The 46,332-nt window shown below is 56.3% G+C and carries 49 protein-coding genes, 1 other RNA gene and 1 pseudogene; 29 read left to right on the forward strand and 22 right to left on the reverse strand.

The window, feature by feature from the left end:
• Nucleotides 1–147: 147 nt before the first annotated feature.
• The gene (locus tag ACGYLO_RS12650; protein WP_394376796.1) at nucleotides 148–375 is read left to right on the forward strand and encodes a hypothetical protein; all 228 of its coding nucleotides are present in this window, start codon (nucleotides 148–150) and stop codon (nucleotides 373–375) included.
• Nucleotides 376–635: 260 nt separating this feature from the next.
• Here the strand turns inward: ACGYLO_RS12650 and ACGYLO_RS12655 are convergent, their stop codons facing one another.
• From ACGYLO_RS12655 to ACGYLO_RS12670, 4 genes are all read right to left on the reverse strand, one after another.
• Nucleotides 636–3,044 (reverse strand): DNA topoisomerase, encoded by a 2,409-nt coding sequence (locus ACGYLO_RS12655; RefSeq protein WP_394376797.1) that lies wholly within the window; start codon nucleotides 3,042–3,044, stop codon nucleotides 636–638.
• 101 nt (nucleotides 3,045–3,145) lie between these two features.
• Nucleotides 3,146–4,624, reverse strand: coding sequence for a hypothetical protein (locus ACGYLO_RS12660; protein ID WP_394376798.1), 1,479 nt, complete (start codon nucleotides 4,622–4,624; stop codon nucleotides 3,146–3,148).
• A 3-nt stretch (nucleotides 4,625–4,627) separates the two neighbouring features.
• Complete coding sequence (locus tag ACGYLO_RS12665; protein WP_394376799.1) at nucleotides 4,628–5,170, reverse strand: hypothetical protein; 543 nt, start codon at nucleotides 5,168–5,170, stop codon at nucleotides 4,628–4,630.
• Nucleotides 5,171–5,184: 14 nt separating this feature from the next.
• On the reverse strand, nucleotides 5,185–7,458 hold the full coding sequence (locus ACGYLO_RS12670) for a DEAD/DEAH box helicase (protein ID WP_394376800.1): 2,274 nt from the start codon (nucleotides 7,456–7,458) through the stop codon (nucleotides 5,185–5,187).
• Between the two features lie 386 nt (nucleotides 7,459–7,844).
• Between ACGYLO_RS12670 and ACGYLO_RS12675 the strand changes: the two genes are divergently transcribed.
• The 3 genes from ACGYLO_RS12675 to ACGYLO_RS12685 all read left to right on the forward strand — a co-directional run bounded on the left by ACGYLO_RS12675 (nucleotide 7,845) and on the right by ACGYLO_RS12685 (nucleotide 11,203).
• Entirely contained in the window at nucleotides 7,845–9,746 is a 1,902-nt protein-coding gene (locus ACGYLO_RS12675; protein WP_394376801.1) for a hypothetical protein, read from the forward strand.
• Between the two features lie 129 nt (nucleotides 9,747–9,875).
• Complete coding sequence (locus tag ACGYLO_RS12680; protein WP_394376802.1) at nucleotides 9,876–11,018, forward strand: hypothetical protein; 1,143 nt, start codon at nucleotides 9,876–9,878, stop codon at nucleotides 11,016–11,018.
• Nucleotides 11,015–11,203 (forward strand): antitoxin Xre/MbcA/ParS toxin-binding domain-containing protein, encoded by a 189-nt coding sequence (locus tag ACGYLO_RS12685; RefSeq protein ID WP_394376803.1) that lies wholly within the window; start codon nucleotides 11,015–11,017, stop codon nucleotides 11,201–11,203. The genes ACGYLO_RS12680 and ACGYLO_RS12685 overlap by 4 nt, the downstream gene beginning before the upstream one ends.
• An 8-nt stretch (nucleotides 11,204–11,211) precedes the next feature.
• Here the strand turns inward: ACGYLO_RS12685 and hisS are convergent, their stop codons facing one another.
• Nucleotides 11,212–12,639 (reverse strand): histidine--tRNA ligase, encoded by a 1,428-nt coding sequence (hisS, locus tag ACGYLO_RS12690; protein ID WP_394376804.1) that lies wholly within the window; start codon nucleotides 12,637–12,639, stop codon nucleotides 11,212–11,214.
• Between the two features lie 489 nt (nucleotides 12,640–13,128).
• On the opposite strand from hisS, the gene ACGYLO_RS12695 reads away from it, so the two are divergent.
• From ACGYLO_RS12695 to ACGYLO_RS12705, 3 genes are all read left to right on the forward strand, one after another.
• Complete coding sequence (locus ACGYLO_RS12695) at nucleotides 13,129–13,737, forward strand: type 4 pilus major pilin (RefSeq protein ID WP_394376805.1); 609 nt, start codon at nucleotides 13,129–13,131, stop codon at nucleotides 13,735–13,737.
• Between the two features lie 219 nt (nucleotides 13,738–13,956).
• The gene (locus ACGYLO_RS12700; RefSeq protein WP_394376806.1) at nucleotides 13,957–15,078 is read left to right on the forward strand and encodes a hypothetical protein; all 1,122 of its coding nucleotides are present in this window, start codon (nucleotides 13,957–13,959) and stop codon (nucleotides 15,076–15,078) included.
• A 2-nt stretch (nucleotides 15,079–15,080) separates the two neighbouring features.
• Complete coding sequence (locus ACGYLO_RS12705; RefSeq protein WP_394376807.1) at nucleotides 15,081–15,608, forward strand: hypothetical protein; 528 nt, start codon at nucleotides 15,081–15,083, stop codon at nucleotides 15,606–15,608.
• 21 nt (nucleotides 15,609–15,629) lie between these two features.
• Here the strand turns inward: ACGYLO_RS12705 and ACGYLO_RS12710 are convergent, their stop codons facing one another.
• Complete coding sequence (locus ACGYLO_RS12710; RefSeq protein WP_394376808.1) at nucleotides 15,630–15,833, reverse strand: hypothetical protein; 204 nt, start codon at nucleotides 15,831–15,833, stop codon at nucleotides 15,630–15,632.
• A gap of 209 nt (nucleotides 15,834–16,042) precedes the next feature.
• On the opposite strand from ACGYLO_RS12710, the gene ACGYLO_RS12715 reads away from it, so the two are divergent.
• The 5 genes from ACGYLO_RS12715 to ACGYLO_RS12735 all read left to right on the forward strand — a co-directional run bounded on the left by ACGYLO_RS12715 (nucleotide 16,043) and on the right by ACGYLO_RS12735 (nucleotide 20,522).
• Nucleotides 16,043–16,750 carry a hypothetical protein gene (locus tag ACGYLO_RS12715; protein ID WP_394376809.1) on the forward strand — a complete coding sequence of 236 codons (708 nt, stop codon included), beginning with the start codon at nucleotides 16,043–16,045 and terminating at the stop codon, nucleotides 16,748–16,750.
• A 21-nt stretch (nucleotides 16,751–16,771) separates the two neighbouring features.
• The gene (locus tag ACGYLO_RS12720) at nucleotides 16,772–17,470 is read left to right on the forward strand and encodes a hypothetical protein (protein ID WP_394376810.1); all 699 of its coding nucleotides are present in this window, start codon (nucleotides 16,772–16,774) and stop codon (nucleotides 17,468–17,470) included.
• A 131-nt stretch (nucleotides 17,471–17,601) separates the two neighbouring features.
• Nucleotides 17,602–18,666, forward strand: a complete 1,065-nt coding sequence (gene dinB / locus ACGYLO_RS12725; protein ID WP_394376811.1) for a DNA polymerase IV — start codon at nucleotides 17,602–17,604, stop codon at nucleotides 18,664–18,666.
• Between the two features lie 149 nt (nucleotides 18,667–18,815).
• The gene (locus tag ACGYLO_RS12730) at nucleotides 18,816–19,763 is read left to right on the forward strand and encodes a hypothetical protein (RefSeq protein WP_394376812.1); all 948 of its coding nucleotides are present in this window, start codon (nucleotides 18,816–18,818) and stop codon (nucleotides 19,761–19,763) included.
• A gap of 24 nt (nucleotides 19,764–19,787) precedes the next feature.
• Nucleotides 19,788–20,522, forward strand: a complete 735-nt coding sequence (locus ACGYLO_RS12735) for a hypothetical protein (protein WP_394376813.1) — start codon at nucleotides 19,788–19,790, stop codon at nucleotides 20,520–20,522.
• Here ACGYLO_RS12735 and ACGYLO_RS12740 read toward each other — a convergent pair.
• The 4 genes from ACGYLO_RS12740 to tnpA (ACGYLO_RS12755) form a co-directional block, all read right to left on the reverse strand.
• Entirely contained in the window at nucleotides 20,519–21,661 is a 1,143-nt protein-coding gene (locus ACGYLO_RS12740) for a hypothetical protein (RefSeq protein ID WP_394376814.1), read from the reverse strand. The genes ACGYLO_RS12735 and ACGYLO_RS12740 overlap by 4 nt on opposite strands.
• The gene (locus ACGYLO_RS12745) at nucleotides 21,658–22,245 is read right to left on the reverse strand and encodes a hypothetical protein (protein ID WP_394376815.1); all 588 of its coding nucleotides are present in this window, start codon (nucleotides 22,243–22,245) and stop codon (nucleotides 21,658–21,660) included. The genes ACGYLO_RS12740 and ACGYLO_RS12745 overlap by 4 nt, the downstream gene beginning before the upstream one ends.
• Before the next feature lie 125 nt (nucleotides 22,246–22,370).
• Nucleotides 22,371–23,234, reverse strand: coding sequence for a hypothetical protein (locus ACGYLO_RS12750; RefSeq protein WP_394376816.1), 864 nt, complete (start codon nucleotides 23,232–23,234; stop codon nucleotides 22,371–22,373).
• A 55-nt stretch (nucleotides 23,235–23,289) separates the two neighbouring features.
• Entirely contained in the window at nucleotides 23,290–23,745 is a 456-nt protein-coding gene (gene tnpA, locus ACGYLO_RS12755) for an IS200/IS605 family transposase (protein ID WP_394376817.1), read from the reverse strand.
• Here tnpA (ACGYLO_RS12755) and ACGYLO_RS12760 point away from each other — a divergent pair.
• Complete coding sequence (locus ACGYLO_RS12760) at nucleotides 23,725–25,053, forward strand: RNA-guided endonuclease InsQ/TnpB family protein (RefSeq protein WP_394376818.1); 1,329 nt, start codon at nucleotides 23,725–23,727, stop codon at nucleotides 25,051–25,053. The genes tnpA (ACGYLO_RS12755) and ACGYLO_RS12760 overlap by 21 nt on opposite strands.
• Before the next feature lie 140 nt (nucleotides 25,054–25,193).
• Here ACGYLO_RS12760 and recJ read toward each other — a convergent pair whose 3' ends face one another.
• The 4 genes from recJ to ACGYLO_RS12780 all read right to left on the reverse strand — a co-directional run bounded on the left by recJ (nucleotide 25,194) and on the right by ACGYLO_RS12780 (nucleotide 28,620).
• Complete coding sequence (gene recJ / locus ACGYLO_RS12765; protein WP_394376819.1) at nucleotides 25,194–27,005, reverse strand: single-stranded-DNA-specific exonuclease RecJ; 1,812 nt, start codon at nucleotides 27,003–27,005, stop codon at nucleotides 25,194–25,196.
• Nucleotides 27,006–27,017: 12 nt separating this feature from the next.
• The gene (locus ACGYLO_RS12770; protein WP_394376820.1) at nucleotides 27,018–27,374 is read right to left on the reverse strand and encodes a hypothetical protein; all 357 of its coding nucleotides are present in this window, start codon (nucleotides 27,372–27,374) and stop codon (nucleotides 27,018–27,020) included.
• A 78-nt stretch (nucleotides 27,375–27,452) separates the two neighbouring features.
• Nucleotides 27,453–27,806 carry a hypothetical protein gene (locus ACGYLO_RS12775; RefSeq protein WP_394376821.1) on the reverse strand — a complete coding sequence of 118 codons (354 nt, stop codon included), beginning with the start codon at nucleotides 27,804–27,806 and terminating at the stop codon, nucleotides 27,453–27,455.
• A 160-nt stretch (nucleotides 27,807–27,966) separates the two neighbouring features.
• Entirely contained in the window at nucleotides 27,967–28,620 is a 654-nt protein-coding gene (locus tag ACGYLO_RS12780; RefSeq protein ID WP_394376822.1) for a hypothetical protein, read from the reverse strand.
• Nucleotides 28,621–28,931: 311 nt separating this feature from the next.
• On the opposite strand from ACGYLO_RS12780, the gene ACGYLO_RS12785 reads away from it, so the two are divergent.
• Nucleotides 28,932–29,612 carry a hypothetical protein gene (locus ACGYLO_RS12785; RefSeq protein ID WP_394376823.1) on the forward strand — a complete coding sequence of 227 codons (681 nt, stop codon included), beginning with the start codon at nucleotides 28,932–28,934 and terminating at the stop codon, nucleotides 29,610–29,612.
• A 36-nt stretch (nucleotides 29,613–29,648) separates the two neighbouring features.
• Here ACGYLO_RS12785 and ACGYLO_RS12790 read toward each other — a convergent pair whose 3' ends face one another.
• On the reverse strand, nucleotides 29,649–30,269 hold the full coding sequence (locus ACGYLO_RS12790) for a hypothetical protein (protein WP_394376824.1): 621 nt from the start codon (nucleotides 30,267–30,269) through the stop codon (nucleotides 29,649–29,651).
• Nucleotides 30,270–30,339: 70 nt separating this feature from the next.
• Nucleotides 30,340–31,644 carry an RNA-guided endonuclease InsQ/TnpB family protein gene (locus tag ACGYLO_RS12795; RefSeq protein WP_394376825.1) on the reverse strand — a complete coding sequence of 435 codons (1,305 nt, stop codon included), beginning with the start codon at nucleotides 31,642–31,644 and terminating at the stop codon, nucleotides 30,340–30,342.
• Nucleotides 31,645–31,687: 43 nt separating this feature from the next.
• Between ACGYLO_RS12795 and tnpA (ACGYLO_RS12800) the strand changes: the two are divergent.
• Nucleotides 31,688–32,104 (forward strand): annotated as a pseudogene (tnpA, locus tag ACGYLO_RS12800) (IS200/IS605 family transposase); the annotation flags it as partial.
• A 93-nt stretch (nucleotides 32,105–32,197) separates the two neighbouring features.
• Here the strand turns inward: tnpA (ACGYLO_RS12800) and ACGYLO_RS12805 are convergent.
• From ACGYLO_RS12805 to ssrA, 4 genes are all read right to left on the reverse strand, one after another.
• Nucleotides 32,198–32,500, reverse strand: a complete 303-nt coding sequence (locus tag ACGYLO_RS12805) for a hypothetical protein (protein WP_394376826.1) — start codon at nucleotides 32,498–32,500, stop codon at nucleotides 32,198–32,200.
• A 101-nt stretch (nucleotides 32,501–32,601) separates the two neighbouring features.
• A complete protein-coding gene (locus ACGYLO_RS12810) occupies nucleotides 32,602–32,868 on the reverse strand; it encodes a hypothetical protein (protein ID WP_394376827.1) in 267 nt (88 codons plus the stop codon).
• Between the two features lie 14 nt (nucleotides 32,869–32,882).
• Complete coding sequence (locus ACGYLO_RS12815) at nucleotides 32,883–33,143, reverse strand: hypothetical protein (protein WP_394376828.1); 261 nt, start codon at nucleotides 33,141–33,143, stop codon at nucleotides 32,883–32,885.
• A 393-nt stretch (nucleotides 33,144–33,536) separates the two neighbouring features.
• Nucleotides 33,537–33,978, reverse strand: a transfer-messenger RNA (tmRNA) gene (ssrA, locus tag ACGYLO_RS12820).
• A gap of 114 nt (nucleotides 33,979–34,092) precedes the next feature.
• Here ssrA and ACGYLO_RS12825 point away from each other — a divergent pair.
• The 3 genes from ACGYLO_RS12825 to ACGYLO_RS12835 all read left to right on the forward strand — a co-directional run bounded on the left by ACGYLO_RS12825 (nucleotide 34,093) and on the right by ACGYLO_RS12835 (nucleotide 37,638).
• Entirely contained in the window at nucleotides 34,093–34,533 is a 441-nt protein-coding gene (locus ACGYLO_RS12825; RefSeq protein WP_394376829.1) for a hypothetical protein, read from the forward strand.
• A 103-nt stretch (nucleotides 34,534–34,636) separates the two neighbouring features.
• Nucleotides 34,637–36,856, forward strand: coding sequence for a CFI-box-CTERM domain-containing protein (locus tag ACGYLO_RS12830; RefSeq protein ID WP_394376830.1), 2,220 nt, complete (start codon nucleotides 34,637–34,639; stop codon nucleotides 36,854–36,856).
• Between the two features lie 116 nt (nucleotides 36,857–36,972).
• Nucleotides 36,973–37,638 carry a hypothetical protein gene (locus ACGYLO_RS12835; protein WP_394376831.1) on the forward strand — a complete coding sequence of 222 codons (666 nt, stop codon included), beginning with the start codon at nucleotides 36,973–36,975 and terminating at the stop codon, nucleotides 37,636–37,638.
• A gap of 7 nt (nucleotides 37,639–37,645) precedes the next feature.
• On the opposite strand, the gene ACGYLO_RS12840 is transcribed toward ACGYLO_RS12835, so the two are convergent.
• Together ACGYLO_RS12840 and ACGYLO_RS12845 are read right to left on the reverse strand one after the other, a co-directional pair.
• Complete coding sequence (locus ACGYLO_RS12840) at nucleotides 37,646–38,056, reverse strand: hypothetical protein (protein WP_394376832.1); 411 nt, start codon at nucleotides 38,054–38,056, stop codon at nucleotides 37,646–37,648.
• Between the two features lies 1 nt (nucleotide 38,057).
• Nucleotides 38,058–38,393, reverse strand: coding sequence for a hypothetical protein (locus ACGYLO_RS12845; protein ID WP_394376833.1), 336 nt, complete (start codon nucleotides 38,391–38,393; stop codon nucleotides 38,058–38,060).
• Nucleotides 38,394–38,923: 530 nt separating this feature from the next.
• On the opposite strand from ACGYLO_RS12845, the gene ACGYLO_RS12850 reads away from it, so the two are divergent.
• From ACGYLO_RS12850 to ACGYLO_RS12900, 11 genes are all read left to right on the forward strand, one after another.
• Nucleotides 38,924–39,949: a hypothetical protein gene (locus tag ACGYLO_RS12850; RefSeq protein ID WP_394376834.1), complete on the forward strand. Its 1,026-nt coding sequence runs from the start codon at nucleotides 38,924–38,926 to the stop codon at nucleotides 39,947–39,949.
• 23 nt (nucleotides 39,950–39,972) lie between these two features.
• Nucleotides 39,973–40,464 carry a ProQ/FINO family protein gene (locus ACGYLO_RS12855; RefSeq protein WP_394376835.1) on the forward strand — a complete coding sequence of 164 codons (492 nt, stop codon included), beginning with the start codon at nucleotides 39,973–39,975 and terminating at the stop codon, nucleotides 40,462–40,464.
• Between the two features lie 43 nt (nucleotides 40,465–40,507).
• A complete protein-coding gene (dut, locus tag ACGYLO_RS12860; RefSeq protein WP_394376836.1) occupies nucleotides 40,508–40,978 on the forward strand; it encodes a dUTP diphosphatase in 471 nt (156 codons plus the stop codon).
• 11 nt (nucleotides 40,979–40,989) lie between these two features.
• On the forward strand, nucleotides 40,990–41,646 hold the full coding sequence (locus tag ACGYLO_RS12865) for a hypothetical protein (RefSeq protein ID WP_394376837.1): 657 nt from the start codon (nucleotides 40,990–40,992) through the stop codon (nucleotides 41,644–41,646).
• A gap of 96 nt (nucleotides 41,647–41,742) precedes the next feature.
• Nucleotides 41,743–42,087, forward strand: coding sequence for a hypothetical protein (locus ACGYLO_RS12870; protein WP_394376838.1), 345 nt, complete (start codon nucleotides 41,743–41,745; stop codon nucleotides 42,085–42,087).
• Nucleotides 42,088–42,104: 17 nt separating this feature from the next.
• Nucleotides 42,105–42,350: a hypothetical protein gene (locus ACGYLO_RS12875; protein WP_394376839.1), complete on the forward strand. Its 246-nt coding sequence runs from the start codon at nucleotides 42,105–42,107 to the stop codon at nucleotides 42,348–42,350.
• Between the two features lie 43 nt (nucleotides 42,351–42,393).
• Entirely contained in the window at nucleotides 42,394–43,158 is a 765-nt protein-coding gene (locus ACGYLO_RS12880; protein ID WP_394376840.1) for a DNA-methyltransferase, read from the forward strand.
• Between the two features lie 40 nt (nucleotides 43,159–43,198).
• Nucleotides 43,199–43,570, forward strand: a complete 372-nt coding sequence (locus tag ACGYLO_RS12885) for a hypothetical protein (RefSeq protein WP_394376841.1) — start codon at nucleotides 43,199–43,201, stop codon at nucleotides 43,568–43,570.
• Nucleotides 43,570–45,027 carry a di-heme oxidoredictase family protein gene (locus ACGYLO_RS12890; protein ID WP_394376842.1) on the forward strand — a complete coding sequence of 486 codons (1,458 nt, stop codon included), beginning with the start codon at nucleotides 43,570–43,572 and terminating at the stop codon, nucleotides 45,025–45,027. Before ACGYLO_RS12885 ends, ACGYLO_RS12890 begins: the two co-directional genes overlap by 1 nt.
• Nucleotides 45,028–45,218: 191 nt before the next feature.
• Nucleotides 45,219–46,025: a hypothetical protein gene (locus tag ACGYLO_RS12895; protein ID WP_394376843.1), complete on the forward strand. Its 807-nt coding sequence runs from the start codon at nucleotides 45,219–45,221 to the stop codon at nucleotides 46,023–46,025.
• An 81-nt stretch (nucleotides 46,026–46,106) separates the two neighbouring features.
• Nucleotides 46,107–46,304, forward strand: a complete 198-nt coding sequence (locus ACGYLO_RS12900; protein WP_394376844.1) for a GapR family DNA-binding domain-containing protein — start codon at nucleotides 46,107–46,109, stop codon at nucleotides 46,302–46,304.
• The last annotated feature ends 28 nt before the right edge of the window (nucleotides 46,305–46,332 follow it).

Consider the following 46,332-nt stretch of genomic DNA (forward strand, 5'->3'; position numbering starts at 1 on the left):
CGAAAATATGCCTTGCTGCATTGCAGCAAACGCAAGGCGGACATCCGTATCTGTATGTGGTCCTGCCTTCTGAACGCTCCTATATTTGCATCAAGCGAAAACGCAGACGGGATGATCCCGCTGCAAAGCAATACAAAGGCATCTACCATGGCATCGACCACGACCAATATCCCCAGCGCTTCTCTGGCCAGCAGGTTTCAGCTCTCCGACGGCATGAAGCGCTTCATCCACCGCTTCTTTCTTACTCGTGAGCTCAGTGCCCTACGTCAGGCCCAGCACCACGTCTCCAAGCCCGAAATCTTCGACGCGCGTTTGGCAGAAATCTCAGCTGAGCTGAGGAGCCTGCGTAACGCATATGTTTCTAACCAATCGTAAAGATGACAAAAGCCCCGACGATTATCTCGTCGGGGCTTTGTTTGTTCTTAAGAGCTTGCCGGTGAGGTTTACTTGCCACCGCCGGGAGGATTGTTCCCGCGGCCGCCGCCGGAAGGGTTTCCTGTCTGGCTAGGCCCATTGGCTGGTGTATTCTTACCCATAATATCTCTCCTGCTGACCATTGAAACACTTAGATGGTGTCCGGATACACGTATGGCAATATCTAAGATGGCCGCCATACGTGTATATTGGACAAACACCTACATGGCAGGACCGGCGCTTTCCGACTTCTTACCTTTGCCCATGTGATCGTCGATGAAGGCCGAACACTTCTTCATGTCATTTTTGATCGCGTCTGTGAGTTCCTTGTTGTTCTCTTCGGCAAGCTTCTGGGCGAAGGCCAGCTGTTTTTCCGACGGCGGCCGCGGTGGTGCCGCTTTCATGGCCTTGTCGATCCAAGCGGACAGCTCCTTGGAGGATTTCATTGCCTCTTCGGGAATGTCCTTGCCGGAGCGGTCGGCCAGGTTCTGGGCCAAGGTCATCTGCTTTTCAGATGGGGGATAAACACCCTTCGAGCCATCAGCATTCTTCTTGGCCTGACCGAGGTGCTCTTCGAGGAAAGCGCGGCATTTCGTGCTGTCGCCGATCGTGCCTGGGGGCAGTTTGATCTTCTTGCGCTCGGCAATGCTCTTGGCGGCCTTCACCATCTTCGGCGTGGGCTTGCCAGCACTGCCGATCTCGATCTGAACAGAAGAAGAGCGAATATTGGCGATCTCTTTCTCGGTCATCGCGTTGATCTTATCGAGTGCTTCCATGGCCGTCATCTTGCCGCTTTCAACCATGTCGAAAATAGTTTCCCAAATCGCAGTTCGGCCGGGATCGACGACATTTGGGCAGGCCTGCACCAAAGCCTCATAGAGTTTCAGTCCCCCTGTGGTTGGCTTGATGGATTTACCTGCCATCATCAGCTGCTTTTGATCCAGCAGCCCCTTGATTACTTCGCCACGTGTCGCTGCGGTTCCGATCCCGGTTGCCTCCTTCAGTCGCGCCTTATGCTTGGGGTCATCCACGAGGCGCCAGGCTTCTTTCATGACTTTCTCAAGCGAACTCGGGGTGTATCTTGCAGGCGGACGCGTTGTTACTGTGCGGATTTTTGCATCAGTGATTTTGGCTGTTTCGCCATTCTTGATCTGCGGGAAATCATTCTGCTCGCCCGGTTTTGCCGGCGCACTGCCCAAGATTTCCTTCCAACCTGGCACCAGAGGCACACGGCCAGAGTTTTTGAACGACCAGTTGTGGCCACGCCATGGCACGGTCATGGCGACAGTGGTCTGCCGGTATTCAAAGTCCGGCGCCATGGCGGCCAGATACTGTTTAGCGACCAGGTCGAACATCTTTTGTTGATCCGACGACAGGTGCGGCCAGACCTCATGGAAAGCTTTCGGCGCGTTGATGTTTGGAATGATCGCATAGTGCGAGAAGCCCTTCAGGCCCGCATCCGAGAAGTGACCTGATTTGCCCTTGCGCACCTGTGGCTTAGCGAGAAGTTCACCATGCTGGTTGTAGGGTGGCATGCGCAGCAGACGCTTCACCATTTCCGGAACATTGGGAATTTCATTCTCAGGCAGGTACTGTGCTTCGCCCCGCGGGTAGGTCAGAATGTGGTGCGGTGCCGCATAGAGCGATTGAGCAATAGCCAGGGTATGGTCCCCTGCCCATCCAAAGCGAGAGCCGCAGGCCGCGGAAAGGGCTGTAAGATCGAAAAGTTTCGGCGGCCCCTGGCGTTTCTTCTCGAACTTGGCATTCAGCGGGCCCTCATGTCCTTTAGCGGCAGCGACAAGACCGTCCGCAATCCGCTTGTCCATGATCTTGCCGCGCAACGAGTCCTGTTCTTGCAAGGCCTCCTCACCTTCAGCAAGGTCGTCCTCTTCAACCTCCGCCTCTTCCTTCTCGATTTCCTTGAGCACCGATGCGGGCATTTTGGAGCAGCTGAGCTTAAAAGTGCCGTTTTCCACTTCTGTGTCTGCGTCCACCTCAAACATATCCTGAGGTTTGAAGTTTAGGATTTCCAACTCACGCTTGCAGACGATGCCGAGAGTTGGCGATTTGACCCGGCCAATACCGATCGCACCTTTGGTGCCAGGCTTTTTCATCACTGCAGAGGCGGTGCGCGTCAGAGACAGGTTTGTTGTCTGGTCCGCCTGCTCGCGTGCTTGACCTGCCATATAGCGGCCATGGTAAACGGCGTTGTCCTCAAGGTTGTCGAAAGCTGTGCGCAGGGACACAGGATCCGTAGCAGTAAACATCGCCCGCTTCACCTTGCCGTTGAAACGCAGGTATTCCAGGATCTCGTCGCCGATCAACTGGCCTTCGCGGTCACAGTCAGTTGCGATGATCACTTCATCAGCATCGGAGATGGCGCTGCGGATCGCGCTTAAAAGTGACTGTGTCCGTTGCACGGGCTTTTTGGGGTAGAACTCGCCTGGCCACATCAGCCCAGCCGACCAAGCATGCTTTTTGCCGTCCCATTCATCGCGGACTTCACCCGGTTCCTTCAAGGTCAGAATATGACCGCTGGCTGGCAGGATCTGACCATATTTACTGCCAAGGGCAACCTTAAGCTCTTTCGCCTGACTGGATTTTTCGCAAATAACGACGGACTTGGGCATATTTCTGGACCTCTGGTTATCTTCTGTTGTTCTTATCGAAGGGCTGATCTGCCGATAATGCCCGTATCATACTTATCTGTATCATTGCTTTTCGCAAATACCTACATGGGAGATGGCGTGTGATCTTCTTCACGGCTCATCTCATATTCATCGAGCTCGGTGAACCAGTCGCGCTTGAAGGCCGGATCGAACTCGAAGGGCGAGACGTCGCGGCCAAGGTGGCGCGAGAGCTGGGCGTGGCGCAGCTCGATCAGCGTGTCATGCAAACCGGTGGCCAGCGAGACACCTGAGCCGAAGTGCAGCAGAACCGCACGGTCGAGCATATAGGGAACATCGAGACGCGCAGCTGAAGAAATGGCGCCACGGAGATCAGAGAGCGGCCCCCGCCCCGCATCTGCAGGACCATTATTGATGAAAAACCGCTCCATATCGAGCGCACCGCAAACCGTATCGACAAGCTGGGTGTCGCATTTGAAGCTGTAGCCCACCCGGGCAAGAAAATCCGCCGACTTTGGTTCACGCTCCTCAAAGTAGCGCGCCACGGCTTTTGCCAACATTTCGTGGCCTTTGTCGTAGCTGTGGAAGACCTGCCCCAGATCGCGGGCGGCATAATGGATGAACTCGGCATGTTTGCGGCCGGTCTCCGGGTCCGCTGGGTTGCGCGCGCCATAGGTCTGCACGGCGGATTCCGGCAAAGCGTAGAACTCTGACTGCATCTCGATAAGGTCATCGAGGTTGTCGCTGTCCTTGAGAGCCAGCTTGATCGACATTGCCAACGGGTTCCAGATATCGCCTTCAAGCCATGCGCCATAACTCTCCGGTGAGCCATTTTTCGGCGGGGGCGGCAAGATGCCGGGCAGCTTCATTAACTCCCCGCTGGCAATCCGTGCCTGTCCGGTCTTGGCGCTGCCTTCCCACTGCTTCTCATACATCTGGTCACCCAATTCCGTCAGGGGGTCGAAATGAAACGTATTTGTTTCCGCTTCCGCAACAGTACCATCGGTTTCTGCAAGAAAAGACGGGTTTTTCGGGCTATTTCCGGCATCCGAGGCAGGCTCGGGAGTTCTCTCAACCTGCTTTTTCGCAGGAGTTGTTGCACTAATGTCGCTATGAACTGTTTGGCTTTTGGGGTCATCAGCTGCGGGCAAATCGAATTCATCCCCCGCCAGCAGTGAATCCAAAGCATCCATGGCATCTACCTGGTCACCTTCAAGAGGCGTATCGGAAGTGTTCGCGACATGGCTACCTGCGCTTTGTTGTGGCGCGTCGTTTTTCGCAATGGGCGCGGCGAGAAAGCCGTGTTTGTCGAGGAATTCCGTAAGCGCCTTGTCGTAGGGTTCGGGGCTCTTCCCTGTCGTGATCTCGCCCATCACCGCTGCCAGAAGCTCCGCATAATTTGCAGCGTTCTTGAGGCTTTGCGCGTCGGATCCCACATGAGTTTGAACCAATTGGGACAGGACGTCATATCCTCTCCCCTCGGTTGCTTCACGCAATGCTTTCTTAGCCGCAAGCCCACCCGTCATCCCATGTTGGGTGACGAGGTCTACAAACTCGCGTGCTGAGGTAAAGCGTGTGGTCATGGATTAGGCCGCCTTCGACCTGCGGAAGCAGCACAGGCTAACGACATTGCCGCCAGATTTTGCGGATTGAGCAGCCAGTTCCAACTCACTGACTTCTGTGATCACCAGGATTTCTGTTGTGGAACCACAGGGTTCGACCAAGACGCGCTCGATGTCGCGGTAGATCACATCATCGCAGCGTAGGAACCTGGAGGTTGTCTTGATAAGGCCGCCTGTGCCGTTGGGGTATGTCCCCTCCACCGAGATCACATCACCCTCATCAAGTAGGGCCAGAAGAAAGTCATCCGAATCGCTGGTCGGCGCTTCATTGCTGTCCTCTGCCATGAAGTAACCATGAACCTCTTCATCGACCGCCGTGATGTAGAGATCACCATTGGCATCACGTTCGGTAAGGACCTCAGCACCTTCAGGAAAGGCATAAACCCCATGCGTATCCATCTTTTGCATCAAACCGTCCGTGCAGACACCCCTGATCGGACCCATGCGCACATACCCTTCGTTGTCATAGTCGAGGTCAAGTTCGGGCATGATGTTAAGTTGCGCCATGTGGGGTCTCCAGTTTAATCAAATAGTGGAAGCGGTTGCTGCGCGTCTTCCTGGTTATCATTGATGTCGGTGACCTCAGGTTTATCCGATGGGGTATCCGAACATGACCCTTTCTCTATCCCGGACCTAACCTTTTGGCTAGGGGCATTATGGCGGAATGTAATAGAGTTGACGCTACGCTCGTCTGTTTCCATTTTGTCAGCAATCGCCATGCCGATCCGCGCATCCAGAGTGCCTGCAACGGACATATAGCCGATGTCGACGTTCTTCTCCTGACCAATACGCCAGATCCGATCTTCGATCTGGATCATGTTTGAGGGAGACCAGTCGGGCTCGACCACACGCATACGGGCTGCCTGGGTCAAAGTGATTCCCGAGTTGCCTGCGAGCGAGATGATCAGACCGCGGATCTTATCGTCGGACTGGAAGCGGTCGACAATATCTTGTTTCTTTTTCGCAGAGCCAACCGAGCCGTCATAGACCAGGAAGGCCCCCTTCATCCGCTTTTCAGCTTCGCCGTGGATGATCTTGATGACATCCTTATGGTGCGCGAAAACCACAGTCTTTGTTTGGTTCTCAGGCGCAAAGTCTTTTTCCGCTTCCAATTCATCCAGAATGAACTTTGCGCAATGCGGCGCTTTGAGCATACCTAAGTTGCGACGCACACGGGCCATCTCGTGGAACTGGGGCGTATCGGGGTCCATACGGGTGATTTGATTGATGACCGCGCCAGCCTGGAGGGTTGCACCCTCCTTGACCTCGACAGAGCCAGTGCGCTCCATCAGGGATGCCAGATCAAACTCGACAGAGCGCAGCTCTTCTTTCTCGGCCTTGGACAGCTTGACCGGGATCTCGAGGGGCGTGCGGAATTTCGGCGGCAGATCGGGGTTGTCGCGCTTCATCCGGCGAATGAAGGAGCCCGAACCACGCAGACGTAGCTGCAGCTCCATCTCCCGGATCGGCTTGCCGTTCATAGGGACAATCACTTCCCGAGGTTTGCCACCTTTGAAGCGCGACTTCATCTCACGCTTGATCAGGATCGGCGGGCAGTAGCGGTTCTTAAAAATTTGGAAGTCTTCCGGACCCGAGCCCCAGATATCGGGACGGGTAGAGGAGATCAGCGGCCACAGCTCATCGATGCGGTTCGGCTTCGGTGTCCCGGTAAGGTGAACGTATTTGCCAATGTCCGAGAGCGGCAGCGCCTTGCTGCCATCCATGTCGAGCAGATCGCCGAGCACCGCCTGGGTCCGCTGTGCTTCCGGGTTTTTCATGTTGTGGGCTTCATCGCAGATGATGAGGTCCCATTTGACCGCGCGCATGGCGGCGATGTTCTTTTGCAGGATGTCGTAGTTGATCACACAGACATCTGTGTCAGGGAAAGTGGAGCTTTCAGCCAGGCCGACCGTCAAAGCTGTATTGGTTTTCCATTTTTCAATTTCGCGACCCCATTTGATGCGCATGTTGGCCTGGGAGATCACGAGGATCTTTTGGGCTTTGGGGGTCGCGTTGATGATGCCGATGCCCTGCATCGTTTTTCCGAGCCCCATGTCGTCAGCGATAAGCGTTCCCCCGGGGGAGTTCACCGCCATCGTGATCCCACCCAGCTGGAACGGGAAAAAGCCGAGCCCTTCCGGCGCCGGCACTTCGATCGCACCCTCGGCCGTGTGGGATTTGCTGGCTTTGATGTTTTTACCAGCGTCAGCAAGCTTCGCCTTGAGCAGATTTTTCGCGCTCTGCGTCATGAAGGGCTCGAGGTTCGATGCAATGAACGGATCCCGGGTCCGGTATGGCTGCGTGCCAAGCTTCTGTGCGATCTTCGGGTTCAAGTTTTTAATGGGCAGCCAGCCGGCTGCTTCAAGAAATTCGCGGCGCTCCGTGTCGGCCTCATCGCAGTTGGCCGCAAAGTCCGTGCTCGAGGCAATCACGTTAAGCGAGAGACGGCCCGCAGGCACGGCGCCGGCTGAGCCAAGGATATGGTCAATGCCATCGCGCGGATCGCGACGTGCAACCACAGCCATCGCCTCTTTGCGGCAGTTGGGATGGATGACCGCCTTATGTTTATAGGCCAACAGATGTGCCAGGTAATAGGGCGCGCCGCCAATTTGAGGCATCGAACTCCAGACAACCATGCCGTCCTCGTCCCTATAGGGGCCCATGCCATTAAGCTCTAAGGAGCGGCACATGGCGGGGGTGAACGTTTCGCGCGGGCCAGAAACGACGACATTGAACTTCGGCTTGTCGCCTTTGAACTTCGGGTCTTTTCGCTTCACGTTTACCTTGAGGGGCATCTGCATCTCCTGAGGGCGTCAGCCCGGCTTTTTCGACATAACCTAAAGTCTATAAAGACCTAGCGAAAATGCCTATAAAGCGCCGCAGGTTCTGTGTGGATAACTGCTATTCTTGTGTCCATCACCGTTAAGTGAGACTAGATATAGTCATGCGAAAGCCCTTTGTTTTGTTGAGCTTTTCATCAAAGAGGCTTCGGTTATGCTTGTTTCGACAATGAAAACCCATGTTTTCTAAGGTTTTTCGACTGTGGATTGTTTGACATTGCATTTCTTTTTCACATATTGTGCAAGCATCGCTAACGAAGCTAAAAAAGCTCCACAACAACCCATATACATACCCCCGCCTTCCGCTGCTCGAAGGCATTAAAAAACCAGAGAGGCCTACCATGTCGTCTGCTCAACAAATAGAAATACCGAAGTCAGAACAAAAATCGAAAAAGAGTTCCTCAAGCAAACTCGACTTTCAGATTGAAACCATCACACCTGACATCGCGGCTGAATACCTCGCAACTTCCAAGGTTCGCGAAGAAGCATTAGCCGCTCGGAAATTCAAAAAAGGTCAGCCCAAAGTTACTGGCGATATGAGAACCGTCAGCAGCTATGCGAACATCATGAAAGCCGGCGGCTGGATCATGAACGCCATGCCGATCATCTTTGACACTGAAGGTCGACTGATCGATGGCATTACGCGCCTCGAGGCCTGTGTAACATCCGGTGAGAGCTTTCGCAGTGTCGTTGCGCGCAACGTCAGAAGCGACGTTCTGCACACAATCGACCAACACAGACGCAGATCCTACACCGGCGTTCTGGAAAGCCGTGGCGTAAACTATGCGGGCTCTGTCCAGCGCACCATGACCAAGCTTATCAGGATCGAGAATGGCCTTCTTGGCAAAGACAACTCGAATATCTCCTGGTCGCGCTTTGACCGTGTGCTTGAGGCCAACCCCGAGCTTCTGGAAGCCGTATCGATCTCCGAAGGCTCCAAAGGGTCGTACCTGCACTCCACGCCGCGCCCCGTTCTGAGTTTTATGGCCCTCAAAGCCGGCAAGCGTGAAGAGCTCCGCTTCTTCCTCGCAGGCCTCAGAGACATCGACACATTCCCGTTGGGCAACCCTGCCCGGATGCTGGCCAACCAGCTCAAAGCTGAACAGCGCAAAGAGAAGATGGCGAAAGAAAATGATCGCCAATACGACAAAATGTCGATCGATCACGTACTTGCACTCGCAATTCTTGCCTTCAATGATTTCTGCGACAAGAAGACCGTAGAGGAAGAGTATTTCTGGCAGCCTGACTTCGGCAAAGCCAAGAAGAAACAGCACGACAAAAAGGCTGTCATGGAAAAGGCGCCCGCGAACCTTGGGCTGCCTATGGTCAATGGCTATCCTGGTCTGGAAGATGGCTCCTACGAGACGGGTGAACCAGCAGATAAGTTCACCGGTGAGCTTGCTGACTCCCTGATCCGCGCCACCAAAGAAACGTCCGGCGAAGAGCAGGTCGCTGAGGTGACCATCACCCCCGCCAAGGCGCAAGAGTATCTCAAGCTGAACCGCGACAACCGGGCACTTTCTGACGATCACAAACAGGCGATCGCCAAGGACATCAAACAGGGCAACTGGATGGTGAACGCGCAGCCGATCTGCTTCACCGGTGATCCAGATCAGCCAGATGCAAAAGCCAAGGGTGTGCGTCTGCTCAACGGCCAGCACCGTCTGCACGGTTGTATCGAAGCTGACATGCCGATCGAAGTACCGATCGCAAAGAACATTCCAGAAGAAGCCTTTGCCACCTTCGACGCGCATACCAAAAAGATGCGCCTGCGTACCAAGTCGGAAGCCGATGATCGTGTTCTAGCCGCCGCGGCACGTTTGCAGTGGAAGGAAGACAGCGGGATCGAGATCTTCTCGACCGGGATCAACCCGACTGCATCGGAGATCAAAGACACCATCGAGCTGCATCCTGGTATGGAAGCTGCCTATCCGAAGGCCCGGACGTTAAAGAATGTTGGATCCGCTGGGGTAATGACATACCTCATCTATCACGTGCGCAACGATCGCCCTGATATTGCTGAAGATTTTCTTGAAGCGCTGCGCACGGGCGAGAACCTCCAGGCCCGCGACCCTGCCCTGGCTGCGCGCACCAAGATCGTCGGCATCCGCACCGCCAAGAAGAACCAGCGGATCAAGGTTCCTCGTAAAGAGATCCTGCAGACGCTGATCAACAGCTGGCGTGATTACAAAGAGTATCGTGACGACATGGCGGAAGACACGTCGCAACAGGAACTGATCTAAACCTGATCTGCATTGACCAATTGAGGGGCCTTCGGGCCCCTCTTTCGTTTGCGGCAGTCTTGCCGTGGCTGTCACTGCGGATTTTCTCGTCGCACGGGTATTCTCTCTCAAGAGAAAGAGGATTTCGCTATGCCAGCATCAGACTATCCCATCATGACCTCGGCGCTTTCCCCGCGAAAACAGGAACAGTTTGCAGAAGCCATTGAGGCGCTTGAAGCCGGTCAGCGTAAAGGAGAAATCCCCAACGCGGCTTATACCCGCGCCAAGCAGACACTCTCGCGCTGTACAGAATACGCCTGGCAGGAACGGGCTCGAAAACCATTCTCCTGGAACCGCGAATATATTGAAAGTGCTTCTGAAGAGGAGCGCGCAAAGCTTTATGACATGGATAGCTATCCGCAGATGAACACCCTTGCGAAACTGACGCGACAGGCGGACGCCCTCGGCGATACCGCTGCCGGTGTTGCTATCCGCCAGCTGCTCGATGAGGCCCGGCCAGTCTTTGATATGATGAAGGCGTGCAAGGATATTGCCGTGAAAAAGGGGCAGGCTCCGAAGCCGGTCACTGCAACCGAACGCTATCAAGCTCCGTCCGCCTCTGGCACGGCAATGGCCGCCATCCTCGCTGAGCTTACCGACATCACGGAGTCCGCGCGCCAAGGCATCGCCCAGGCATTGGCCCAGCGTCACGAAAAGACGGTGGAGACCTTCCTCGCAAGCCAGCGCGCACATCATGAAGCCAGGGTCGTCGATAAGCCGCAGCGCTTTGATATCTTCACCTATGCAAGGCATCTTGGTCGCGGCAAGGCAGATGCCCAACTGATGGACAGGCTCACCGTTGCGCTCGATCAGATGCGCGGCGCTGATGGCAAGAAGACCTATACTTGGAAGCCGGATGGTAAAGAGATCATCGCACAGCGCAGCATCAAAGAGGCAGAGGCAATCTGCCAGAGCTATATCGAGAAGAACATGTCCAAGCTTGCGCCGATCGTCGAGGCGCGCGGCGACTATGCCGGCATGCAGATCGTCGGGCGCAATGTGCAGCCAGGATCGATGACCGGCCAGCTGCGTATCTCTTTTGAGGATGGTGCCTGCTTTGACGCCCGGTCCCAGGCCGTGATGTCCTTTTCCCAATACGGGACACCCTTCATGCGGTACCCGTTGACCTTTCACAATGTGAAGCTCGGGGATGGCAGCCTGATGAGCCGCCCCTCGGAGCAGAAGATGAACGAAGAATTCACCAAAGCCGCGGTCGAGGCCCCTGCCCCATGACACAAGCAGATGTGAGCGCGCAGGCCCTCAAGGTCCTTGGGAGCTGTGAGGAGGCCGAGGTCTGGATGCAGACCCCGGCACTGGCCTTGGATAACCAAAGGCCAGCAGACTTGCTGACAACCGAGGAAGGGATCAAGCAGGTCTCTGAACACCTTACGCGCCTGGAGTATGGGGTCTACTGCTGACCTTCGGGCTACTTGGCGAGAAAGGCATCGATCTCGATACCAAGATCTTCGCGATTCACCGTGACCTGCTGTTCTTGTGACAGCCAGGCCTCCCGGTCCGCCGCACGCTCCGAGATCTCTCGGCCGAGATCGAGATACTTGATGACCACCTCCCCTGCGTCCCGCTCGCGCGCGCCCTCGATCACCGCCAGCGACGCCTCGATCTTATCGGCATATTTCATTTGCCGGCCGATATTTCGCGATGCCCCATACCAGACCTGGGCCGGCATGCCCTGGGCACGTAGCTCCCGCGCCATTTCTTGGGCCCGCGCCATGCCATCCACGTCCAAGACGCAAATCAGAATGGGGCGCTGCGGTCCTGAAGTCTCTGCGCCGCGCAAGCTTAGCGCCTGCGCGAGACGCGTCACCCCGATCGAGAAACCAACGCAGGGAAGATCGCGGCCGGTAAAGCGTCGGATCAGACTGTCATAACGGCCACCCCCGCCAATGGAGCCGATCCGCCGCGGCGCGCCACTCTCGTCAAAGGTCTCACCAAGAAGGTCGATCTCAAAGACCGTGCCGCTGTAATAGGACAGGCCCCGCACAATGCTTGGATCAAGCAGCACTGGCGCATCTGCTGCACGCGCCAACATCAGGCATTCATCTATCTGTGCAAGCCCATCCGCGCCCAGCTCAGTGCTCCCGACTGCGGATGCGAGCGCGTCGATATCGCGTGCCGTCGTGAAGTCGACCACCGACTTGATCTGCGTATCGGTGAGCTCCAACCCCGCGGTAAAGGCACCACTGGCATCGCGGCGCCCGGCTCCAAGCAGGTCCGCCACCCCGTCGACACCGAGGCGATCGAGCTTGTCGATGCTGCGGCAAATGTTGCGCTGAAGCTCTTCATCCTGAATGCCAAGGCCTGCAAGAAGGCCATCGAGAAGCTTTCGGTTGCTCAGCTTGATCGTGAAATCACCCACGCTGGCATCTTTAAGAGCCTCACTGGCCATGGCAATCATTTCCGCATCTGCGCCGATCGAGGGCGCCCCCACGAGATCCGCGTCACATTGCCAGAACTCACGGTAGCGACCAGGGGATGACTTCTCATTGCGCCACACAGGCCCTGCGCTGGACCGTCGCCAAGGCTTGGTTAGATCATCCCTCTGCCCGGCCACGAAGCGCGCCAGGGGTGCTGTCAGGTCGTAGCGCAGGGTCAGATCGGCCTCATCGGTCTCAAAGGAGAATGCCCCGCCGTTCGGCCGATCTGTATCCGGGAGAAAACCGCCCAGCGCCTCGGTGGGCTCGACAGCTGGCGTCTCAAGCGCCTCAAAACCATAACCCGCGTAGGTCTTCATGATTTTGCGCGTCAGTTCCGAGCGCAGTTCAAGTTCAGGGCCGCGCAGGTCGCGAAAGCCCTTGGCGCCGTCACTGGGCACCCGCATCATTTTGTCTGTCATAATCTCACATCCGGCTTTGCCGGTCCTTCATTCGTCACACTTGATCGACGCCGCTCTGGGCATCTGATGATATCCCTGTTGGGATCAGCTATGATGTGGATGAAGGTGATGGAGTCCGGTCAGCAATTTGGGGAACGTAAACATTATGGCGCCCTCCTTTGGACCTGTGAGCCGCAACAAAATACGAAATGCCGCGAAAAACAATAAGACAATCTCTGTTCTATTTATATCTATTTGCACAGATCAGTGATTTTCGCAACAGATTTGCGACGACGCTGCGCATCATTTTTTGACGCGCTCCCGTCAACAAAGCCACTCAGGGCATTGAAACACCCATTTTATAGGGCCCGAGTGATATTTCCGCACCGGGGTATCCAAGTAAAAGCCTGCATTGCGGCAAGACCGTTGGAGGCCCAGCGCTTTTTCATGCCTGCGAAAAACGCAGTATAATCGTTGGCTATATAACCCAATAGCTAACAGAGAACCAACATGAAAAAAATATACCTCACCGTTTCGGCAGCCGCACGTCGTCGGGCCATCAGCCTCATCGAGGGTGTCCTTTACCTTGTCATCGCACTCGCGGTGATCGTCGGCGGGATCGTCTTCTTCCAGCAGTCACAGATGTCGAGCAACATCACCGACACGGCGCGCGCCATGTCAGGGATTGCGGCGCAAACCCGGTCGCTCTACCAAAATCAGAGAACTTTTGATGCCGACCTCATCACACCGTCGCTCATTAAAGCAGGCGCAGTCCCATCGACATTCGTCGGCGGTACTGAGGGCGCCGCTGATGGCACGATCCGCCATCCCTTCAATGGAGAGATCTCAGTCTACGGGAACGGGCCCGATCGGTTCGTCATTACGCTGTCGAGCCTTCCACAGGAAGCCTGCTTGCGTATGGGTGTCGTGGGCCCGGATGGTTCAGGACCTTTGGGAACCGGCATCTTGGCTATGATTGCCAATGAGGACAGCACTGCACTGGTCTACGATGGTGACCTGACCGATGAGCCGGGATACATGGAGCCGCCCTTCGCACCCGAAGACATGGCAGATATCTGTGACGACGACTGGGACCTCAGCGTGTATTATGCACGGTAATGGGCGGGCCTCGCAGTCCTAACTCCAAAGCCACTTTCTTGAGTGCCAATGGCGCCCGGTCTTCATGACTGGGCGCTATTTGCGAAAATAATAATAGATACAGCGAGACATATCTTGGGATATGGCGGTTTTCCTGGATTACTTCTGCACGTGCTTTTCGTGAACCCTGACTAATATCGGTGGAGAACAGAACCGCTTAAGTTGCCCTCAGGAGATTTCATGTCCCACCTTTACTACCGCCTGACCAAAACCGAGGACCCGGAAGAGCGTCTAGAAGATGCTGTTCTCTATAAAGCCATGCATGACACCTTCGGGAAAGGCCTGACGATGGTCGACATGGACGAACCGGCTCCCATGGATGGTCTCTTTCTCGGTCGCGGGAAGAACCGTGAGCTTTGGCAGAAGAACATTCTGGGGCAGCCCGGCATGAAATACTGGGAAGACCCGGCCTTTCAAAACGCCATCACGCGCTCCTTCGTTGTGACGGACCTCAGCGGTGCGGAGGAGGAGATCAAACGGCTTCACGCAGAAGGCAAGGACGCTTTCCTGAAGTCCACCAAGCAGAAGCACTTTGTCGGCCGGGTTGACCAAGGCGAGACCATCCACGAAGCGCTTGATGGCATGGTTTACTCCTTCATGGATATTGAGAACTGCCTGATGGTTCAGGAAGCAGTCGAAATGTCCTATGAGCGCCGGTTCCTCGTCATGAATGGGAAAGTCGTGACCCAATCGCCAGTCGCCTGGCATCTCACGCCCATGTCCCGTAGCTGGATCCAAGAAGAGACCGGGTTCTCTGTTGAAGATGTGCATTTCAAGACCCCGCAAAGTCGTCAGCCAATGATTTCGCCTGATGGCACCGCCCGGATGACGGCTTTTGCTCAAGAAATCGCAGACGCCTCCGATAATCCGCACCTCTGCATCGATATTGCCATCATTGGCGATGACCCAAGCAAAGACCCTATGGAGCTCATCGAGTTCAACCCAATGCAGCCGGGGGCAGTTGGTCTTTACGGCTGTGATCCCAAGAGAGTCGCAGAAGCAGTCTGGGACGCGATGGAGCCCGAGCTGAGAGCGGCCGTGGCTGCCCGCAGGAAAGGTATCGACTTAGAGACTCCGGAACGTAAACTTAGCGGGGCAGAGATGGTCAATAACCTTCCCGGACTGGCCAAAGCGATCTTCGTCAACAACCCCGAAGGCCTTCGCGATCTTGCCGAGGATTTTGACCGCCTGCATGGCAACGATGAGGACGCGCCCTCCGAGGAAGATATCGCGTTCGAAGACTTCGAATTTGAAGACGCGCCTGAAAAGGACGACGCAACACCAACTGGTCCGGAGTTCTGATCATGATCCCGAAATACATTGTCGCTATGTCCAAAGAGATGGGCTGCCCTGAAATTCTCCTACTGGCAGATGACATCCTGACGCTGGAAGATGAAGCGGACCGGGACCAAGCCCGAGATGATCTGATCATGCTAATTGGGCAAGCAGCGGATCATCGCGACATGCGCAATGTCTTCCTCGACTGGGTCGAGGAAGGCGGTACCGTCACGCTACGCGACCTTTTTGACTTTGACGGTATGCTCGGTGGGAAGAATTACTGGAATGATCCCGATCTGGCTCATCGGATCGACATTCTGGATTCCGCGGCGCTGCACATTCGAGACCGCATTGTCGAGCTGGGTGAAATGGACGATATCTGCAAGCTCGCTGTGGAGAATGGCGCCCGCTTCACGGAGATCGCAGAGGGTGGTGTGGAGCACGCTTTCTCTTTCATTGAGAAGCGGGAGGACGAGCTCGGTATGGCAGATCTGCGCCGCTATGATGTGGCCATGACAGTGCCGGCAGTGGAGCCACTTGCGGAGCCGGGGTGATCCAAATCCGTCAGAAATCCGTCACATCGAGGTCGATTTCTTTCGGGGGTAACGTGTTACATGCGGCCAGCCTGTACCGCATTTGCACACCGACCGTTTCTCGAATTCATATTGCGTCATCCCCTCAGGCAAATCTCCGGGGCGGCGCGTGACCATGTGGCCGCAGTCCCAACATTTGACTTCAATGTGGGTAATGCCGGGGGAGAAGAGTTCATCGTCGATCACGGGTGCCCTCTTTGCTTGGACGACTATATCGATGATTGGGAGCCAGTGTATGGATGATCGGGAGTTAGATTGGCAAGCATACACTAAGTCCCGCACCCTCAAATTGGCGGCACCTGCAGGGATGATGACGGCAAGAGGGTCCCTTCGCGACGCTTGCGAAAAATCGGACGCTTAGGTATTATTGGAGGGATATTCTTCAGGAGTTAAAGATGACCTTTTCACGTTCAGCCGGCCTTGCAGTTACCGCGGCTCTTACCCTTGCCACCAGCACAGCTCTGGCTCAGGAAGCGAGCCCCGCGCTTGATACGGCCCTTGTCGGCATCCTGGCGGGCGGGGCGAGCATCGTCGATTTCGGCGATATCGATCAGGATGGTGAGGTTGAGGCTCTGGTCGCTTATACAGATGATTGCGGTGATGCCGGATGTCTCTTTGGGATTGTTGATCGGGATGCGGAGGGCAGTTTCGCAGAAGTGATCTATCAATATGGCGAGACCCCTGCCCTCGTGAGCGGCGGCACGGTCATTGATACCAATGGTGTCTACTGGACATGGAATGGTGCGTCCCTGCAGCCTTACCACGACATCTACGAGACGCTGGAGTTCTACCCGGGCACCGGTGCCGACAAGGCGATCATCGTGGAGCATCAGCCTTGGCAGACAGATCTGCGCAACTACGACATCCAGATGGCGAATATCGACCTGCTTGGCGATGCATCGCCTGAGCGCTTTGTCTGGCTCGATGGACCTGAATACAAGATTGGCCAGGCGAGCCCCTATTTCGTCTTCAGCGACGATGGTGAAATCCTGGCGCAAGGCTCTTTCATCGATCGGCCGTACATTTTCCATTTGAACGACCGCAAGGGCGCGGCCCTGGTCAGCTACGGTGGGTCAGGTTTCGCAACCATGATCCTCGAATAATAAAATGAACTGGAGCCCCCTATGATTGCGAAAAATATAGCATCCGCCTTTGCCCTCAGCATACTGATCCCTGCACAGGTCATGGCGCAATGTGCTTCCGACGGCGGCACCGGCACGGGGGACGATTACGCTACGATGGTTCTTGGTGGCGAAGGCGGCGGCAAGTGGAACGTCACCAACTACCTCAAGGAATCCACAGCAAGTGGCGCTTTCCAGTTCACCTACGGCACCCTGCAGGACCTCGGCTATATCACCAAGGACTCACGTAAGGTTGGCAGGGACATGTATGAGCCTGGCGAATGGACGGGTGACGTGAACTGGACTGGCCTTGATGGTGTCACCTCCCGTGTGGGCTTTTTGAACAATCAGAAGGCGCAGATTGCCGCCCTTCAGCGTTTTACGCAGAGAAACCTTGAATCCATCAATGCTGACTACAGCAGTACAGTGAATGGTATCCCTGTGACGCCGGGCGGCGTGGGCTATGCCTCGCACTTTCTGGGCGCTGGCGGCTTCAAACAATGGCGGTCCTGTGGCTATCAGCCCTCCTGCCTTCCGGCGGAGGCCATTGCGAATAACAAATCCTATAATCCGCAGACCATGAACGACATGCTCATGGGCCGTATGGCGGAAGGCGCGGGTGTGGACCCGTCTTGCATCAATATCGATAACTACGAAGGCGAAATCCCGACCGTCATTTTGATGCCCTGGCTCATGTCCTAAAAGATGCGTTCTGTCCGAAATATGCTGAGTATTTCGGACAGCGCCGCGGACTGGGCATCTTTGCAAAGCGCTTGGACAGCGCATATCTATCTCCTATGAGCATCCCCGCATCAGACCTTCAGGATAAAGATGTGCAGCGTCGGATCATCCATGTCGATATGGATGCTTTCTTTGCGTCTGTGGAGCAGCGCGATCATCCGGAGCTACGCGGCAAACCCGTGGCAGTCGGTCGCGATCAGGCGCGCGGCGTCGTGGCAGCGGCCAGCTATGAGGCCCGGGTCTTTGGGGTGCGCTCGGCCATGCCTTCTGTCACCGCGCGCCGGCAGTGCCCGGACCTGATCTTTGCCCCACCCCGCTTTGACGTCTACCGCGCCGTCTCGGCGCAGATCCATGGAGTTTTTGAGCGCTATACCGAGCTGATCGAGCCTCTTTCGCTGGATGAGGCGTACCTCGATGTCACGGAAGCCTGCCAAGGGGGGCTGACAGCCACCGAGATCGCGCAGGACATTCGCATGGGCATAAAGGAGGAGACTGGCCTCACGGCCTCGGCTGGGGTGAGCTACAACAAGTTTCTGGCCAAACTTGCCTCCGATCAGGACAAACCCGATGGGCTCACGGTGATCACACCGCGCAAAGGGCCGGGCTTCGTGGCCTCCCTCCCCGTCGGCCGCTTCAATGGCGTGGGGCCGGTGACAGAGGCCAAGATGAAGAAGTTGGGCATCTTGACGGGTGCAGATCTTCGCGGCAAATCCCTGACCTTCCTGGTTGAGCACTTTGGCTCCTCGGCCGAGCGTTACCATGCGATCGCGCGCGGTATTGATGATCGCCCGGTGCGGCCGAACCGGGAGCGCAAATCGGTGGGGGCTGAGAACACCTTTGCCGAAGACCTGACCGACCTCGATGAGGCTCTTAGCCGGCTTGAGCCGATCATCGCCAAGGTGGTGACACGCTGTGGGGAAAAGGATGTGGCGGGACGCACTGTGACCTTGAAGGTCAAATACGCGGACTTTGAGCAGATCACCCGGCGCATGACCCTCTCAGGAGCGATCAGGGAGCCGGACCGGATCATGGCGGTGGCGCGCGAGCTGCTGAGCGCTGAATACCCCTTCAGGAAGGGGATACGCCTTCTGGGGGTGAGTATGTCTGGTTTTGAGAGCAAGGAGCCCATCGACGAGGCTCAGCTTGAGCTTTTTTAAGGTCCGCATATCGATCCGCATATCGATCCGCATACGGTGAAGGCTCGGCCTGAGCTTCCGGTGGATTAAATAGATCATTCCATTCTTGTAAGTAGAGCGTCATACAGGTGAGGAAATCATACCTCCATTCGCAAATCGCAGGTCATGTCGTGAAGATTGCAGCGAGACTTTCCCGGGCCCTATTAGTGGCCCTAGGCCTTCAGGTACCCTCAGACGCTATTTCAGAGGTCTCCTGGGAGAAGGCGATATCGTCTGTCGAGGAAAAAAGCGCAAAATACTTCGCTTACGCATATGATCTTGGCTCTGGCTACCCGGGAACCGCTTTGAATGGCATTGGTTCAGACCGTCATATTTGCGCGATCGCCGGCCGTATGCTTGGATTCCATGATGAGATTGCTGAAGCGGAAACTTTCGAAAGCCCAGCGATGACACCTGATGCTGACCCCTATCAGCTCATGGAGCATAGCATGTTTCTAGACGCTTGGGTTGCCTCGGCGCGATCGGCAGTTGAAATGACCGAGATCCAGAGAAAGAACCTGTGGAACCTCGAGTGCCTCGGCAAGCATGGAATCCCGACAACCGCCTATATCGATGACCCTGAATTGAAGGGAGATTTTTCGGTCGATGGAACGAGTCTGGTGGTCTATGGCGATATCGATCTGGGGTTTTATGAGCGCTTTCGAGAGGCTCTCGATGAGAACCCATTGGTGACCGAAGTTGCCCTGGGGAGTGCTGGTGGCAATGTCATGGGGGCACTCCTTTCGGGCATAGAGATCCGAAAGCGCGGGCTGAACACCACACTCTATGGTCCTTGTTACTCAGCCTGCCCGTTGGTTTTTATGGGAGGCGAGACCCGCACGATATGGATGGGGCCGGGCCCACATCTTGGCTTCCACCGTGTCTATACCCGATCAGGTGAAGTGCCGCTCGATGATGAGGTCTATACTCATATCTCCAATTATCTGTTGAACATGGGTGTCGACCCCCGGCCTGTGCTTGGATGGATGATGCGTGCAGGAGCGGACGATATGCATGAGCCAAGTTTGGATGAATTTTGCGCCCCCAAAGTGGCCACCTGGGTACAGAGAGTTTGTTAATTAAAATCTATAGAAGAGCTGACGATGGGCACCTATGAAAACATCTACAACCAGGTAATCGAAAATGCTGCCAAACTCCCGAAGACCTTACTAAGCAGCATCACTGCGCCAGAGGCTATCTATGAGCCGCCGGCCTACGCGGAGGCCCACATTCGCGTAATGATCATGGGATCGGAAGCGCACGGTGGTGGAGCTCCCTTGTCGGAAGCTTCCATCGACATCACCGCCAGTCAGAGATTGGATTGGAAAAAATCTTGCTTTCATGAGTATGCGGTCGAAGTTGCAAATAGCACGCCATTCTGGAGGCAGTTCGATTGGATTTCCCAAGGCCTAGGCCTGCCGGGGCGCGCCGCTATCGCCTGGTCGAATGCCTGCCGTGTTCAACGCGTCGAGCCTATTGGTAAGAGCTACGCGCCGGACAAGGGCCCACCGCTCTATGATGACAACTATGGTGCCACCAGACTGGTAGTAGGAGAATGGCAATCCCCTCTGGTTGCTTTGGAGTGGGAGTTGTTGAAACCGGACGTCGTCATCGTGTCGGCGAAGGATGGTTTTCGATGGCTCAACAAGACATTCCCGAACCTTGAGAGGCGCGATGCCACAGTTGATGGTTTTCGTATGGAAGTCTGGGAAAACCTGCCATCTCCGACCATTGGCGTTAACCATCCCGCCTATGGACGTGACGCCCCGAAGGAAGCTCAGAACGAGGTCTTGGGATTGATAAAAGAGCTGATCGCCTCAGATGTAACTCCAATCTAGTTGTCGGCGCCTGCCGCAAACTTGGTCAGCGGCGTGTTAGGATCCCAAAGGGCAAACCAAGGTACCGACACGACGTGATCTGCACGTGTGTTGTTCTCGACATAGCCTGCAAAACTTCTGTCGATAGGTACGTGAGCCGCGTTCCAGAACGTCACTTGGAATGCAGAGGACGGGTCTTTCTGCTCAAGCGGCAAGGCGTTCTCCCTATCCCAAGCATAGTGACTCATCGAGACCATGCAGAATTTCTCGTTCACATGTGCAGCGTGATATCCTCTGATGGCAAAATAGGAGAAGTTTCCTGTAGTCCAACTCCAGACCCGATCCTCCAAGGAGATCGGATTTCCAGATCCATCGAACCCCTGATCGGTAAAAGTGCCGAATGCCTTCTCAGCACTGTCGAGCCCGGAAAAGCGATCACTGACCATGACGTAACCCGTATCGCAAACGTTGCGCATGGCGCCCCATGTGATCTTTGGTAATGGCACATGGGCGACGTCGACCTGTGACAGGCTGGCCTTGCCGATGGTGTCGATCTCGTACATGTCCTCCGGTGGGGTCGCGAGAGTTCTGCTGAACAGAAAGCTCGTCATGCCCCGTGTCCCATGCTCAACGATCTGAGTAAGGTCAAAAAGATAAGATGCGCCTTTCAGAGCCCAGGCGTATGCGTCCTCGACCTCTTTAGAAGTATGATCACTCCCTTCCTCCAAGACGAGCCGCGGCGCGTGAAAGCCCAGATGTGCGCCAGGCTCGATTACTGCCTTACGGAACCGAATGGCCCCCGTGCCCATGACGTGTGAACCGCCGAGGAAGGCGATCGCGCAGGCAGAATAACAGGCATCGCCGCTGCGCACATAGGTTACAACGGAATCTTTGTTCCAGATTGCATGGAACATCCGCAGCCCTTCCACGAAGTTTCCACCCGGACTATCGAGGCAAAGGCGCGAACCATCATATCTGGCGGGGATCGTCTCCTCGATGCGCTGCGCATCTCCCTCTTCAACCGGTCCGGTGAACATGTAATCGCATCCCGCGATTTCCGGACTCGATCTAAGATCGCCGGCCAAAGCAGGCCCTCCGACACCGGAGGCACCCAGCGCGCAGACGAACGCCCATGTAAATCGAATGTCGCGAGCCATCATTCCAGCTCCACAGCGCTCATAGCCCATTCGGGCATCAGGACCTCCGTGCTGAGTTTGGCTGCGAGACCAGTATCCCCCAATAAGCTGCCGTTCCATTGATCACTGAGGGGGCGCCCACCCTCATACCAGACCATCGCCTGATAGAGCTCACGCATGAGCGCAAGGGGGTTCTGTCCGCCTTCACGTGCCCAGATGAATTGGCAACCAATCTCACGCAGCTCAGGCTCATTGATTGCAAAGATCGGATTTCCGTCATCCTCAAGAACCAAGCGCTCGAAATTCTCGTCCATGAGCCGGCCCGCCATCATAAGAGCACGTGTAGCTGCAATCGCAGGTGAGGTGGCGGGGAAATCTTCGATGTCGAGCCAGACATCCTTCCCGCGGCGGCGCGAGGAGAAGACCACATCATCGGAGTATTCAGAGACTGTGAGGTGTTTTCCGATCTTCTTGGCCGGCACGGAAAGGGGCTCGAGGAATTCTTCAGAGCTTGAGAAGTACGCCCACTCGGAGCAATCGGTTGCTTGGGCGCCGGAGGCGAGAGAAAACAGCATTAAAGCAGAACAGATACTGGATACAAATTTCATAAAGACCCCTAAAAGAACTACGAAGTATGAGCTTCGCAAACCCTTTGAAGTTAATCCATGGCCTCCCTGAGCAATCTGATTGACGGTTCATCTACGTGTTAAATTCAGCACAACCACAGGTCGCATCACGCTTCAGCAGTAAGCTCCTCGACCCAGTTTGGTGCAGACATCTGAACGAAAAGATTCTGCTTGAAACATGAAATCGCTACACGGTCTCCCGTCGCGAAAGCTTGCGCCATGGGAACATCGGTCCGCGGATAACAACTGATAATACAGCGATCCATGAAATCGGATCCGTACTTCCCTCTGGCCGCAAGGATCCGCGTGATAAGATCGTCTGTGAGCAGCTTGGTATCCGTAAGACGCCTGAGTATTGCATCGAATCCTTTTGATACCCCCTCTTCCGGCAAGGCATTCATGAAGGCCTGCAAGACGACATGTGCTGCGTCCGGTGAACCTGTGAGGGTCGCGATTTCTTCGCCCCTGGAGAAATACGCGTGCATCCCTTGCAGCTTGTTCACGTGGTCCTTAACAACATTATTGAGTGCCACCGCCATATCCGCTGAGTTCGTATTAATCACCTGCTGCAGGCTCGCGCTGATACGCCCCTTATCGAGCAAGGCACGGCAGGGCGATGCGAGGAAGCTGGTAAACAACGCACCCTGCCCTTTGTTCTTGATGTAAGCATGAACCACGCCGCGGTCGCTTTCGACTTCCTGCAGTGCTAACTCCAGGGCTTGCTGTCGATTGTGCTGCAGAGCCGGATCTAGGGCACGTGACAAATAGAGTAAGCCGTGCCGATGACCCGAGGGGTCAAGGAAACCCAGCCCCGCGCGGGTCATCAGGTCCAAATCGGTCTCGCTTGGTAAGTTCAAGAAATCCTGGTCCAGGGTGACGATGGCCCGACGGATCGCCGTAGAGGCAGTGCCGCTGGCGATAAGATCCGCGATCTCTTGTACCTTGGCATTGCGGACTGGTGCCTCATTCACCCAATCCCCCGGGAAGCCCCGTCTGTTTACGGCGGGGAGGGATAGGGGTGATTTGTCATGAAGCTGATCTTTGATTGGCTACATAATTCCGCACGATCTCGATCGGTGCGCCCCCGCAGCTGGCTGCAAAATAGGACGGGGACCACAGGCCTTTTGCGGCATGGACCTTCAGGTCAGGCCGATCCCGCAAAAGGATCCGTGACCCGACCCCCTTCAGGGAGTTGATCAGGCGCGACAGCGCCACGGTTGGGGGATATTCCAGCAGGAGATGGACATGGTCTTTTTCGCCATCGCACTCCACAAGCACTGCACCGAAATCGTCGGCGACAGAGATGAAGGTGTCTCGCAGCCGCGTCAACGCATCGTCGTCGAGCATGCCGCGGCGGTACTTCGTGACGAAGACCAAGTGCACATGTAGTGATGTAACCACATGCCTTCCCCTGCGATATTCCACCTTGCGCCTCCATAGACCAAATCTTACATTAGATATATGGAATTGATCCGCGCCCATGTCTACACCCTGCGCCCGACGCCGGAGCAGAAACTGCTTTTGGCGCAGACAGCTGGCGTGGTGCGCCTTGTATATAACCTCGCCCTCGAGCAGCGTCGGACCTGGAGCGGCAGGAGATACGCTGGCGGCCCGCCACGTAGCTTTGGCTCCAAAGGTTCTTCCCGCGAACTCAGCGAGCTGCGCGCCGCTTACGATTGGATCGGAGCCGTCAGCCAAACGGCCCAAAACCAAGCGCTGATTGATCTTGATCGCGCCTTTGCGAATTTTTTTGAGGGGCGCGCATCCTACCCGACGCCGCGGCGCAAGGGTGTCCATGATGCCTTCCGACAAGCAGGCCGCGAGATCTCCGTTCGGCGGCTCAATGCTAAATGGTCTGAGGTCAGGATCCCCAAGATCGGATGGGTCCGCTACCGCGATACCCGGCCCCTGCGCCGAAATGAGACCGGTATCATCAATATCCGCAACGCCACCGTGAGCAGGCGCGCAGGTGGCGGTTGGGAGATCTCGATCTCGCACCGCTGGAGTGCCCCGGAAGCCGAGACCCCCACAGGGGCTGTTGGTGTCGACCGCGGCGTTGCCATGCCTTATGCGATGTCAGATGGCACTCAGGTATCGCTGCCAGAGACCATGGTCGGGCGCGAGGCCGCATTGCGCCGGGCACAGCGCAAGATGTCGCGCAAGCGGCGCGGCTCGCGCCGCTACGCGAAGGCCCGGGCCCGAGTGGCGCATCTGAAGGCGCGCAATGCCCGAGCTCGAAAGCACCTGGCCCATGTCACCTCCCGGGCCTTGGTTCGGGACTATGGCTTGATTGCGATCGAGGGTCTCAGGATCCGGAGCATGGTGGCGAGTGCGCGCGGCACGGTGGGCGAGCCAGGCCGGAATGTCGCGCAGAAGCGCGGCCTCAACCGAGCCATCCTGAATGTGGGCTGGCATCAGTTCGAGATGATGCTTGGATACAAGCTGGAGGAGACCGGCGGCACGCTGATCAAAGTTCCGGCCGCGTACTCGAGCCAGGAATGCGCCGCCTGCGGGCATGTGGATAAAGAGAATCGCAAGAGCCAAGCGGCTTTCGTCTGCATCGCCTGCGGTGCGGCGGACAATGCCGATACCAATGCGGCAAAGGTGATCCGCGACCGCGCCCTGCGGGGCGAAACGGCGGAAGCACGGCGGTGGAACACACCGTTGCTGGACGTGGAGGGGACCGCAATAGCGCCCGAAGAAGCGTCAACTCCCTGCGTGAGAAAGGGGCTCAAGGCCCCGAAACTCGCGTCGGAAATCCACCTCACTTCAGGGGGTGGAAGATGTTAACACAACCAACCCCTCCGGATCCCCATTCTCGACCATCGCGTATGTAGGCTTGATCAAAGCAGGGGCCGACAAGGATCTATCAGCGTCTGATAGATCCTTCGGCTTCAGCCCGAGCGACAGGAGAAACTGCGCCTCGTTCATCAGAGCAACGTTTCCGCATGCTCGCGCACGTCATCAATGATGATCTGAGCCGAGCGATCGCCGCGGAAGACATTCACATCCGGTGAGCCATAAACATCGATCTTCTGGCCGACGGAGTTCTGCAGGAAATCCCCGATGCCGGTGCCAACCACACCCCAGATCAACCCATCGATCTTCCCGGCGCCCGCCGTGATTACGACCTTCAGGTGTTTCTCCTTGAGGATCTTCACTTCCTGCACGACCGCCCCTTCCAGCACGACCCGCGGTCCGGGGTTGCCGTTGCCGAAGGGCTCCATGCGGTGGAAAGCATCGATCTGGTCTACGGTGAGCTGGCTCGGCGCCAGGAAAACGTCGACTTCAGTGCTGACGCCATCGCGGTAATAGTCAGATTTCTTGATCTCGGCGTTCATGAAGGCCTCGAAGGCGGGCAGCTGCTCAGGTGTCAGGGTGAGACCCCCGGCCATGCCGTGACCGCCGCCGCGCAGGATCAGACCCTGGTTACGTGCCGCGATGATCCCGTCACCGATGTCGAACCCTTTGACCGAGCGCGCAGAGCCCTTGAGGTTGCCCTCATGGTCTTTAGCCAGCACGATGGCCGGGCAGTCATAGGCTTCTTTCAGGCGGCCCGCAGAGATACCAACGACGCCCTCATGGGCTTCCTCGACCACGGCGATGGCGATCTTGCGGTCCACACCGGGTGTGCGGTCCGGAAACTGGTCGATGGCCGGGCCGGTGACCTTCTCCTCGATCGCTTTGCGCTTCACGTTGATCTCATTAAGCTGGCCCGCAAGACGTGCAGCTTCCTCAGCATCGTCGGTCAGCAGAAGCTCGACTCCCAGCATCGCGTCATCGATACGGCCTGCGGCGTTGATGCGGGGGCCCAGCTGCCAGCCGAGGTCCTTGGAGGTCAGCTGATCATTGGGCTTCTTACCCGCCGCCAGCGCCAGGTGGCGCAGGCCCGGGTTCACATGAGCGTTGAGGAACTCCAGCCCACGGGTCACGAAGGCACGGTTGAGGGTGGTGAGGACCATGACGTCGGCCACGGTGCCCAGTGCTACGATCGCGAGAAGCTCCATGATCTGTTTCTGGGGTGCCACATCAGGACGGCCGTTCTGACCATCGAACCAGCCGCGGTTCTTCAGTTCGCGCGCCAGACCCACACAGAAGATGAAGACCATGCCAGCGGCGCAGAGATGGCCAAAGCCCGGCTCTTCATCAAGACGGTTGGCGTTGATGACAGCCACGGCCGGCGGAAGTTTTTCTTCCGCGGTATGGTGGTCGATGACAACGACGTTCAGCCCTACCTCCTCAGCCGCTTCAAGCGCCTCGAAAGCAACGATGCCCGCATCGAGGATCATAACGGTGTCCACACCAGAGGCTTTGACTTCGCGCAGACCTTTAGCATTCGGGCCATAGCCTTCGGTGATCCGGTCTGGGATGCGGATGTCGATATCGCCATAGCCGACCATTCGGAAGAAGCGCTTCAGTGTGGCAGCCGATGTGACACCGTCACAGTCATAATCAGACCAGATTGAGATGGATTTACCGGCTTGCATCTGGTCTGCGATATGCTTGACGCCCTTGTCCATATCCTTGAAGCGCGACGGATCGGGCAGTTCATCACGGATCTTGGGATCGAGATAGGCTGGCAGTTTGCTTGCGGAAATACCCCGGGCTGACAGAATGCCAGCCACTGCACTGTTCATGCCGCTGCGCTCAAGTTCAGCCTTGATGTGCGGCACGGGCTTCTGAAGATCCCATATGCGGCCAAGGAAGGACTTTTGTTCGGGGTCGCGATCGAAATCTTTCATGAATGTTATCCTTTAGCTGCCGAGGTATTTGATGAGGGAAAATGCGATAATGAGGCTGCCCGTGATGCTCGCGATCGCAATCATGATAAAGCGCTCGAGGAAGGTCGGGTTGCGCAGGACGCTCAACGGATCATCCGCGGGATCGTAGGAAGTAGTGACAGTCGCCTTCAAAAGATAAAACAAGCAATACAAGGATGAGATGCCCGTCATGATCTGGATCGGAACACCCCGTGGGGACGACCCTGTGTAGCTCACGATGAATGCTGCTACGCATGCGACTGTAAGGCCCAGCCAGGCGATCGCGTTTTTCGAACTCACTTGTAGAGTATCGTTGTTACTCTTCTGGCTGTCGCTGCTTGTCTCAGTCATCCTGTTCCCCGTTGTATGAATTGCTCGTAGATTAAGCGTCGAATTGCGAAAAGCAATCTTTTCACGTTAAAATTGCCATCAGCCCACAGGAAACACATGACTGATGAAGCTGATGATCATCCCAATGCCTGAAAGCATCAGCAGTACAAAGATGATACCATCACGGCGGGACGGCGCGCGGGTATTGATCAGCCGGTACTCAGCAGGGTCATTTCCCTTATGGCGCAGCGCTTTAGCGAGGCGGAAGCTGAAGTAGACCGCGAAAAATGTACGGATGGGCCCTATGATCAAGCTAGGCAGAGCCTCATCGAAATAGCTCATATATGCCCCGGCTGTAAAAGCGAGGGTCAAGTAAAGCCAGATACCGACATATACGACTGGAATATAAACTGTGTTTCTCTGAACCTTGATGTCGTTGCTCATATCAGTCACGGCGTCCCCTTTTCTGTTGAAATGAGGATAAGTAGTCTGTTGCGAAAAATAAGCACTGGCGCGAATTCCAATAAATAAAACCTTCAGCCTGTCTTTTTCGCAACAGAAAAGGGGAGGGCAATATGCCCTCCCCTGCTCTTGCTCGGTAATGTCTGGGAGATCAGAAGTTGAAGCCGAGGCCCACGCTCACAACATCAACGTTGACGTCCATCTCTTCCATGTTGCGCGCGAATTTCGCATCAACATAGGTATCGTTCACCAGCGTGTAGCGGGCGCCGAATTCGATCATCTCGCTGCGGCTGCCGTTGCCGTCATAGGCATTCTCGTATTCGGCAGAGAGCATCACGGCATCGGAAACATCTGCGCGGCCGCCGACTTTGATGCGGTAGGCTTCAGCAAATTCTTCCACGTCGGTAACCAGGGAGCCATAGGTCTCAACGGAACCGATCTGTTTCTCGGCGGCGACACCGACGCCGAACGCGCCGTCATCAAAGCCATCGTCAAAGACATAGGCTGCTGCAGGGCCGAAATTACCCATCATATAGGCCACATCAAGAGCGCCGACTTCGGAATCGCCCATGCCGTCGATATCGACAGTGGCAAAGTCCAGATCGTAGCGGAAGCCGCTGTCATAGGAGCCGCGGCTCTCGATGCCGATCGCTTCGCCATTGACTTCGCCGAAGCCGGCAACATCGACGTTCACATCGCCGTACCTGACCGACAGTTCGTTTTCAGCAGAAGCCATGCCTGCCAGGCTGGTGAAAGCCGTGGCGCCCATGGCGACGACCATAATAATCTTGGAAGCTTTACGCATTCGTATCTCCGTAAGGTTTTGAGTTCCGCAGTTGCAACTCTTCAGTAACTCCCAGATAGGTCCGGGGTTCGTTTTTCGCAAACCCAGTTTTGCTATATTTGCAGTGCTGAGGCAAGACGTTGCGAAAATGCTACATTTAGAATGCAAATGCGACCCATCTTGGGTCCACATCTGAGCCATTCCTTGCCAAAACTTGTCATTAAATGAAGAAATACCAATTAGATAGATATCGCCGTACAATTGATTTTCGCAGATACACAAGGTACTATTGGTTCAACGCACTCAGATAGGTGCTTCAAGGAGATGGAACAGTGAAACACATGCCCCAGGCGGACATCGACAAGTTGACAAGCGGTCCCATCAACACGGATGCCCTTCAGGCCATGCTGGCCGAGGCCACGATACAGCTCGAGGACGGCATGATGTTTGCGCCCTTCGCGCCCCACCCCGAAGCTTTCACCCTTGAGAACATCTCGACCGGCCTGTCGAACTGCTGCCGTTATGGCATGCAGATCAAGCCATTCTACTCTGTGGCTCAGCATTCCGTGCTCGTGGCCGCGCTTTGCGAAAATGATATGAAGGTGCAGAAGTTCGCCTTGCTGCATGATGCGGAGGAAGGTTTCGGGCTGCCGGACATCCCTACCCCCTTCAAACCCTTCCTGAAGAGCCTCATCGATGCCCAGCACCATATGTCGCTGATGATCTTCAAACGCTACGGTCTCAACCCGAACCTGAAGAAGCGGGTCAAACCGCAGGATATCATTGCTTTGGCGATGGAGAAGCGGGATCTCAAGAAGAATGCGGATGAGTATCTCACCGAGCTACCCACCCCGCCCAATGGGATCTTCATCCACTCGCTTCAGCCTGAGGCGGCCGGGAAGCTCTTTGACGCGGCACTCGATCGTGTCTTCGAGCAGGGGCTGCCTATCACCAAGGACTGGATCCTCGCCGGTCCCGGGTTCTCGACCGAGCCGATGGCAATGGCCGCCTGAGGGGCAGGCACCACCCTGCCCTGCTCTGGAAAGTCGTCAGCCGCGGCGAAGGGAGGCGTGAAACTTGTTCAAGAAGCTTCTCACCCCCGGCGTGGCATAATCCCCGCCCTTTCTGAGGATCTTCTCGTCTTCTTCCGTTAATGGAATATTGCGTGTTTGCTTGAAGCTGACCTGTTGGTAGGGCGTTCTGACAAACTCGCGACCGATGTCGATAAGATAGTCGAGCTCCAGCTGCTTCTTCATCCACTCAGGATTTTTTGCCATCTCTTCCTTAAAGAGGTCATAGCCAAATCTCAGGCCCGGGATGCGAGGAGGCTTCTCTGGGCTTTCAGAGAATAGGAATTTTTCGTCGACATCGGGGTGCCGATTTACCAACATTTTCCAATGCGCCCTTGGGTGACGGGGGCTTTTAATATGCCGTTCATCGTAGCAAATAGACATCCCACCAGAGATGTGCCAGGCACGGGTCTTTTGCTGCCATTCTTGGTAGTATCGCTTGACGCCAGCAACGAATTTTTTCCGATTTGCAGAGCGATGGTAGCTTACCAGATCACCCTCGAAGGTCCTCTGAGGGCGCGCCTTCAGCATCTCCAAGGGGCGGGGATCCTCCATAAACGTGCTCGAACCCGATCTGCGCACGCGGATGTAGTCGATCATCTCAGCGGCTGGGTCCATACACATGGAAATCATGTGAACTCTCCTCGCCCTGAAGGACGAGGCTTCAGGATCATGCATCGACCAAGGTCTTTGCATTGATACCATCATTTTCCTTTTCCCGTTTCATCGCCGTGCTATCGCAGAGGGCTCCCCGGGCTGCCCCGACCGTTCCGGCCGGGTGTTGGCGCAGGCCAAGGGCAACAAGCCCTCGTCTGCGGATTTCAAGCGCGGCGTTCCGGTCCGCATCGTCCTCATGCCCGCATGCAACGCAGCGGAATAGATCCCTGCTGATCCGGGATTCCGCTGCAACATGGTCGCATTCAGCACAGGTACGCGAGGTGTTCCGGGCTGGAACCTCGAGCAATTGCCCCCCACGCCAAGCGAGTTTATAGCCAAGCTGGCGACGGAACTCGCCCCAGCCCCGATCGAGAATTTCCCGGTTCAGGCCTGACTTCTGCGCCACGTTTCGGCCTGGCGTTTCGACCGTGCCGCGGGCGCTGGCCGTCATCGCCAGTACGCGCAGCTTCTCGATCACAACGATGCGGTGGCTTTTCGCAATGGCCGCTGTGATCTTGTGTGTTTGGTCACGCCGACGGCGCGCCATCTTCGATTTATGCGCTAACAACCGCAGCCGCGCCTTTTCGCGACGGCGGGATCCGCGCTGCGTGCGCGACAGCGCTCTTGCAAGGCGGCGCTGTTTGCATCGCTGTGGCGCGCCCTCGACCTGTTTGCCAAAGGATACGCCATCCGAGGTCACGAAGGGGGCTGTGACGCCGCGATCGACACCGATAACATCGGCTGGGGCTGGGGCCGGCAGCTGCGGTACACGCGCCTTGGTGCGCATTAGGATCGAGGCATACCAGTGGCGCCCATCACGGGAGATCGACACGCGGCGCAACTCACCGTATGGCTTGCGATGCATCCGCAGCTTCAACACGCCCCCATCTCCTCGCTTGCGGCCGAACTTCGGCAGCACCAGCATCTCGTTTGCCACATCGATGCGAATTTGCGCAGGGTCCGGGAAGGTGAAGCTGTCGTTCTCCCCCTTACGGCGCGGGTATGGGTATCCGGCATGCCCCTCAAAGAAGCGGCTGTAGGCGGTGTCGAGATCCTGAAGCGCCATCTGAAGGCAGTGGCTGGGAGCCTCCCTTAGAAACGCCGCCTCAGGAAGTGCTTTCAACGCCGTCAGCTCGCGCTTCTGGCCGTGCCAGCCGATACTGCGTCCAGTGGTGTTTTTGTGTTGGCGCCAGAAGTCCCGGCGCTGAATAAGGCCGAGATTATAAACCAGCCGGCAGCAACCAGCGATCCGCAGGAATGATTGTTCCTGCTCGGGGGTCGGGTAGACCCGTACGCGTATGGCCTTGAGCTTCCTCATTGCGTAGAATATATTTGGTCTAATATAGGAATGGAAGCAAAATATGGACGACTTTAGAGCAGGTAGGCATGTAGTTCACCGCCTACACGCCCACTTGGTCTTCACAACGAAGTATCGCAAAGGCGCCATCCATACCGCCCGCGTGCGCGATTTACTACGTGACACCATGACGTCGGTCGCGGCTGACGCAGGCGCGGAGATCGAAGCAATCGAAGCCGATGGGGATCATGTTCATCTTCTGATCGCATATCCACCTCAGCTCGCATTGTCGCGGCTTGTGAATTCAATGAAAGGTGTAAGCTCACGACGTCTGCGCAAAGAAGGCTGGCCAGAGGTGCGCAGCGTCCTTTGGGGGGATGCCTTCTGGTCACCCTCCTATTGCGTTGTTTCTTGCGGGGGTGCGCCACTTGAAATCGTCAAAGCCTATGTCGAAAACCAAAACTCTCCCGAGCGAGATCGGCGCGGGGCCAAGGCTCGAGCGCGAAAGCGGGAGAAGAAAAATGACGGGAAGAAAGTGGGGCCTTGACCCCTCCCTGAAGGAAGGGGGTTGCGGCTAGAATTGCTCAAACAGGTTATCTGAGAATTCACCGTCCCAGATAACCAAAGGCTCAGTGACTTCTCCCTCATACCAGATCGCGTCGATATCATCGATATTGAGCGCCGTGGGTCGCGCATACCCTGGCAGCAAAACGATCTCGAAAGGGAAATCGATGCCCCGTACCCAGCGATGCTCCTTGAGAGGAGAATAACTGCTGATCGCAAGCCACAGATACGCTGGCTTTCCCCAATCACAAGCACCCATAGGGGCATTTGCATTGACTATGAGTTGGTTCTCGTTTCGTAGCTCTGACGTCATATTATACCCCCGTGGAAGCTGTAGAAAAAGCCATAGCCATAAAGGGGTCAACCCAGAAATGTATAGGAAGAGCCTATTTCCCGCTCTGGGTCACATTGACATCAGAGGTTTGACTGATGCTCGGGGCCATTCGTCACGGGCCAAGCCCGCGCCATCTCTTGAGCTGCTGCAATTTCTGCACGCTGTTCCTGAAGGGTCTTCTCGTTGAAGTGCTTACGCGGATTCCCGCAGGCGTAGCAGGAGCAGGTCTGAAGATGGTTCGCGCATTTCGCGGCCGCATCATGTGGATAGATGCGGCGCGCGCGGCGCTTCATGCGGTTCAGATCCTGCCGACGTTTGGCGCGAGACTTGTCCTTTGTGAAGCTCATAAGCTCTCCTTGATTTAGTCTGCTGCGGATTCAGCGGTCTCCTCTGGCACACTGCTGTTCAGGGAGACTTCGTCGGGTGTCGCGCCGGCACCGGCCGCGACATACTCTTCGCAGCTCATGCGGTAGAGTTCGACGTCACCATTTTCTTTACCGACGAGGCAGCTGCCGTTCGCGGTGTCCATCATCTCAGGGGAGTCCGACTGGGCGGCGACGGAGCCGGACATGCCGGCTGCAACAACTGTTGCCGCGGCCAGGATTTGGATTGTTTTGCGCATCTCGAAGACTGTCCTCATGGTTTTCAGTTTCCATAATTATACGCGACATTGTTGTTTTTCGCAAAGCGGAATCTCAAACCCGTTCTTCTTGTTGGTGTGTAGGCTTCTGTTGCCCCAGGCCAAGCGCGCCAGCGGATGGCCGTCGAACAGCATCTACGTGATCAAGAGATCGCTGCTGTTGGGTGCCTGCGTATTTGGTGAAGTGGTGAATTTCTGTTGCTCGTATCCGTGAGGATACGTTCAACAGGAGCCTGTGCGTTAATTGTCCGGAGGAAATTAATGTGCAGGCTTCTGTTGCCCCAGGCTATCCGTGTCAGCGGATGGCCGTCGAAAACGAGCGGCATTAACAACGGATTGCCGTTTTGGGTGCCTGCTCAGGTGAATACTGTGTGAAGTGGTGAATTTCTGTTGCCAGGTATTCACCAAACCCCGCCTCAGGCTGCTAAGCGTGAGGACTTCAGATTTCCGTTTGCACGGGCTGCTTAAGCAGCCAGAGCCATACGGGGAGCGTTGTTTGCGTTTGCATTTGCTCAGTTTGAACCGATAACGGTGGTATCTCACCGAAGTAACGCGGGCCCTTTTGAATGCCTGTCGATCCTATTTCAGCCCCATCAGATCCTGACCACCAACTCTCTTGCGAGAGCGTTTTGCGTTAGGGGCTCCTTTACAGCGTGGGGTGTCTTACCGTTTACCCGTAGCCGACCCTTATGGTCAGGATGTGGTGGAGCTGCTGGGTACCGCCCCCAGGTCCAGAACATCTATTGTGAGTGCATTTATACTCATAGTCCCGAAGGACATCCCTCATATGGCATATGAATTTCGCAACATCAAGACCTTTTTCGCAAATGTGCCGGATTTTTCTTACTGCCCTTTTTGTTCAATGTTCAATCGGTTTGGTTTGACCCTCTCGCTTCTGGCGATATGAAAGGTGGCAGATGAGGAGACGACCATGTCGGGCGATCAGCACATCCGCGATAAACTTGCAAAGCTCGAGGCTCTGTTTGCACGTGGCGCAACTGAAGGGGAGCGCGCTGCGGCCGGCGCCGCCCGTGATCGCCTCCAAGAACGGCTAGGTTATGGTTTTGATGAAAATGCCGAACCGGAAGTCGAACTTAAAATGTCTCTGAATGACACATGGTCTGTCCGGCTGTTCATCGCGATCTGCCGGAAACACGGCGTCAGCCCTTATCGATACCCTCGGCAAAGGCGGACAACATTGATGGTCAATGTCCAAGAGAGCGTATTCGACGAGACCGTCTGGAAAGAATATTGCGATCTTCAAGGACACCTCTTCGAGTACATAAATGAGATGGTCGAGCACTTAATCTCCGACGCCATGCTTTCCGATGGCAGTGATGACAACCTCGATCAGAAGCTGCTGAACCGGTAACGCTGCCTCGGGCAACAGAAAATATGTGGATAACCTCTCTAGGATAATCGCGGATCAGCTGATCTGGCATAGTGTTGCGAAAACAATAGTTCTCGGAGACTTCATGCCTAGCTCAGATATCAACACAGGCACCCAAGATGGTGAAGCCGGACTCGCATTTGGCCTCAATGGCATTGCCGATTGGTCGACTCAGCAACCCTTCATCGATGTCATGAAGACGTCGCGCCCTTGGATTGGCCACGAAGAGGGCCGCTGGGGCGGCACTGAATACGAGGACCTCAAGGCAATGGGCGCCCTTGATGAAAATGGATGGCCAACTGAGATCCCCGAAGGCCTCACACATATTGAGACCCTGATCCTTACCGAATTGCCCGCCGAGGCAACCCACGCCGCGGGCACCTACCACCTGAACTACACAGGTGCGGGCCAAATCGAGATCTCCGGAGGGTCGAACGTTACCTATAACGAAGGGCATATCACCTTTGACTATACGCCCAATGGCGGCAACTTGGTCGGGGTGCAGATCCACGAGACGGATCCTGCGGGCACCGGCGACCACATTCGCGACATCAGCGTCGTACATGAGGACAATCTTCAAGCATTTGCCGACGGCGAGATCTTCAATCCGATTTGGACCGATCTTATTGGGGATGTTCACGCGCTGCGTTTCATGGACTGGATGGACACCAACAACTCCGAGGTCGCCACTTGGGACGATGCCACAAGCGTAGACCATTTCACCTATGTGCCCGGCGCCCCGGTTGAGATCATGGTCGAGTTAGCCAATCAAACAGGCACGGAACCTTGGTTCACCCTGCCCTACAATGCTGACAGCGATTACATTGAACAGTTCGCGGGGTATGTTCGCGACAATCTCGATCCCGAGCTTCGCGCGCATTTCGAGCTCTCCAACGAGGTCTGGAACTGGCAGTTCGAGCAGGCCCAGCAGTCGCACACGGATTCCGTAGACCGTTTTGGTGAGCAGCATGGCGATGGCTGGGTTCAGAACTACGCAGCCAAGGCAACAGAGATGACCGACGTTCTCGACCAGGTCTTTACCGGTCATGAAGATCAGCTGGTCAAGGTCATCAGTACACAGACAGGATGGCTGGGGCTGGAGGAGTCGATCCTCAATGCTCCGGCTTGGCAGGATATGGGCAATGAGGCGCCCTATGAGAGCTTTGATACCTACGCGATCACCGGCTACTTCGATGGCGGCCTCGGCCGAGACAAGGCCGGCACCGTTCGTGAGTGGATCTCGGAAAGCCGCACTGCGGCAGAAAATACAGCGGATGATCAGGGTCTGACCGGGGATGCGCGGGACGCTTGGGTCGAAGAGCACCAGTATGATCAAGCGACAGATCTTGCCATTCAGGAGCTTCGCGACGGCTCGGTGACCGGTGACAGCAATGGCTCGCTTGTCGATCTGGCCGAGATGTTCGAGTACCACGCCGATGTGGCGCAGGAGTATGACCTCGATCTGGTCATGTACGAAGGGGGGACGCATATCGTGGGTGTAGGCGAGAACGTCCACGATGAAGAGCTCTCAGAATTCTTCCAGCATCTGAACTACTCCGATGGGATGGGCGACCTCTACGGCGAGCTCTTGGAGAGCTGGGAAGAGGCCGGCGGCAGCCTGTTCAATGCCTTTGTCGATGTCGGCCGATCCAGTAAATGGGGAAGCTGGGGATCGCTGCGCCACCTCAACGATGAGAATGCGCGCTACGATGAGCTCATGGAGTTCAACGAAGAACATCCACGCCCCTGGGGGGAAGAGACCGGTGAGGAAGACCCTGACCCAGTGGACCCAGAAGAACCCACAGATCCCGATGAGCCAACTGCCCCCGAAGTGCCAACCGATCCTGTCGATCCGGACGAGCCCGAAGAACCGTCCGACCCTGATCCGGTGGACCCCGAGGACGAGGATGATGGGCTCGGCGATGTGGACATCGATGATCCAGACATCCCCGACACGCCTGAAGAGCCTGATGTGCCAACCCAACCGGGTGAAGATGAGGATGACCCCACCAATCCTGAAGAGGACCAGGACGATGACCCGGAAGGCGGTGGCGGAAGCTGCTTTGTGGCCACGGCCGCCTATTCAGACCCCATGCACCCGGATGTCTGTGACCTGCGGCGTTTGCGCGATGAGCACTTGGTGAATTACGCGGCTGGTCGCGCCTTCATCGCCTTCTATTGGAAGGTGGGACCCATCATGGCGCGCCCCGTACGCGCCCGCCCTGCTCTGGCGGCTGCCAGTCGCGCCGTCCTTGCACCTTTGGTGCGCATGATCCGCAGGTACGTCCTCTCGGATCGTAATTAACGGCGTAGCCTCGTTGACATCGTCAGCGGGGCGATACTCTTCGAAGGTCCGTTTTCCTTGACAGATACCCTCCTGCGCGCTTGGCTTAGCGAATGTATATTTCGAGGAATTTTATTATGAACGTCAAACAAAAAGACTACAGTGGGTCATATACGGCAATTAATGCTTTTCATGGTTTTGGAGTTGCGGTCGTCTGCGTCGGTGTCGTTGTTGCCCTGTTGGGGATTAGCGGCGTGAGCGCAGCCTCGCGCTTCTCCGGCGGGCCAAACATCATTGCCATGCTTGGCGCCGCTCTGCCGGGGCTCGGCATCATTGTCGCAGGCATCTTCAATCTGGTTTTCGCCAAGATGGCCGAGGCCAGCGTACATACGGCAGAGATGACCCAGCAACTTCTGCTCATTGCGATCAGAGCTAGAGATGATGCGGATAGGCCCGAGCCAATCGCCCGGGTGCAAAGTCAGTCAAGTGGTCGCCCGGACCCAGTCACAGATGACGCGCGGGGCTCGCTGCCTGATGTTGCACCGCTCTCTAAAGCGGACCCCACCCCAACACGGCATAAAGCCACCAAGGATAGACCTACTGCAGAGGCGCAGCCTAAAGTTCTACGCCCCCTTGGTGGAAAGAACCCTGAGCAAGCGGATGGGGATGTTCTTGAGACCTACCGTGATGTGAAGATCTACAAGCGGGAAACGGGGATCTTTATCGGGTCGCAGTGGTATCCAGGTCTCGATGCAGCCAAGCAGGCAATCGATCAGCACGAGGAAGATAAGCCTAAAAAGTAGGGTGCGCCTACGGTGCGATCTCATCTGACCTTTCAGGCGAGACCTCTCGTACCTTCTCCAGTGTTCTGGTCAGGTGATCTTTCAATGCGCGTTTGGCGTCGCGTATGTCTCCCGGCGTCGGCGTACCGAACGTCGCCGTCACCTCATCGATCTCAACCTCGGAAAACCGATGAGGACTATGTTCCAAGGCTGAGCCTTTGGAGATCTCCTCGAGCGGCATAGCGCCTCGAATGTCGACTGCCAGACCGCTGGCCGGATCGCGAACAAAGACATGCTCGATCTGCTCTTCTTTGTTCTTCATCGCCCAGAGGGGGAAGCCCGTGCTATTGCCGATCGCCCTGGCCAGTGTGTCGCATTGCCCAGCAAGGTAACGCCGCGCGATGTGTCGTGGGGCAGTGGAAGAGATGCGAACTGGCATTTTAGCCAATCTCTAATGCTGCAGGGCTGGGTGCGACCTTTGCGTAGCTTCCATCCCGCGCTTCCAGATAACCATGCCCCAAGGCCATCTCGATCATCCGCTCAGCGATCTCGGTGATCTGTGCATCCGACCCTGCCCCGCGTGGCTGGTGCCATTCACGGATCTGGCCGACAAGACCATCGACGTCAGAGGCGGGATCCCAGTCCCGGTATGCCGGCGCGGCGGCGCTGTTGGTGATGCAGAAGTCGCCCTGCGTATCTGCCTCGGTGCGCGGCGCGCGATGCGTGTAAAGCCGGCGCGGGTAGAACTCTTCCTGTGTGGGATCGTTGATTGGCATGCGGCAGTCCCTCTAAGCGCGTCTCTCTGGTGTAACTGCTCCAGGTGGGTCCCAGCCTAACCAAAGGATGGGCGTAGGTCCCCACACGGAGCAACGAAGTTGCTCCAGGTGGGTCCCAGCTTACCCGCATGGGTGAGCGTCGGTCCCCCAATTGGGGCAGCGTAGCTGCTCCAGGTGGGACTCAGCGTCTCATTCATGAGGCGCGTCAGTTCCACCCCACAGAGCAGCGTAGCTGCTCCAGGTGGGACCTGATCCCCACTTCAGCCTTACTGACCTACCGGACCTACGTCCTGCCTTTCCCACCCGAAGGCGGCTGGAGCATCATCAGATATACCAGAGCCACAAGCGCGGCACCAAATCTCTTTCTCGTTTTTCGCAACAAATTGTGGATAGATGCGAAAAATCTTACACGCCCCCCGTATTTTCATTCATAGGGTAGACATAACCTGATCAACATGAGGCGCGTAGATGTCTCTGTTTAGCCTTCCGAGTTCTCGGGAGCCATAAAATAAAAGAAGGAATACGACAGTATGGACACGACCGAGATTGCACAGACAGGCCCCTATGCACATGTTGCCGAGAACATCGCGGAGGTCAGGTTCACGTCCCGTCATGATGTCGACCGCAGTTTCACCGTGCTGATCGCTGATCATGCAATCGATGATCCCGAGAACGAAGAGAAGGCCGGTATTGCGGTACTGGACAACGATAATGCGGTGGTGGTTTTTGACGGCCTCTGCGGTAGCAGCGGCGCCCGCGGCACGGCGATCATGTTCCGCTTCGCGCACCTCAGCTCAATGAATTGGAAAGACTTTTCGGCAGCCTGCCGCAATAACCCCCGGTACCGCGGCGGCATCGAAGATATCGACGCTGTATGTGAGGAGCCGGCCGCCGGCAATCTCGCCCGTCAGGCGGCGCTGGGTCTTTCGGTCTCTCCCGAAGCTGACAGCCGTTCCGCCTTTATCCGTGCGCTCTCCGAAGACCCGGACGTTCCCTACAAATTTCCCCCATCGACGCGCGACAGCATGGTCGAAGAGATCTGCAGGCATTTCATGTACGTCGAGAACAATGGTCTGCGCAGCCATATCGGCTGGGATATCCGCATGAACATGAACTGGAACCGCACGGGCCGCATCAAGGGTGAAACGCCCATGAACCCCGAACATGACTTCAACTGGCGCCATAACGTCGAGCAGGAGCCCGAAGTCACCCAGCGCGCTTTGGACAGCGCGATGACCCCCTACACAAATGGCGCGACCTGCATCCTGGATATGGATGAGTTCCCTTGCGAATTTGCTCAGGTTGGCCGTAATGGCGGATTTCTTGTGCTGCGTAAATTTTGTGGCCTCCACATGTCTGCCACCCGCGATGTCAGCATGTTTGATCGTCTGATGCGGCTCAATGATGATCAGCTCGAAGGGCTCTGGGTCACCTGCCGGGTGCTCGATCAGGATCTCTCCCGTCAGGAACGGATGCGCACCATGGAATATGAGATGCACCTGCAGCGCAAAGCATTCGAGGAAGGCGTGCAGCGCAAAGAATTGATGAACAGCTGATACCGAAAACCAAGGAAGAGCAGATGAAAAATCCGCCTATGACCTCACGGACCAAACGCGATATTCGGGATAAGATGCAGGCAAGCTTCCCCGCGTTCTTTGGCTCCATGAACTACCCTCTCCCGGCGGCAGAGGGCATGCAGGAAAGTTTTGGCGAGGCGACAGCATCGATGATCTCGAAACAGCAGGCTGAGGTCTTCCTCGCCTATTGGTGCAAGCGCCCTGAATATCTTGCGGCGCTGACGAACCGGGCACGGCGGTTCGATCTACAGGGGGAGCCCTGCGGGTTGATCTCCGCACAGGAACGGGAGGATGCCGTCGAGGAACTCGCAATGTTGCTGGCAACCCGCTGGCTGTCGAAGAAACACCGCGTACGCAAGCTCGCGAGCAAGCGCATGCGCCGCCTCAACCTGCCTGACGATGTCTGTCGTCGCATTGAGACCATCGTCGCAAACACGGCCGGCGTGAAAGAGGATCGCAGGTTGCCCATATTTGGGTCGGATCTGCGTGACTGATCCCAGAGAACGAAAAGCAGACGATTAAAAGGACGATCAAAATATGACGAAAGCACCCCAGATCGGGTTTATGAAAATGCATTCGGATGCCGTTATCCCGCAGCTGGCGACCGCAGGGTCTGCCGGTGCGGATCTGCGCGCCATGATTGTCGATGACCATGGGATGATCCGGCCCGAAGGGCTTGTCATTGAGCCCTTCACCCGGGTTCTCATTGGCACCGGCCTCAGCATGGACATTCCTGCAGGCTACGAGGTTCAGCTCCGTCCGCGGTCAGGTCTGGCTCTGAAGTTCGGCTTCACCCTGGCAAACGCCCCGGCCACCATCGATCAGGATTTTAAAGGAGAGGTGATGATCATTGGCACCGTCATCGGCACCGACCCCTTCAGGATCAACCACCTGGACCGGATCGCGCAGATGGTGGTCGCCCCGGTCTGCGGCTTCATCCCAAAGCTTGTGGACAGCATCGGCGAAAGCGAGCGCGGCAGCGGCGGCTTCGGAAGCACAGGTATTTAAGGAATATCATCATGACGCGTAGCGCCTGGGACATCTTTGCAAAGGACATCAAGCCCGAGGAACGGGATGAGGTGCTGCGCGCCGTACACGGGTGCATCTTTGGGGCGCAGGACGATCGGGTGGCATTGCGCAACATCAGTCTGTCTGATCGCGACACACGGCGCGCGGAAGGGGTTGTGAGGTGGCAGGGCGCAGAGCACACCTTCGCCGTTGAAGCCTTTGCTGGCGGGGTGAGCGTCATTCAGTCCTGGGGCGATGCATCAGGGTTTACCCCCTACCCCGCCACCGAGTGGACGCTGGCGCCATTTGAAATGCTGATCACCGAAGCCATTCACAAAGAGCGGCAGGATTTCCTGCTGGAAAAATGGGACAAGCTTTTGGCCCGTGATGATGTGCAGCGCTTGCTCAGCCGATTTACCTTTGATGCCCATGCCGAACCCGGCGGGGCGCGGCAAAGATCCTGGCGTGAGAAGGTTGACCGCGTCGGCTTCGACATTGTGGCGATCTCAGAGGCCCAGCGCCTGCGCGACAAGCTTCTGCCACCCGACGCGGCTCAGAGCGTCTCATTTCGGTCAAAGCGGACGAAACCAGTTCATGCCGATACCTTTGTGTTTCGGACTTCGCGCATCGCGCGTGCCCCCTCCCTGACAGAAAACTCAGTGTCATGAGATGCCATGTTGCGAAAAATAGAGTATACTCCATAAAGGGTCTGAGCCTGCCCGCCCAGATTACTCCATGAGAAACCCAGTAACGGGAGATCAGCAATGAAGCATTTTTACAATGCAAACACACAACAGGATGAAGACCTAATCAGAAATATGGTCTTCCAAACGATCAGCTCACTGCGTGGCCTGCCGGAGCAAATCGAGGTTGCCAAGGTCGCCCTCGATTCCACATCGGCCCATGTCCTCGCGGGATTGATCGAAATCGGGGTTGCGCCTGAGGGCAGCCCAATCATCGAGGACATGCGCGACCGGGCGAACCGCTTTGGACAGGTGAAACTTCAGATGAGCCGGAGTTATGCGCTCGATCTGGCAAAGCACATCGAGATCGGCATGTTGCGCCACGAAAATGGGGTCAATGACCCTGCGACCTTCACTCTCCATTAACCACAGGGCTCCCAACGATGACCGACAACATGAACGCCATGTCCAAAGCTGCAATGAGTGGTGAGACGCTCTACATGACTTACAAGAACTGGAAGGGTAAGACCGCGCGTCGGGAGATCAGGCCTGTGTCTTTGAGGTTCGGCACGACCGATTGGCACCCGGTGCCCGGCTGGCTGCTTCTGGCTTGGGACGTGGATAAGGCGGCCGTGCGTGAATTCGCACTCGCTGACTGCGACTTCCTGTCTGAGAACGGCGGCGCCTAGAATGCCGGTTACTTTCAGGCGCCCGGATATCCGTATCGGGCCCATGACACTCATCATTGGCGATTGCACCAAGGTTCTCGGGAGTCTTTCTGACCATGAGAAAGCTGATCTGGTCGTCACCGACCCGCCGTACAAGCTGACCAGCGGCGGCAAGAACAGCAAGGGCATGAGCGGGAAGTTCGCCGCCGCTCGCTACAACAACAATGGCAACCTGATGAAGATCACCCCTTGGTCGGCCATGCCGGGACCGATCTTCGATGCCTGCAAACCCGATTGCGATGCCTATGTCATGGGGGACAGCAAAAACATCTTTCTGGCACGCAATGCTTTCATCAAGGCTGGCTGGAAATTTCACGAACTCCTCTATTGGAAAAAGCCCTCCCCTACACGCTGTAGGTATTACATGAAGAACACCGAGTTCATCCTGTACCTGTGGAAGGGCAAGGCCCGAGACATCAACAATGGCGGCTCGACCCAGTCGATGCCACACGCACGACCCAAGGACGCCATCCATCCCACTCAGAAACCGCTGGATATGCTGCGCGTGCTGATTGAGAACTCCTCCCAGCCTGGTGATCTGGTCCTTGATCCCTTTGCGGGCTCCGGCGCCACCCTGGTTGCCGCCATGCAGTCCGGCCGGCGCGCGATCGGCGTGGAGCTTGATCCTGATCATGCCGCGCGTTCTGCGGCCTGGATGCGCCAGGAATGGGATGCGCATCGCCGCCGTGAAGATGCTGAGGAAGAAGCGGCTCTGCGCGAACTAGCTGCCGCCGAGACATTGCGGGAGATCGAGCCTGCGCATAGTTGATTGATAGGCGCTGCGAAAAACGAGACTCTAAGGTTACTGAATGCCCTCTTATACACCCGCACAACTCTATCCCGAAGATCAGGTTTACTTGATTATTCATGTCTTTCTGAAGGCCCCTTTGGATGAGCTTGATGAGAAGGACCTCGACGACAGCGGGCGGTGCGTGGTCGCCGGAAAATACCGTATCGCGGTTCGAGGAAGTGGTGAAGCCGTGCAGTCACAGCGCGATCAGGCTCTGGAGATTTTCCATGCGCATAATCTGCTCTCGGATCCGGACGCCTACCAGCTGATGGTCTCCACCTACAATGCATCGATGGACAGGCAACTGGTTGCAGATCTTGGCGTGTGGCTTGGCACATCCGAGCTGCCGAGGTGCTTCACCCATCTCGATCATGAAAGCAGGTACGCCTGATGTTTAGAACACTGGCAGCATTGTTACTGATTGTCCCTTCGCTAACTCTGGCGGACATGCCGCCTATTGAGGAGAGCGAGCTTCAGCCCGGTGGAGAAGGCACCGTCGAGCCGATGTATGACATCGATGTCTTCGCACTGCCGGCCGCCAACCTCAGCATCATTCAGGAGCTCGACTTCCAGTTCGGCAGCGGGCTTTTTCGAAAGCGGTGGCAGCCTCTGGATGAGGGCAACTACCGGATGGATGGGCTCGGGCCCCTCTACAACACAAATTCCTGTCTGTTTTGCCACATCAAGGACGGGCGCGGCTACGCGCCTGATGGCACGTCCTTTGAGACCTCCTATGAAGTTGTCTCGATGATCGGCAAGGTCGGCGTTCCCGCAGATGAGGGCGCCTACATGGATGAGATGGAAGAGTATCTGGCCGCGCTTGATCCGGATTTCGAACCGATGCGCCCCCATCCGGTCTATGGCTATCAGATTCAGGACCATGCCATCGAAGGACATAAGCCTGAGGGTTCCATCTCAGTCATCTGGCATCCGGAAGAGGTGACTCTTGCTGATGGTGTAGTGGTCACCTTGAGACGTCCTGAGTTCAGCATCGAGGGTCTGGCCTATGGGCCACTTGGCGAACACGCATTCTCGCCGCGTATCACACCTCAATTGACTGGTCTTGGTCTGCTTACGGCCATCCCGGAAGATGCCATCAAATCAAAGGCCGATCCTTTGGACGAAGATGGTGACGGTATTTCTGGTCGGGCACAGATCACTTGGTCTGATATCCTGGATCGCCCGGCCCTGGGCCGTTTTGGGTGGAAAGGATCAGCGGCCACTGTACGAGACCAGATCTCGGTGGCTCTGCGCAATGATATGGGGGTCTCGTCCGACCTGCAGCCCGATGACGCCGGAGATTGCACCGCTGCCCAGCCCGAATGCCTGAATGCGCCCCATGGGCGTGGCGCAGCTGAGGAGTATGAAGCCCTTACCGCCAGCCTTAGGGGTCTGACCGTATATGCTGAGAATATCGGCGTGCCGGCACGCCGTGATGCTGATGACAAACAGGTCCTCCAAGGCCGAAAGGTCTTCGGCGAGATTGGCTGCGCTGCTTGCCATACACCTAAATGGCAGACCGGAGAGGTTGTCGGACAGCCGCAGCTGTCGAACCAGACGATCTGGCCCTATACAGATCTTCTACTCCACGACATGGGCCCCGAGCTTGCAGATGATTTTCCTGAGATGCTGGCCTCTGGTCGCGAATGGCGCACCCCACCCCTATGGGGAATTGGCCTGATCGATCTGACCAACGGCCGGGAGGATTATCTGCACGATGGCAGGGCGGGATCGCTGCTCGAGGCGATCCTGTGGCACGGCGGAGAAGGCCAATCGGCAAGAGATGCCGTGATCGAGCTGAGTACCTCGGATCGTGAAGCGCTGCTCGCCTTCCTGAAAAGCCTGTAAGCCCTGTCGAACGGACGCTTCTTCAAAGTTCATTTCCGGTCACTGAAGCGATCCGCTCTCCATCTCTTCAGCCCATTGGGCTTTTCGCCCTCGCACCCGATACTCCTGCGAGATCGGCCGTCTTCAGGTCTGATAGTTTTGACCAAGTTGGGTGGGGGAAGATGAGCAGTAAATCGATATATGGCGTTCGCATGCCGGGCACGATGGGAGATGTCATCCATCAGCTCGATGGTCTGCGTCCTTTGATCGCCCAGAAGGCTGGACAGCTCATTGCGCGCGCCGTGGCCCGCTTGGCGACAGACTACCATGACCGTGCAGTGATCTTTGGCGCCGAGGGGCAAGAGGACCATATGGCGAATGCCTATGCCGAAGTTCAGCACCGCATCGCGGAGATGGCCAGCACCAATGGCCGCGATCCTGAGATAGACACGCACTTCGAGGTCGTCATCTGTACTGATGGCCACCATGCGGTCATGATCTCCTTCACCGAGCATGAAGATTGGTTCACGGATCTCCTGTCCCTACCTGGCGCCTCTGACTTTTCCTATTGGGATGGCGCCGGCCGCCCCGAGGAGGTCACAGCCGAGGAGTGGAGCAACAGACGCCGCACCTATCAAAGGATCCTGTCGCGCGATCCACATGGGCGTCCCGCGGGCTGCGGCGTAACCTTGGTGTTCCAGAAGCCTTTGACGGCCCCTACCCCGGCCGAGATCCTACGCGAAGTGCCGGACCTCGAGACACGCGCCCGCCGCATGGCGCGTCAGAGCCTGCTGGCAGACTGGGCATCCACAGTCGACATCGATCAGATGAGCCCCGAGAAATACATGAAGGAGATGATGGCGGCCGTGACCAGGTTGAATGGCCCTGACCACGTAGAGGCCATCAACAGTAAGGCTGCGATGATCGCAGAACGCCTTCCTGATCTCGACGAAAAGAGCCTGACGGGATGCTGTGAACCCGCCGTTCTCGACCAAGAAGAGGTCACTGTCGATTTCTGAAGAAAGTTTACGACAAAACGTAGATTATCGTTTTTCGCAAGCATAGACTCTGGATGTAGACAACAAACAATGGAGCCACAAATGGCAGACGACAACGACGACAACATCGGCACAACACGCATTGAAGCACCTCAGCTCTTGGCCTTCATCGAGCGCCGCGAGCGCCTTGCGCTGGAAAAGAAGGACATTGCCGATCAGGAGAAAGAACTGAACGCCGAAATCAAGAGCGCCGGTTACATATCCCGCCATCATTGTGTTTTGCACATGGAAAACCAATAAGTTAGAGTGAAACACTGTGTTTTAAGGT

Origin of the sequence: Sulfitobacter sp. 1A13353 (genome assembly GCF_043557255.1) — a bacterium.
Lineage (GTDB): Bacteria > Pseudomonadota > Alphaproteobacteria > Rhodobacterales > Rhodobacteraceae > Sulfitobacter > Sulfitobacter faviae.

Bases quoted from the DNA above. Each gene is read 5' to 3' on its own strand.
- ACGYLO_RS12650 (WP_394376796.1), top strand. From the start codon at position 148: ATGGCATCGACCACGACCAATATCCCCAGCGCTTCTCTGGCCAGCAGG.
- ACGYLO_RS12655 (WP_394376797.1), bottom strand. From the start codon at position 3,044: ATGCCCAAGTCCGTCGTTATTTGCGAAAAATCCAGTCAGGCGAAAGAG.
- ACGYLO_RS12660 (WP_394376798.1), bottom strand. From the start codon at position 4,624: ATGACCACACGCTTTACCTCAGCACGCGAGTTTGTAGACCTCGTCACC.
- ACGYLO_RS12665 (WP_394376799.1), bottom strand. From the start codon at position 5,170: ATGGCGCAACTTAACATCATGCCCGAACTTGACCTCGACTATGACAAC.
- ACGYLO_RS12670 (WP_394376800.1), bottom strand. From the start codon at position 7,458: ATGCCCCTCAAGGTAAACGTGAAGCGAAAAGACCCGAAGTTCAAAGGC.
- ACGYLO_RS12675 (WP_394376801.1), top strand. From the start codon at position 7,845: ATGTCGTCTGCTCAACAAATAGAAATACCGAAGTCAGAACAAAAATCG.
- ACGYLO_RS12680 (WP_394376802.1), top strand. From the start codon at position 9,876: ATGCCAGCATCAGACTATCCCATCATGACCTCGGCGCTTTCCCCGCGA.
- ACGYLO_RS12685 (WP_394376803.1), top strand. From the start codon at position 11,015: ATGACACAAGCAGATGTGAGCGCGCAGGCCCTCAAGGTCCTTGGGAGC.
- hisS (WP_394376804.1), bottom strand. From the start codon at position 12,639: ATGACAGACAAAATGATGCGGGTGCCCAGTGACGGCGCCAAGGGCTTT.
- ACGYLO_RS12695 (WP_394376805.1), top strand. From the start codon at position 13,129: ATGAAAAAAATATACCTCACCGTTTCGGCAGCCGCACGTCGTCGGGCC.
- ACGYLO_RS12700 (WP_394376806.1), top strand. From the start codon at position 13,957: ATGTCCCACCTTTACTACCGCCTGACCAAAACCGAGGACCCGGAAGAG.
- ACGYLO_RS12705 (WP_394376807.1), top strand. From the start codon at position 15,081: ATGATCCCGAAATACATTGTCGCTATGTCCAAAGAGATGGGCTGCCCT.
- ACGYLO_RS12715 (WP_394376809.1), top strand. From the start codon at position 16,043: ATGACCTTTTCACGTTCAGCCGGCCTTGCAGTTACCGCGGCTCTTACC.
- ACGYLO_RS12720 (WP_394376810.1), top strand. From the start codon at position 16,772: ATGATTGCGAAAAATATAGCATCCGCCTTTGCCCTCAGCATACTGATC.
- ACGYLO_RS12735 (WP_394376813.1), top strand. From the start codon at position 19,788: ATGGGCACCTATGAAAACATCTACAACCAGGTAATCGAAAATGCTGCC.
- ACGYLO_RS12740 (WP_394376814.1), bottom strand. From the start codon at position 21,661: ATGATGGCTCGCGACATTCGATTTACATGGGCGTTCGTCTGCGCGCTG.
- ACGYLO_RS12745 (WP_394376815.1), bottom strand. From the start codon at position 22,245: ATGAAATTTGTATCCAGTATCTGTTCTGCTTTAATGCTGTTTTCTCTC.
- ACGYLO_RS12760 (WP_394376818.1), top strand. From the start codon at position 23,725: ATGGAATTGATCCGCGCCCATGTCTACACCCTGCGCCCGACGCCGGAG.
- tnpA (WP_394376817.1), bottom strand. From the start codon at position 23,745: ATGGGCGCGGATCAATTCCATATATCTAATGTAAGATTTGGTCTATGG.
- recJ (WP_394376819.1), bottom strand. From the start codon at position 27,005: ATGAAAGATTTCGATCGCGACCCCGAACAAAAGTCCTTCCTTGGCCGC.
- ACGYLO_RS12770 (WP_394376820.1), bottom strand. From the start codon at position 27,374: ATGACTGAGACAAGCAGCGACAGCCAGAAGAGTAACAACGATACTCTA.
- ACGYLO_RS12780 (WP_394376822.1), bottom strand. From the start codon at position 28,620: ATGCGTAAAGCTTCCAAGATTATTATGGTCGTCGCCATGGGCGCCACG.
- ACGYLO_RS12790 (WP_394376824.1), bottom strand. From the start codon at position 30,269: ATGATCGACTACATCCGCGTGCGCAGATCGGGTTCGAGCACGTTTATG.
- ACGYLO_RS12795 (WP_394376825.1), bottom strand. From the start codon at position 31,644: ATGAGGAAGCTCAAGGCCATACGCGTACGGGTCTACCCGACCCCCGAG.
- ACGYLO_RS12805 (WP_394376826.1), bottom strand. From the start codon at position 32,500: ATGACGTCAGAGCTACGAAACGAGAACCAACTCATAGTCAATGCAAAT.
- ACGYLO_RS12810 (WP_394376827.1), bottom strand. From the start codon at position 32,868: ATGAGCTTCACAAAGGACAAGTCTCGCGCCAAACGTCGGCAGGATCTG.
- ACGYLO_RS12815 (WP_394376828.1), bottom strand. From the start codon at position 33,143: ATGCGCAAAACAATCCAAATCCTGGCCGCGGCAACAGTTGTTGCAGCC.
- ACGYLO_RS12825 (WP_394376829.1), top strand. From the start codon at position 34,093: ATGTCGGGCGATCAGCACATCCGCGATAAACTTGCAAAGCTCGAGGCT.
- ACGYLO_RS12830 (WP_394376830.1), top strand. From the start codon at position 34,637: ATGCCTAGCTCAGATATCAACACAGGCACCCAAGATGGTGAAGCCGGA.
- ACGYLO_RS12835 (WP_394376831.1), top strand. From the start codon at position 36,973: ATGAACGTCAAACAAAAAGACTACAGTGGGTCATATACGGCAATTAAT.
- ACGYLO_RS12840 (WP_394376832.1), bottom strand. From the start codon at position 38,056: ATGCCAGTTCGCATCTCTTCCACTGCCCCACGACACATCGCGCGGCGT.
- ACGYLO_RS12845 (WP_394376833.1), bottom strand. From the start codon at position 38,393: ATGCCAATCAACGATCCCACACAGGAAGAGTTCTACCCGCGCCGGCTT.
- ACGYLO_RS12850 (WP_394376834.1), top strand. From the start codon at position 38,924: ATGGACACGACCGAGATTGCACAGACAGGCCCCTATGCACATGTTGCC.
- ACGYLO_RS12855 (WP_394376835.1), top strand. From the start codon at position 39,973: ATGAAAAATCCGCCTATGACCTCACGGACCAAACGCGATATTCGGGAT.
- dut (WP_394376836.1), top strand. From the start codon at position 40,508: ATGACGAAAGCACCCCAGATCGGGTTTATGAAAATGCATTCGGATGCC.
- ACGYLO_RS12865 (WP_394376837.1), top strand. From the start codon at position 40,990: ATGACGCGTAGCGCCTGGGACATCTTTGCAAAGGACATCAAGCCCGAG.
- ACGYLO_RS12870 (WP_394376838.1), top strand. From the start codon at position 41,743: ATGAAGCATTTTTACAATGCAAACACACAACAGGATGAAGACCTAATC.
- ACGYLO_RS12875 (WP_394376839.1), top strand. From the start codon at position 42,105: ATGACCGACAACATGAACGCCATGTCCAAAGCTGCAATGAGTGGTGAG.
- ACGYLO_RS12880 (WP_394376840.1), top strand. From the start codon at position 42,394: ATGACACTCATCATTGGCGATTGCACCAAGGTTCTCGGGAGTCTTTCT.
- ACGYLO_RS12885 (WP_394376841.1), top strand. From the start codon at position 43,199: ATGCCCTCTTATACACCCGCACAACTCTATCCCGAAGATCAGGTTTAC.
- ACGYLO_RS12890 (WP_394376842.1), top strand. From the start codon at position 43,570: ATGTTTAGAACACTGGCAGCATTGTTACTGATTGTCCCTTCGCTAACT.
- ACGYLO_RS12895 (WP_394376843.1), top strand. From the start codon at position 45,219: ATGCCGGGCACGATGGGAGATGTCATCCATCAGCTCGATGGTCTGCGT.
- ACGYLO_RS12900 (WP_394376844.1), top strand. From the start codon at position 46,107: ATGGCAGACGACAACGACGACAACATCGGCACAACACGCATTGAAGCA.